Source organism: Roseibium sp. AWQ4_254 (assembly GCF_056161025.1).
On the sequence record NZ_JBSWYH010000001.1, the window covers coordinates 1 to 57,671 of the forward strand.

Below are 57,671 nucleotides of genomic sequence, written 5' to 3' on the forward strand. Positions count from 1 at the left end.
AGGAAGTGGAGTTCCGGGCTTTTCTGGAGACGCGTCCGGATTTGAGCGACGATGATGATGAATATTGGGACCTGAATCCGGTGGATGCTGTGGAGACCCGGGGCAAATTTATGAGATGGTATGCGTTTAAGTCAAATATTCCATTTGATTATATGGCGTTGTATTATGCTGAAGACCTAGCGTTTGCTTTTGTGTCCGGAGAATTGGAGTCTCTGGAATATGAAGCAGCGAAAAATTATGCGAAAGAAAATTTTAGGAAAGCCTTTATTTACAGTGAAGACGACGCATGACGAAGATTGTTCTTCTGGACGTTTCCAAGAGTGATGTCCTGGTCATTTAAATCGGCGGCGTCAGCGGGTTGGAACAATTCATGAACACCCTTTGCAGCAAATCGCGTTTATAGCGTGTCGCGATTAATCGGGTTTGCCTTTCGCTGCCTGAAATCAGAGATTTCAACGCAAAAGACAAAACGGGTTGAAACCATTTGAACGCGACACGCCCTAAACGGCTTCAGATTTCCCTGTCTCTCGGCTGCGCCTCGAACGTGAAATCTGAAACATTCTGACTTCAAGTAAACGCGGCGCGCTCGAAGAGAAATAGCAGGACAAACGACATGGCGGATTTTGAGAATATCACAGGCTGGCGGGACGAGCTGGAAGCGTTTGCGCAAAGCAAAGAAGGGCGCGCCTATTTTCGGGGTGAGACGGTGGGGAAGACCAAAAAGCTTACTTTCGATGCCGTTCTGGATCTGGCAAGACTTCTGCTGAAACATGACGAGCTGCGCGAGGCTGTCAGGCAGGAAGTGGAGTTCCGTGCTTTTCTGGAGACGCGTCCGGATTTGAGCAGTGAAGATGATGAATATTGGGACCTGAATCCGGTGCAAGCTGCGGAGACCCGGAACAAATTTAGGAGATGGTATGCGTTTAAGTCAAATATTACATATGACTATTTGAGGTTGAACTATGCTGAAGATTTAGCATTTGCTTTTACATCTGGAGAATTGGAGTCTCTGGAATATGAAGCAGCGAAAAATTATGCGAAAGAAAATTTTGGAATATCCTTTATTTATAGTGAAGACGGCGCATGAGGGAGATTTTTCTTCTGGACGTTTCCAGGGGGGATGTCCTGGTCATCTAAATCGTCGGCTTTAGCGGCGCGGAACAATTCATGAACCTCTTTTGCGGCAAATCGCGTTTATAGCGTGTCGCGATTAATCGGGTTTGCCTTTCGCTGCCTGAAATCAGAGATTTCAACGCAAAAGACAAAACGGGTTGAAACCATTTGAACGCGACACGCCCTAAACGGCTTCAGATTTCCCTGTCTCTCGACTGCGCCTCGAACGCGAAATCTGAAACAGTCTGCATCTAAGTAAACGCGGCGTGCGCTAAGAGAAACAACAGGACAAACGAGATGGCGGTTTTTGACGATCTCACCGGCTGGCGGGACGAGCTGGAAGCGTTTGCGCAAAGCAAAGAAGGGGACGCCTATTTTCAGGCTTTTCTGGAGACGCGTCCGGATTTGAGCTGCGACGATGATGAATATTGGGACCTGCAACCGGTGGATGCTGCGGAGACGCGAAAGACGTTCATCAGATGGCACGGGTTAAAGGCGGGGCTGCCATCTAGTTACAGCGCTTTAGCCTATGGAATACAACTCGCAATAGATCTGTTGGCTGGAGAGTTAACGTCACTCGATTACGCAGAGGCGAGTGCCTTTTCACGAAAACACTATGGCACGTCTTTCATCTACCGGGAGGAAGGCGCATGACAAAGAAAGTCATCCTTCTGGATGCGGCCAAGATTGATATCCTTGTTAATCAGACAGGGACGGCCGGTCTGGACGCCGTCCTTCGCCGCGGCGACCTGGTTATGTTTGGCCCGGACGCTATGGCAGAGCTGAAAAAAGGGTCTTGGTTTAAAAAGAAACAGAACAGGGTTCTTTTTAATGGCTGGCTTGACAAGCAGCGTCGTGCCGGGCGTCTTCTTGAGCCCGACCCTGTGACGAAAGACGAAAAGGCAAGATACGATCCAAACAACAAACGGTTGACGACAAAGGGGGGCGACGAACTTTGGGATATGAGCGCCCGTAAAGTCATGGCCGAACATCCGGACTATGAGTTCGAGGTGATCTCCAGCGATAAAGATATTTACGACAACAGGATTCGCGGCAGCGGCAAAAAAATTGTCGACACGCCTTTCACGTTTACCTCGATGAAAAAGCTGATGGGGGAGTTGGCGGTTGACCCCGATTTAAATTTGTCGAAAGAACAATTCGAGAACATAGCTGATTATTGGCGCGGCGATAAATATGGTGATGTGAAGGGTCTCAAACAGGGAACTTTGAGTTTTCCAAGAGATTACGACCATGCGCTTGAATTGAAGCATCAGAACAAAATTCGCAGGGAAACGGAAGCCCTTAAAAAAATAGGCCAAAACAAAAATCCTCTCTCGGAACAGGAACGACGTGCACGAATTGGGCGCAACTGGCGGGCGATCCTCCGGAGTGGAACGTCGACCACGATGCTTGGGTTGTTGGCCGTGCCTGTCGTGAGTACGACACAGGCAGTGGCGGCTGAAAAAGGTGTTTCCTTTGACGAGGCAGCCCAGGAGTTGGGGCTGGCCGGGTTCAGCGAGGACCAGTTGATTGCCCTTGCCGCCGCAGCCGGGGTTGACCTTGCCATTTCCTTCACACCGGTTGGCGTGTTGAAACGGGCCTGGGAAATTCTGGGCAATTTCGATGACCTTGTGACTGTGGCGAAAGTTTACGGTGATGCCTTTCCACATATTGAAGTCATCCAGCAGATGGCGGCGCTGGCGGATGAGGTGTCCAATTCGGCCGTTTTCAAAGCCTATGTGGATGGCCGGGACGCGCTGACCGGCGCGGTGAGCGATGCCATCAGATGGGTGCTTGGCAACAGCGGCAGTGATGAAGAGGCCGCTCAGGTGATTGGCCAGTTGCGCACCGCCCTTGACGAGACGGATGGCGACATGGAGGCAGCCCTGGCCCGGGGCGCCTCGCAGGCTGAACTTGAGGCACTGCTTTGGCAAAGGGCCGAGCTCAGCGCGCCGGCACCGCTGGTTGCCCCGGGCTTCGCGGCGCCGGATCTGGACGGCTCCCTGGCGCTGCCGGGGGATGTGCCCCTGTCTCAGAAAGAGGTGATGGCTGGGTCACAGGCCATTTTGCCGCCGGGCCTGAGCCAGGGGGAGAGGCTGGTGCCGGATGCCGCATCAGAGGCCGGTTCAGAGCCTGGCCAAAAGACGTGGGCAGATGGAAAGGGGGACCGGCTGGCCCGCCAGACCTCCTATGACCGGGTCCGCAAACTGGGGCGCACACCGGAGGAAAAGGCCGAGGCGCTGGACGAATATGAGGCACTTGTGGAGGAAAATTACCTTCTGACCGAAGATATCCGCATGGCCGAGGAAATCGCCTTTGAGGAACTGCAGCAAAGCTGGCAGCCCTCGGCCTTTGCGGCCGACGACGGCACGGTGATGAAAGGCCCGGTGGAGACCACATATCCGGACGCGGAAGAGGACGGCCATGGCTATGTGCGCAAGGCGGCGGAAGAGCTGCTGAAAGGCGAGGGCATCCGCGCGCGCAAGTGGTTTGTGGAACCCAATGGTCAGACCGCTGCCGACCGGGCCCAGGGGGTTATGGACGAGACGGGCTACGGCCCGCGCATGACGCTGCTCTATGAGGATGAGACCGGCCGCCGCCACAAGCTGACAGAGGCGTTTCAAGCGGATGTGGGCAGTGCGCGGCAGCGGCGGCACACGGCGCAAGAGCGTGAGGACCGCAAGCTGGCAAAAGCCTACGGCATTGCCTGGCCGGACACCAGCGGCATGACGCCTTTCGAGGCGGCCCGGGCCCGCCTGCAGCATGCAGCGGAATTGCCCGAGCTGCGTGAGCGGGCAAAACAGGCGGCTGATGACGCAAAAAAGACCAGACAGCCGGTGAGGGCAGCGTTGCCCAGACGCAAACCCGTGGCCGGGGCAGACAGGCAGGTGCAGGCCAAGGGCGCCCCTGTGCCGCCCCGGCGGCCTGAACCGGAGAGCGGGGCGGATCTGACAAGCGGCGGCTAGTACCAAGCACGTTTCAACGGATCTGTCTGCCGCAGCCTGATAGCAACCGCACCTCAGATGGGGTCCTGTTAAGTGCGGTTGGCAGGACCTCAGAGCTTTCAACGCAAAAGACAAAACGGTTTGAAAGGGTGGCCTCGCTCCGGAGTGCCGCCCTTTTTCGTCTCGAACAGGAAGGAATGTCACATGGATGAGATCATCATGCGCCGGCTCCGGCATCTCCAGCAGCTGGAAGACAGCCATGAAAAAGACTTTGAAGAGCGGTTCGGCACAGAACAGAGCCGGGATGCACAGCGGCGGGAGGCGGTGTCCAACGCTGTGTCGGCCAGCTGGAACCGCATCTGGCGGGCAACGGCGCGGGCCGCCCACCCCGGCCCGCTGCCCAAGGGCTGGCGCAAGGAGCACTGGAAGACCCTTCAGGCCATGGCGGCTGACTTTGCCGGGGTTGAGGCCCGCAACAAGAGCGAAGCGGTGACGGCGCTGGAAGCCTATGAGGCCGGGCTCTCCGAACCCGCCAGGGACGCGGCCGAAACCGGCCCTGTTTGATGTTTTGAAAAGGCCTGTTTCATGTCCGGAACCGTTCATGCCGCCGTGGAGGTGGCAAATCTTGCGCTGGCGCATCTGAAAGAAGCGCCGATCCGCACCTTTGACTATTCCTCGGTGGCCTCACGCTGGTTCAAGAACCACTATGCGGCGCACCGGGATGCCTATCTGGCCCAGCAGGACTGGGACTTCGCCACCAGCCTTGTGCAGCTGCCCGCAGAGACCGTGCAGCCGCCCTTCCGCTGGACCTACCAATACCGCAAGCCGAGCGACTGTCTGCGGGTTCCCCAGCAAACCGTGGACGGCAAGCCGGATGGGCAGCTCATCCGGCTTGAAGTGGTGGGGCAGAAGATCCTGACGGACCAGACCCCGCCCTTTCCCTTGCGCTATATCCGCCGGGTGACCCGGGAAAGCGAGTTTCCGCCGTTGTTCGTACACGGATTTGCGCTGTTTCTGGCCGCCGCTTGCGCCCATGTGATCACCGGCAAGAACAGCCGGGCCGAAGCTCTGCGCCAGGCGGCCCTGGACGCGCTTGAGAAGGCGGGCGGCTATGACGCTGCCCAGGGCACGGCCCTGCCGATGATTGACCTGGATATCATTACCCAAAGATGAGCTATAACCTGCAAGCGACTTTCAGCCGGGGGGAACTCGACCCGGAACTGATTTATCGCACCGATCTCGAGTTCTTCCGCTCTTCGCTTGCCGAGTGCCGGAACTTCATCACCCTGAAACGCGGCGGCCTCAGGCGCCGGGGGGGCACACGGTTTCTGGCCGAGGTCAAGGACAGTGCGGCCGGGGCGTGGCTGATCCCGTTCGAATTCGGCAACGGCCAAAATTACATGCTGGAATTCGGGGACTTCTATTTCCGGGTCTTCACCAGCGCGGGGCGGGTTGGCACCGTGGAGGTGGCAACACCCTATGCCCGGTCTGTTCTGCCCGATCTGAAATTCGTCCAGTCAACGGATACCCTGTTTATCGCAGGCGGTGGAGTTGCGCCGCAGGCGTTGACCCGCTCGGGGGAAACAAGCTGGTCAATTGCCCCCATGGCCTTTGAGGACGGCCCGTTTCTGGATGTCAATATCAGCCCATCCAGCCTGAAGCCCTCGGAAACCGGCAATCCGGTGCCGGACATGACATCAAACACGGCGCCAAGCGGCACAGTCAGCGCGTCAAATGGCAGTGGCTCGGCCTGGCAAGTCTTCAACCGCGCGCCGGGCAGGGTCGTGCTGTCGGGCGGGTCCGAAGGCTGGGTCCGCTACCAGTTCCCCGCCGCAGTGGTGATCGACGCCTATATGCTGCAGGCGCCGAATGACAACAGCCAGAATGATGACATGCCCTGGCAATGGAACATTGAAGGGTCCAACGACGGCACCACATGGACCATTTTGGACAGTCAGGACGGGCAGGACACCTGGGCCTCCAATGAGTGGCGGGAATATGCGTTTTTCAACGAAACGGCCTATGTCTACTACCGGCTGAAGTTTACGCAAGGCGGCGGTAAGCTGGGAGACAGTTCGGCAATCGGGCAGCTTGTCTTTCACCAGTCCGGCGCCAGCCAGACGCCTTTTGACCTGACTGCCTCTGTGGTGGACGGGATTAACGGCGGGACCGGGTTCCTTGCCTCTGATGCCGGGCGGCAGATCCGGTTCCGGGGGGGCGACGGGTTCTGGCGCTGGCTGAAGATCACCGAGGTGGTGTCCGCCACCGGGGTCAAGGTTCAGGTCTATGGCCAGACCCTGCCCAACACGGATGCCACGACGATCTGGCGTTTGGGGTCCTGGTCCAAGACAACCGGCTGGCCGCAGACCATTGGCTGGCACAAAAACCGGCTGGCCTTTGCCGGAACCGATACGGAGCCGCAAAAGGTCTGGGAGAGCCAGACAGAGGATTTCAACAATTTTGCTGTGTCCCATGTGCTGCAGGCCTCGGACGCGGTGACAGCGGGCATCTTGTCCGGCCAGGTGAACCGCATTCAGTGGCTGGTGGATGACAATGACCTGATCATTGGCACAACCCGCGCGGTGCGCTCGCTCGGCAAGGCAACGGCCCAGGACCCCTATGGCCCGGAAAATGTGAACCAGACCCCGGAAACCAATTTCGGAGCAAATGGCATTCCGCCGATCAAGGTGGGGTCGGTGCTGCTCTATTTCGGTCCCTATGGCACGGACATGCGGGAAATGGCCTATGATCTGAGTGCAGATGGCCGGATCTCCCAATCGGTGAGTGAAGTGCAGTCGCATCTTTTCCGCAACGGTATGTCGGGCGCCTGCTATCAGCAATATCCGGACAGTATCATCTGGGCCTGGGACACGACCGGGGCCGTGATCGGGTTTACCTATGAGCGCCAGCAGCAGGTCTACGGTATGCACCGCCATGATCTGGGCGGGGCCGTGGAATGTATGGCGGATCTCAGCGGCGGTTCGTCAGACACGGTCTGGATGATTGTCCGGCGGACCATCAACGGCGAGACCCGGCGCTATATCGAAGTCATGCAGAGCCCGTTTCTGAGCGGCCGGATCGAAGAGGCCTGGCATCTGGACAGCGCGGCGCTTTACAGCGGCCCGCCTGCCAACACCGTGTCCGGTCTCGCCCATCTGGAAGGGGAGGCTGTTGTTCTTTACGCCGACGGCACGGACTATCCGGCCGTGGTGTCCGGGGGCTCGGTGAGCCTGCCGAGCGGCCGGACGGCTGCCAGGATCCTGATCGGGCTGGATGCGGCGGCGCGGGCCAAGACCTTGCCCTATCCGGTCAATGCCCAGGACGGGTCCGCCATGGGCCGGAAAATGCGGATTGACGATTGCAAGGTGGCCGTCTTTGAAACCGGGTCTTTGCGGGTGGGGTCAGACGAAACTTATCTGGACGAGCTGATCTATTACGAGGCCGGGGACGCTTACGGCGAGCCTGCCCCGCTGCATAGTGGGGCGCTTGGTCAGCCGGTGGAAACCCGCTGGGAGGAAGGCGGCCAGCTTGTTCTGGAAGCCTCCGGCGGCAAGCCTTGCACGATCCTGTCGGTTAATTTTGGACGAGATGTGGAGCCATAAACATGTGTGAACCAGCAACTATCACGCTCATTGCGACCGGGCTTTCAGCGGCTTCCACGACGGTTGGCGGCTTGGTCCGGGCGCAAGGTATTCAGCAGGAGGCGGAAGCCCAGGCGAAGGCAGAGGAGCGGAAGGCGGAGCTCGCGGAAAGACAGAAGGCGGTCAACCAGACCCAAGGCTCGTTTGAGCGGAAACGGACGCTGGAACAATATCAGAAGATCATGGGGTTCAACCGGGCTGCGGGTGCTGAGCGCGGTCTGTCTGAAACCGGGTCGCTGAGCGATGTCGCCGATGACAATGCCTATGAAACCGCCCAGAATATTGAGGCCATCCGATACCGGGTGGAGGGGCAGCGGGACAATCTGACCTTTGAGGCCAATACGGCCCGGGAACGGGCCGCTTCCCAACGCAAGGCGGGGCGCATCGGCGCCTTTGGCGCCATTCTTGGCGGGGCAACCAGTTCTCTGACTACACTGGGCAATACGGCCTACCAGATGGCGGGATAGCACCGTTCGGGCAAGATGAAACCGTTTCAGGTTTCAAACTAGTTCTTCTATTTTTCAAACGGATCGAACATGACGCGATTGCTGAAATTCACTGGCACCTCCCAGCTGCCCGGCGTTGCAACACCGCAAGTCGTGGCAGATACGGCTGTGGGTGCTCAAATCAAAGACCTTGGCGATACCGTTGAGACATCTTTGCAAGACGTCTCCAAACTGGTGGAAACCGGCGCCGCAATTCTCAAGAAAAACAGGCAAGCCAAGGTCAAAGAAGAGAAAGCGGCGAACGCCAATAAACAGGCATCCTTGGCGGAGGATCGTGTCCAAAAACGCATAAAATTCGATGCGGCCCAAAAGGCCGGGCAAGTTGTGCAAGGGGTGCGCACCAGGGCCAGGGCGGCAAAAAATCAGTCGAGGGTTCCTGCTTCCGGTCTGAGCGAAGAGATGCTGCGCTTCATGGCGGACACCAGCCGCAAGATGTCGGCCGGCATGCCGGACGATCAAAAGGCGGTGTTCAACAAGGAACTGGACCGGCGGCAAGATGACCTGCTCTATGATGTCGCGGCGGTGGAGGAGGCTGCAGACCGGGACCATTTTCTGCAAGGGCTGGCCGCCTCCCGGGATCAGGCGGTGGAGGACGTAGAGGCCATTCCGCAGCGGATTGACCGGGCGTTTGCGCATTTTAAGGATCTTGTCGACCAGGTGCCTCTGCCAGGCCGGGTGCGTGATGAGGTGGAGCTTGAAGCCGCCCAGGCCCTGACGGAGACCTGGGTGGCGCGTCAGCCGCTGGAGGTCCAGATCGAGGGTCTTTCTGCGGAGCCTGGCGCAGCATCTGCCCATGGGGACAGTGCAGCGTCTGGCTCAAAGCAGGCTGTTGCCGGGGATGGGGGGCTTTCGGTCCGTGAGTTTGCGGCCCGTGCCGGTGTGCTGCCGCCCGAAAGCCGGAACCGTCTTCTGGAGCAGGCCTTGCAGAAAAAGGCCGCAGACAGCATCGCCGAGGCAGAGCGGATCGCTGCACGGATCGATGCAGCCGATGGCCAGTTCCGGTCGGCCGAAATCGATGAAAACCCGAAACTTGGACCAGAGGCAAAACTTCAGCTTTACGATCATTATCGCAGGGATTTGCGAACCCACGCGGACAATCTTGTGGCGGCCGGTTGGGCTGCGTCCAACGGCCGGGCGGATCCGCTCAAGCAGGAGGACCGGGACCGGGCCGATCTTGCCTTTGCCTATCTGGAAAAAACCGGTTCGGATCCGGCCGCTTTGGCACTCGGCATCGTCCAGCAGAAAGGGGTTCTGCCGGCCGCCTATGCCCGGCGGGTTGCGACGGCCCTGACCAGCCCCAGGGAGGCGGAGATCGCGCAGGCGCTCACCACCGTTTCCGCCCTGGCCCGGTCTGGCGGGCGTGCCATGCTTGGTCTGGAAGAGGAGCAGCCTTTGCGGTCGTTTCACACCAAACAGGAGGTTTTGAAACGCCGGTTCGGTTTGACACCGGACGAGATTGCCAAGCGGTTCGCGCAAGGCAATCAACCGAAACTGCGCAAGGAACGGCAGGTGGCTTTCCGCGACTTTCATGCTCAAAGAACGTCCGGGCGCTCTGCAGAACACAGGGTGATCGCGCGTTTTGGAACAAGGTCCGCGAGCCTGGACAATTCCTCAAAGGAGAAACCTGCTGGCCGCAAGAGCAAAACGGCCGCAGGGGCTTCTCAAGCGCCTTTTAAACTGTGACGCCCGGCTCGCCGCCTGACCGCAGATGCGGTTCTCAGCGCGGTGAGGGCGATGCAGATCTTCCTCAAACAGGCGCCTTGGCGCTGCAACTTCACAGGAGGGCTCGATGACAATCGCAGCCTTGACGGAAACCCGCTTCCAGATCTCCGGCGACGGGGTGACGGAAACGGTCGCGATCCCGTTTCAATTCATCGATCAGAACGACTTGAAGGTGATCCACACGGATGCGCTCGGGGCCGACACTGAATGGACCTATCAGCAATCGCCGGGAAGCTGGTCGTTTACTGGCGGCGACTATGGGACGGGAACTCTGCATTTCACTGCAGCCGATTGTGGCAGCGGCGAGCGCCTGACTGTTGTTCTGGTAAGTGCCTATGATCAGCCTCAAACGCTGGAAGGCGGGGAAATCGATCCCGATGTTTTGCAAAGGTCTATGGACCGGACGGCCTTGCAGGTGCAGGCGATTGCCGGAGAGGTTCAGCGGTCCCTGTCCGTTTCTCCCAGCCTTGCCGGAGCGCTGCCAAATCTTGAGGTCCCAGACCTGAAGGACGGCGAGGGCTTTATCCGGCAGGGCGACGGCCTCGTGCCTGCCCTGATCGACAGCGCGGCCATCTCCTCGGCCGTTACGGCTTCCGGGCAGGCCCAGGAGGCTGCTCAAACGGCCGCTGGAGTTGCGTCCGATGCGGCGGTCTCTGCGGGTCAAGCCCGCGACCAGGCGCAGACGGCCAGAACGGACGCGCAGACGGCGCGGCAGGGGGCTGAAGACGCAAGAGATGAAGCGGTCCAATACGTAGACGACGCACAGCAAGAGCTTGGGCTCGGCCGTATGCCCATCGGAACGGTTCTCTGGGTGGCAGGAACAACCGCCCCGGCAGGTACTCTTGCGTTGACCGGTCAGGCCATCACACGCGCTGCTTATCCGGATCTTTGGGCATGGGTTCAGGCCTCGGGGAATTTGGCTGCCACTGAAGCGGCTAAAGGGGTTGGACAATTTGGTCCGGGCGATGGATCAACCACGTTCACCCTGCCGGACCTGCGGGACCTGTTCATTCGGTCCTTCGGATCTGGACGTGATGTGGGTTCTTATCAGGATGACGCTTTTCAGGGCCACTGGCACCGGTACGAGGCAAATTACTCTTCGCAGTCCGGATCTACTACTCCGTGTGAGAATGCAAACGACACTCTTCCACACGACTACCAATTCACTACGAAGGTACAGGACGCCATCAGCGATGGTGTGAACGGAACGCCTCGAACGGCTGACGAAACCCGCCCCAAGAACGTTGCTTTCCTGCCGGTCATTGTCGCCTATCATCAAGTGATTGATGCGGCGCAGTTGCAGGCGGCTGAGGTTCTGAACGACATTTCGAGAAACACGACTGATGTTGCAGACCTGCGTATTCTTGCCGGTTCGTTGGCTATTCTTGAGTATCAGCAGCCAAGCGGAACAAATGGCGGCACCCCCACGGCGGCGGCTTGGACAACATACCCACTCAACACAGAGGTAGCCGATCCGCAGGGTATTGTCGCTTTAGCCTCAGACGAATTTACCCCTTCAGTCGCCTGTGACTGCTTCGCAGAAATCGGCATTCATAGAACCGCTGCTTGGGCTGTTCGTATTTACAACGTGACTGACGGGACTGTTCATGCTGCGGGTATGTCCGGCTACAACCGGGCGGCAGAAGGAAACTCGGAATGGGCGACCATCCGCACGTTGTTGACGACAGGGAAAACTTACCGGGCCGAATATTACGTTGAATCTGCCTACACTAACCTTGGTCTCGGGGCCGCAGCCTCACAAGGGACTGAAGTCTATGGCCGCGTAACTCTGAGGGCGATTTGATGACGAAATATGCTTTGATCCAAGCTGGTGTCGTGACCACAATCAGCTTTGAGGCGGATACGGGGTGGCCTGTTGTTTCTGACGATGTGTTCCCAGGAGACACGGATAACGGAGACGGTACGTTTTCACGGCCAGTTGTGCCGGAACTGACAGACGAGGAAAAACGAGCGGAGATGCTCCCTTTGACCGCCCGGCAATTCAAGCTCGGGCTGGTTCGGAATAGCATCTCCCTCGCCACGGTAGCGGCTCAGATCGCAGCCATCACCGATGATCTTGAACGACAAGAGGCCGAAATTGAGTGGGAAACGGCCGCTCAATTTGAGCGCCTTAACTCGCTGGTCGTTTCCATCGCCAGCGCCATCGGTCTGACAGACGAGCAGGTGGACACAATGTGGCTTGCGGCCTTGGGATACTAGCCAATCTGAAAACTTGAACTGTCGGTACCGCCCTTGAGGCGGTTTTTTTGTGCCTGAAAGGATGAAACATGGAAACGAGCAAGGGCGGGGTTGCCTTCGTTGAAGCCCATGAGGGCTTTGTATCGCGGGCCTATCTGGACCCGGTGGGGGTGCTGACCATCGGGACCGGCTTCACCAACAGCAGCGGCGTGTTCCGCTCTTTTTGGGGGCGCAAGCTGAAGCCTGGGGACACGATCACCCGGGCCCAGAACAAGAAGATTTTGAAGGCGGCCTTGAAGGAGGAATACGAACCGCCAGTGCGGGCCGGGATGCCGAAGGACGCCAAGCAGCACGAATTTGATGCAGCGGTTTCGGCAACCTTCAATCTCGGGGCGCGCTTCATGGGCTGGAAGGCGGCAAAGCTCTGGAGGGCTGGCAAGCGCCAGGAGGCGGCGGAGCATTGGGCGACCCACTACAACACGGCGGGCGGCCGCAAGTTGCCCGGCCTGGTCCGGCGCCGGAAGGAAGAGGCGCATCTTTTCCTGACCGGCGTCTATACGGGCGAGGGCGAGGGAAAGCAGCGCCATGAGGCGGCAAAGGCCCCCGTCCGGCCGGACCCGGTCGTGACAGAGGCGCAGGAAGCCTTGAAGCGGTTCGGCTTTGATCCGGGCGAAATTGACGGCTGGATGGGCAAGCAGACCAAGGCGGCGGTTCTGGCCTATCAGAAGCAGCACCCGCATCTGACCAATGACGGGATTATCGGGCCCGCCACCCTGGCGCAGCTTCGGCGCGATGGTAAAGCCGTCAAGGACACGTTGCAGAAGGGCGGCGGGCTCTCTGCGGTGTCTGGTGTCATCGCCTCCGTCTCCGGCCTTCCTTGGGGCGCCATTGCCGCGTCCGTGGCCGTTCTGGCTCTGGCTTTCTTCGCCTGGCGCTACCGGGATGTCATCCAGCGCCGCTGGAACGCGCTGACCGGCCGGGAGGTGGCCTGATGTTTGGCAAGATTGCCGCCCTGTTCCTGTCGGGTCCGTTCAACCGGATCTTTGACAGTGTGGACCATGCGGTCAGCAATGAGAGTAAACGGCAGGAAATCAGGGCGAACGCGGTCAACCGCTATGCGGAAGCAGCAGCGGAAGAAAGGGCCGACGCCCGGCGCTATCGGGCCTTTTGGTTCATCTGGTGTCTGTTTGCCGGCTCGGTCGGTTTCTGGTTCCTGGCGATCACGCTGGACACGGTTTTCAGTTTCTCGTGGTCGGTGGCCGATTACCCGCCATCGGTCAAATCTTATGTGGACACGATTGTTGCCTCGATCTTCGGGTCCGGTGGGCTGGTGGCAACAGCGCAGGCACTTTCGAGCGCGATCCGGGGGCGGCGGTGACGGAAGATGAAGCAATGGCCGCCCGTGAGGCGGGGCGGGAAGGGGCTAAAGAGGTCCTGAAAATGATCGGGTTTGATCCCGATAACCCGCGAGAAACGCAGGAAGACATGATTTTCTTGCGGGACTGGCGCAAGGGAACCTCCGCCATGAAGGGCCGTCTTTTTGGCGCGGTCTTCGCGGTAGCGATCCCCGCCGCTCTCCTGGCCGTATGGGTCGGGTTCAAGGAATTTCTGAAAGGGCAGTAACAATGCCTCCATTCACTTGGCCGCTCATTTGGGCGGCTATTTTTATGTCAGCTACCGAAGGGACAATAAAATGGCAGCACAGCTTGAAGTGACTTTCGCGCCGGTCGGCGGCCGAGCCGCGTTCGGCTCAGAGATGCCCGCGCCCGATGGCGCCGCATCTGCATCCGAAACGCTCGACACAGCCAGCACCGCCAGCACCATTTCGGCGGGAATTATGGATTTTGCGCGGGTCGTAAATTCAGGGGACGCGGATCTTTATGTGGCGTTTGGCGCTTCTCCAACCCCCTCCCAGGCGCCGCGCTGGTTCCTGGCGCAGGGGCAAGCACTCGATGTTGGTTTGCGCGAAGGCGACAAGGTCGCGTTTATCTCGAAATAAAGGGTCAAATCTATGCGGTGTAGCATTCAACTTGGGTTTTCAAACCGCGAGCCCGGAGGACCCTCAGCGCCCTCGAACGTTATATTCTCGGACTTTTTCACGGCGGACACGTCAGCCAACTACACCGGAACCAAGGGCGGTACTCTGACATATGACACCGTCAACACACAGTTGGACTATGTGTTTGCCGATGAGTATGACGGCGTGGCAACCGCCCTGTTTTCAGTGAGGCCGTCCTCGACCGTGACGGTGTCGGTCACGGCCAGCAACAATGATACGGGGGTTCAGATGGAATTTACCTGCGGAACATCTGTTGACACAGCTGCGGATATCTTTAGCACCTCCAGCCGTGTGGGTGCATCTGGAACCATGACTGGCTCTTTCGAAATTCCGGCTGACGTCACTGAGATGCTGGTTCGGCCTCGGGCACGCGGCGGGGATCCAGGGGATACGTTCTCGCTGGACGCGATTGAGGTGATCGTCTCCAGTTAACGGCGCCTGACTGCAAAAATAGCCGACCTTTCCCGCCAGCCAGCCGCGACCTAAGAGAGCTTAGCTCACCCAGCCGTACGTTGTCATGATAGCTTCTGTGTTGCCGTCATCTTCCCAATCTTCGAACGCGACACCTTGGGCGCAGAGCGTATCAAACTGTTCTTGAGTGACCCGTGCAACAAGCATCACGTCTTCCCCAGCTGGAATCGCTCTTAATTCAAGTTTACCTAGATCGTTTGCGTGCTCCCCTGAAAGTTCCGCGTTTTTAAGTTAACACATTACTCGTTACATGCTTGGGAATGATGTGATCGTTGCCAGGCCATAGCTTGATCCGGGTGACACCCGCTGTAGATACGCGAGCCCACATAGTCCGGTTTATGTATGTCCTGCGGTTCAGAAACGGAACAGCTGCCGAGGAGTGCCAAAAATTCGGTGCAAGGCACAAAGAAACAAATCTTCTTTTCAATCCTGGTCTTTTGGCGCTTGTTGGATCCGGAAGGCGTGTCTGTGCCAAAACGGTAAGGTTTCTGGAGCTTTTTGCCGCAATGCAGGGCCGGTTCAGGCCCCAATTTGACGCAGATACTTTATTCGAGACCTTCCGGAAAATGTTTCAGATTTCAAGCTTTTTTGGCGGAAACCGTGTTTGCCTCCGAGCTTTTTGGTTACGTGGCTTGGTGGACCAAAGGCATGTTTTGTTGGGCGTTTGCTGGTCTGGAATTTTCTCTTTTTCGTGTTTTGAACCGTTTAAAGGTCAACAGACTGTTCACCTATTCGGTGCTAGTTGGCCTTTTTGGCGATCACTATCTTTCAAATATGAACAAAGGCGGTGAATGACACCGCAAACTGGAGATGGTGATGACCAAAGCAGTGAAACACATTCTTCAAATTGACGCTTCTGCGCGAAAAACAGCCTCAGTGACGCGGGAATTGACGGAGACTTTGGTGACCAGGCTTGTGGCCCAGACACCGGATCTCACGGTGGTCAAGCGGGATGTCTCTGAGGGCCTCCCGTTTCTCGATGAGGCTTGGGTGGGGGCGAATGTCACAGACCCTGCCGACAGAAGCGAAGCTCAACGGTCCATACTTGCCCTGTCCGATACTCTGGTCAGTGAACTGAAGTCTGCCGATGTGATTGTGATTGGTACTCCGATCTACAATTTTTCAGTGCCCGCAGCTCTCAAAGCCTGGATCGATCAGATCGCCCGTGCACGTGAAACCTTCAAATATACGGAAACAGGGCCAGTCGGCTTGCTGGAAGGCAAAAAAGCCTATGTCTTTGTGGCTTCTGGAGGTACGAAAGTGGGCTCCGACGTTGACTTTGCCGCAACTTATCTGAAACACGTTCTTGGTTTCATAGGAATTGAGGATGTGACGATCGTCGCAGCTGATCAATTGATGCTTGATCCGTCCAGCAAAGAAGAGGCGATGGCGAAGGTTCTCTCTCTCGCCGCTTAACAGCCAGCTGCCGGGACATCGGCAATTTGAATTTGGTCCTAAGTATCTTGGTAAAACCAAGAGCCTAAATTGCAACTAAAAAGTGTGATTTTGGCTTCGGCATTTCAAGTTCTTTTGACGGCTTGGTAAGCCGTCAAAAGCTAACCTAAAGCTCAGCCAGATTGCTCTCATTCAAGCGCAGCTCAGTTTCTCTTTTGCGGCACCTTCTGGTGCAGAGGCTGTGATGTTTGGAACTGAATTTCTCTTTTTTCGTGGAGCAATTGAAAGCACTTTCTAGTGCTTTCAATTTACTCGCTTTTTTGTGACCTCAAATCAACCCGACCACAATTGCAGCCAAAAAAGCGAAAGCTGCAAAGAAGGCAATCCTGTTCAGGTTCCGCGCAAGGGTCATCTGTACACTCCCGAATTACCTTTGTTTAGACGCATGATCTTAGGCCAGAGAAGCCGTGATGCGAAGGAAAAAAGTTATTGCATTGCAGCGAAAGAGATGCATCTACGGGTTGAGCGGTTTTTAAGTCCCCGTTAAGGTCTTGATCATCAACATTAACTGTTGCATCTCTTCCGAGCGGAGTTTTTTTGCGCTGGTAAGCTGTTTTCTGCGGTTTCTGTCCTCTGGAGGGCCCTGAAATGGAGCTTCTGGAGCTGAAGTGCGGAGCTGGATTGCCAGCAAAAACGGCAAAAAGCTCCAGTAGCGTAAAATTAAGGAGCGCCCGCTAATATGAGGCCTGTCGCGGGGGCGCAGCGGAACGGCAATGATTAGTCTTATCAAACTGGCAGAACTGGCTCGGGATACCAGTGCAACTGGCCGGAGAAGCCTGGTCAACATGCTGACGGATCTTTTCGTCGGTGCCGGTGATGATCGCGACGAGCAAATCAGCCTGCTGTTTGGTGACATCGTTCTCAAGGTGCTTGGGCAGCTTGAGGAGGAAACGCGCATGATCCTGGCCAAACGGATGTCGGCCGAAGCGAGTGCGCCTCACGATCTGATGGTGCATCTGGCGCAGGACACATTTTCTGTAGCCGAGCCGGTTCTTGAGAACTCACCGGCGCTCAATTCGGATGATCTGGTTTCCATTGCTTCATCTGCGTCGATGGATCATCTCGGGGCGATCGCTGGCCGGGCAACCGTCGATCAATCGGTTACAACCGTTCTTGTCGACCGCGGTGACAGCAATGTTCTGACCAAGGTTGCCGGGAACGAAGGCGCAGAATTTGCAGATGCCTCCTTTTTGAAGCTGGTGGAGAAAGCACGTGCCAATGAAGCCATCCAGTCGGCGCTGGTCAACAGGACGGACCTACCGGAAGAAGCGGCACATGCCCTGTTGCCGTTTCTCACGGAGGCGTTGAAGGAGCGGATTTCCTCCTTGGGTGCGGACAACACGCTGGTGCAATTGCTTGCCGAACGTGCGGCAACAGAAGTTGCGGCGCGCACGCAAAAGCTTGACAAGGCGCGGGATGAGTCGAATGCCTTGATCAAAGATGTTGTGGCTAAAAAGACCACCATTGATGAGGCAATAAAGCAGTTTGCACGTGCCGACAGAACAGCGGAACTGGGCATGCTGCTGGCTAAGGTGAGCGATCTGCCGCCAGCTGCCGTTTCTCAGCTGCTTTTCAGCGCGAGCGACAAACCTCTGATCATTCTGTGCAAGGCCAACGGGGTAACCTCTGACGCCTACAAGGACATTTTGACCATGCGGGCGCGCCGGTTGCGTCTTGGTGGCAGCGGGTTGAACGCTGCTATTCAGCGGTATTCTGTCTTGAGTGAAGAGGGAGCCCGCAGGTCCTTGGACACTTTGAAAACATCAGGGGCCAGCTTCGGCCTGAAAACGGGGGAAGATCCCGTCTGTGAAGAGGCCGACTCAGCGCGCAAGGACATCCCTTTCGCTTCCAGCCGCTAGGGCGGAGCCCTAGCCAGAAGTTTTTTGCAAGGTGGCAGTCATGGCCGCTGCGGAAATCAGAAAGCCTCCCCCGGCCTTGTTGATCCAGCGGAGCAGAGAGGGGTTCGACAATTTTGTGCCAACTGCAGCTGCTGCCAGTGCGTAAAGGGTCGCATTGAAGACGGCGAGAAGCACAAAAGTGGCTCCCAGAAGCGTGAGCTGTGGCACGACTGCTGCCTTTTGGGCAATGAAGTGCGGCAGAAAAGCCATGAAAAAGATGATGCCTTTCGGGTTCAAGGACGTGACCATATAGGCACGCCAGAACATCTTGCCTGCGGAAACGGCTTTCATCTGCTGCCCCCCAAAAACGGCAGGCTGACTGCGCCACATTTTGATACCAAGCCAGACAAGATAGCCTGCCCCCACCCATTTCAGGATTGAAAAGGCAGTCGCAGAGGCCGCGAGGATTGCGCCAAGACCCAGAAGCGACGCCGTTGCCGCCGTCGCATCCCCCAGCCCCACTCCCAGAACCACAGGAAAGGCAGACCGGCTTCCTTGGGTCAAGGCGTAGCTCACCACCAGCATGATGGTTGGCCCGGGAATGGCCAGAACGACAAGGGTGGCGGCGATATAGGCTGAATAGAGATCAAGGGTCATAGAAGGCTCGACAAGGGATCTGACTTCAGGAATTGTGAGACCCAGTCAGGCACAATCCGGACCTGGCCGCAAGAGGGTGAATGATCATGCTGAGGATGTGCGTGACCGGGGGACTTCTCTGGTCTTGCGGTATGGCCTGTATGACCCTTGCCTTGGCTGCCGACGCGGTTCCGGCCCCGCGGCCGCTTTTGGCTCCAGGCAAGGCGCCCTTTCTGGAAGGTGTTGATGCGCCTCAGCCAAAGCCGTCCTGGTCTCCCCGTTCCCCTTCAGCGAAGCCCCGACCATCCGGTGTCCAGACAGAGGCCGTGGCGGCAAAGTCCTCGTCATGTGATTTATCCGGCGTTCTTTTTACCGCTGTTCCGGCTATTCACGGTGAGACATCTGGGGATTTGGGGTGTGGTATTGAGCAGCCAGTTGCCATTTCAGGCGTGCAACAGGGCACGTTGACCATTGCGTTTCCCCGTAAGGTGACGGTCTCCTGCAAGTTTGCCAAGGTTCTGACAGCCTGGCTGAAAGAGGAGGTGGCGCCAGTTGTGCGTGCTCGGCTTCAGCTGGACCTCAAAGGAATCCGCTCGGGACCTGGCTATCAGTGCCGCCGCCGCAACAACCGGCCGGAGGGCAAATTGTCCGAGCATGCGCTGGGCATGGCCGTTGATATTGGCGGTTTTGAGCTGAGCGACGGAACGTATATTTCCGTTGAAAAGGACTGGGGAACGAGCTCCGCAAAGGGACGGTTTCTGGATCATATCCGAAAAAGTGCCTGCAAGCGTTTCACGACTGTGCTCAGTCCGGAGGGCGATGCGTTTCACAAATCACATTTGCATCTGGATATTGGCTGTCACGGAAAAACTTGTACGTATCTGATCTGCCAGTGACGAAGATGGGGCGCAGGAAGTGCGAAAAACCGGCAACGGGCCGAAGCCAGTTGGGCTGGCAGGGGCCTGTTGCCGGAAGGTGCGGGGCGTCCTTGGATGGTTATTGGCAGAAACGTTGCACGCCCCGATACGTGGTGTAGGTACCGGTGGAGGGGTTGAAGGACCGGTATTTGGAGGTACAGTACTGATACCAGGCCGGGCTCCATGGCTGATAGCCAACCGGCCCTGCAACCGGCGCCGGGGCCGGCGGATAGTAGTTGGTGCGGGGCGGCGCGGTATAGGACGGCCTTTGGGTCGCCCCCAGAAGAATTGCCCCAGCTGCAAGTCCAATCACGCCAGCAGCAACGGCTGCACCGACATTGTCATTGTTTCTGTGACGCTTGTGCCGGTTATGATGATGGTGCTGGTGGTTATGATAGTGATTGTTATGACCACGCCAGCCATCTCTGGGACCAGCCTGGGCAGCGGAAAATGCCGGTACAACGAGCGCGCCGGAAAGGGCAATGGCAATAAGGCGTTTGCTCAAAAGGGTCATATCTGATGTCTCCAAATACCTGCGCCCTATTCGTCCGGCGCCGTGTCTGATGATGAGACATTGACATTTGTGCCCTGAACCGGTTCTGAGATTGCTGTTCATCTTGCGTTCAGATTCCGGCTGTGGTCAGTCTTCATTTGGGAGACCTTACCGGACGCAGGAAATTGGCAGGAGATGCGCGTGACACCGCCGGACACACCCTCAAATGAAACCGATCAAGAGCCAAGGCAAGTTCTCCGTCCCACGGATGACCAGGCGAGGCGCATGGCCAGAGGCCTGATCCGGACTGCCCGGTTCGGTGCTTTGGCAGCTCTGGAACCAGAAACCGGCCATCCGCTGGCGAGCCGGGTGGCGACGGCGACGGATCTTGATGGAACACCGGTCATCCTGACCAGCGCCTTGTCGGGGCACACGGCTGCCATCCGCCAGACACCATCCTGCTCGCTCCTGGTCGGGGAGCCGGGTAAGGGAGACCCTCTGGCGCATCCCAGAACCACGTTGTTTTGTCAGGCCCGGCCGGTCGACCGGAACAGTGAGGCGCATCAGCGCTTGCGGCAACGCTATTTGCTGCGCCACCCGAAAGCCGGCCTCTATGTGGACTTTGGCGATTTCTCGTTTTTCCGGCTTGACCTGGAACGGGCCAGCCTGAATGGCGGCTTTGGCAAGGCGTTCGAGCTGTCCCGGGAGGATCTTCTGAGCCCATTAAAGGATGCGGATGGCTGGCAGGCCATGGAAGGGGGCGCTGTGGCCCATATGAACGAGGGCCATAAGGATGCTGTCCAGCTCTATGCCGAGGTGTTGTGCAAGGCGGAGGCGGCGGATTGGACTCTTTCAGGTCTTGATCCGGAAGGGCTTGATCTGGTGGCCGGAGACCGGGTTGAACGCCTTTGGTTCGAGGCGCCGCTGGAAACGCCGCAGGATGTCAGGCCCCTTCTGGTAACCTTGGCCAAACAGGCCAGGCAGGCGAATGGCGCCTAGAGGAGGGCGTGCCGCGTTCCAATAGAGTCAAACGGGTTTGTCTTTGCGTTAAGATCTTTGATTTCAGGCAGTGACAGGCAAACCCGATGAAATACGGCTTGCTTAAGGTGCTTGTGAAAGCGCTTGTTTTCGGCTAAAAACCAGCTTCTTCTTCCATCAGGATGTTGTGTTTTGCCTACGCTTTAACCGGTCTTCGATCCCGCCCTGCATTTTCAAGAATGCGTGTTTGATGTGTTCGTCATTGGCGGATCGGGACCGGTTTGGCCGGCCCTTGCCATCTTTTTTCCAGAACCGATACGCCGGATCAGCCGCAGCCTGTTTGCGTGCAAGCTCCCTGTTGAAGCGTTACCGGCCGCCAGACCGCACACCACAGGCATAAGTTGCCTTGGCGTCCCGACCTTCCGTTGACGGACTTCTCCTTTCAGGAAGACCAACGGAATGTCGTCTTTATCTTGTATTGAATGGACCCTATCAGCTGCCAGCCTGCCTTTGCTCGAACGCCACTGCGCGCGCTGTGGCTGTCCGAAACCTTTTGAAACAAGCGGAAAGTTCCGCGTGAATGCAAATGGCAGCCGTCTAGATGCCTGGTTGATTTACAGATGCATCGAGTGCGGAGCCCGCTGGAACCGGCCGGTTCTTGAAAGGCGCTCTGTGCATTCTGTCCCTAGTTCCGTGCTGTTTGCCTTGCAGGCGAACGATCCGGTGATGGCCCGAACATGTGCCCTTGCAGCCAGCCCCCATGCAGATGTGTCCATAAGGCAGGCCGCTGCCGCATTCACGCTCACACGGCGAGCCGTCCCGGCCAAAGCTGGTGCGCCTGTGGGGTTGACGATCTGGAACCCGGATAAATGTCGGGTCCGCCTCGACAGGGTCCTGGCAGAGGGGCTGAATATGTCACGCGCTACGGTCCTGGCGCTTTTGGACAGCGGGTCTCTGCGGTTGACCGGGGAAGGGTGTAGGGCGTTCCGAAAAATTGTTCGGCATGGTGTGAGGTTTGAGATCAGCCCGGCTGCTCCGGTGTGGCAATCTGATCTTTATGCCCGTCTTCTGGGGGCGCCGTGAAACAAGGAGAGCCAAGATACGCCATTGCGCCCGATGCTTGAATTCTGCGCGCTATGCTGCGCGCAGATGGCCGAGAAAATCTGAGAGGCCGTTCTTGATAGAACTGATCTGGGTGGAGACGTCTTCAACCCGTCCAACCACGTCCTTGACCTTGTCTCCTGAGGCGTGGGCCGCCTGATTGACCCTGGTAATGTTGTGCGCAATTTCAGCGCTGCCTTGGGCAACGTCGCTGGCGTTTTTGGCAATCTCCGAGGTGACCGCATTTTGCTCTTCAATGGCCGAGGCAATGCCGGAGACCTGTTCGCGGATATCCTGCATGGACTTGACCACTTTGGAAATGGCATCGGAACAGGTCGAAGCACCTGACTGAACGCCGCTCAGCTGTGTGCCGATCTGATCCGTTGCCTTGCCCGTCTGATTGGCAAGAGCTTTCACTTCCGAGGCCACCACCGCAAAGCCCTTGCCGGCCTCGCCAGCACGAGCGGCTTCAATTGTTGCGTTGAGCGCCAGCAAATTGGTCTGGTCGGCAATATCGCTGATGAGTTTCAGGACATCCGTGATTTCTTCCGCCGCATCCGACAAGCTTCCGACTGTCACGCTTGAAGTTTCTGCCTGCTGACTGGTGTGAGTGGTTGAACCATTGGCCAGCGTGATCTGGCGGCTGATTTCCTGAATGGAGCTGGCCAATTCCTCCGAGGCGGAGGCGACAGATTGGACGGACGCGGTCGACTGTTCCGCCGCAGCGGCCACGGTGTTGGACCGCTCCAGTGTTTCGTTGCTGTTTTGCGCCAGAAGGTGAGCGCCGTTCGACAGGTCCTCAAGCGCTTCCACGACCATCTCGCAGCTGGCCATCAGCTTGCCTTCCAGCTCATCTGCCAGCCGCAGGCGGGCTTCGCGCTGGGCGGCTTCCGTCTGGAGTTCCTCTTCCCGGGCCTGTTCTTGAAGCCGCTGCATTTCAATCAGGTTCTCCCGGAATGTTTCAAAAGCACTTGCCACCTGACCGATTTCGTCGCTGGACCGGACCGTCACCTGAACGTTCGTGTTGCCTTTCGCCAGTTCAAGAAGCCCGCCGGAAACTTCATTCAAGGGTTTTGAAATGAGGTAGCGGGCAAACAGAACCGAGCCGAAACTGCACAGCACCAGAGTGCCGAGAGAAATCACGATGATCTGCTGTAAAGCCTGCTTCTCATGGGCCTCCGCAGCGCGTGCTGCAGCCAGTGTGAAGCTTTCGATTTCTCCCAGCAGGGCCACCAGTTCCTGATTAATACGCTGCTGTTCCTCTTCCAGAGTGCTGAGCAAGCCTACTGCTGTTTCTAGATCGTTGCGGGTGATCTGCAACATGATGTCGTCCAGGTGACCCTTGTAGACCTGATATTCCTGGTCGATCCGTTTCAGTTGGCTGAGGGCGGAGCTGAATTCCTTGCGCTCCGCCTCGGAGTTTGATTTCTTCAAGGCGTCGGCTGCCAGCGTTTCAGCTTTCAGGATTTCTTCCCGCACCTGTGTTTCAAGATTGCGCAACTGGTCCTGCAGGGCGGCAAGGTCTGCTTTTTCGTGTTCTGCACGCAGGCCCGCGACCCGCATCATGCGCTCCACCACTGCCGCCTGCTCCAGTTGATGGTTTGTCACGTGGCTGATGGCCTCGGTGAGCGGAATATCCTTTTTCGCAATATTCTCAAGCTCTTTTCCGATAAGGTTCATCTGTATTATTGCCACGCTGGCAACAATGACGAGGCCGATGCAGAGAAAAGAAACCAGAGACAGAATTTTCGCCGCTACTGATTTCGAGATTGGATTGGATCTTTGCCCCATAAGCGTGCTTGCCCCGTCCTGGGTTGAAAAAAAACGCTACGTAATTGAGTGCAAATTCTGTAACTGATGGTTGAAAAATCAGTTAACCTTCAATCCCGAATTTCTGTCTCGCTGCTTTTTCTTGTTCCGCACACAAAAACGGGCGTGGCCCAGGAGGAACCTCGCAACCTATATGCCTGCGAATGCTGCCCGAAGGGCTATGGATTGCAATAGGGAAGATATTTCCAAAGGCCAGCACAAACGACCTGCTGCGTGAATCTTTCTGGTTGTTCGGTCTCAGCATCACCGTTCAAAGCTTTGAGATAGTTGGAAAAGTCGTAGCTGACGTAGTTTTCCTGCCTAGCTTCCTTCGCTGTTCTCAAATAGGTTTTCACGAGATCTCTTGGAACGGAGCGCTGCTTGATATCGAGCCGCCATTTATATTCGATCGACCTATCGGTAACAGGTGAGGTGCGATGGTAGGAAAAGACTTCATTTTCAATAGCAATGTCTTCTTCAGACCGGAAGCCGAGCAAGGGCTCTGTGACCTTGATTGTATGTTCATAGGTTTTGGGCGATTCTAGCCTGATGGGGGATCTCCGGTCGAAACCGGATGGGGTCGGCAGGGAGTTATAGAGACTTGAGGCCCGCATTACGAAATCCTCTGCCGTTTCCGGTTGCGAGAAGTCTTCTATGCTCAGCCTGTAGTTTTCAAAGACCGTGAACTCGTTGGTTTCTTTGTTGTCGACGATTTTCAAGCGGTCGGCGCGTTCCAGGCCGGGGTAGCGCTTTTCGTAATAGGTTGCATATCTTCGGCTCATTTCCCGTTTGCCAACGCGGCTGAACTGGCGGCGCATATAATCGGCCTCACTGTCGCGAAAGATGGACGTGATTTGGAAGCGGACGGGATCTTCAGGCTTGTCCGGAAGCCAATAGCTCTCGGTAACGGTACTGGCGGTTCTTGTCGGTCTTTTGGGATCAATGGGTTGAAGGCCGTCCAGATCTTTGTCGAGCACCAGCGCATAGCCATAGTCCGGCTGAACAATGGAATTGCCCGAACCGCCACTTTGGGTCCAGGTAGGATCCAGCCAGAACACGTCCTTGCCGATTTCAGCACGCACGATTGCATGGTTGAAGCGGTAAGGCGAGGCCAGACGGTCTGGAAGACCATATCCAGTGCTTGTATGGGCGAGGGCAACGGCCGCCTTGATGCCCATCACCCGCAGGACGGCGGTCAACAGCAACGACTTGTCCTTGCAGTCGCCAAATCCGCGCTCAACCACGAGGCTTGGCTGACGCGGCACAAAGCCGCCATAGCCGACGGCATTGCTCATATATCTGATATCGTTTTGCACAAACTGAAGCGCCTTGCTCATGCGCTCAGCAGGAGAGGCGGCTGTTTTAAGGATGTTGGCGATTTCGCTTTGGTACCTGTCCGGTAGCCCCGCTTCTGGCTGGTAATAGCCGGCCACTTCGTCCCGAACGGCGTTCCAGTCCTCCCATCCCGAGACTTCCAGATAGCCCCAGAGCGGGAACTCGCGCGGGCGGTCGTCTTCCCCCGGAACCGCGTCTGACCGGTCCAGTTGCCAGACATAGTTGTCGGTGCCGTCCTTTGTTTCGACTTCGGGCGCAAGGTCGATGCCCTGCGTGGCCTGCTGAAAGTCCGTTCCCGCAGGAACGCGGAGCTTGATCCTTTTGAGCCCCACGGGAATGGAAAATTTCAGTCCGTTGGAGAAGCCGAGCGCTGTTTTGAACAGCGGACGGACCTCCGACAGGGTGTAGGCGATTTCGATACGGTCTCCGATCTGAACCCCTTCGATGTCGTCATGTGCGGTCAGCCAGCCATCTATGATTCCCTCTTCGAGATCTTCTTCCCGCCGAAGCACTTCCGGGGCCAGAGTGTCCAGGATATCAATCTCTGTTCCGTTGCGAAGGATCCGGGCGCGATGCAGGGCCAACTCGTCAACTTCCGGATTGAACTCAATGTCGAGTGTGGCCGCATATTCAAGGCCTTCCCGGTTGAGGACTTCAAGCACATAGCGGACATACATGGTTTGGATCTGTCCATCCCAGTTCCACTGGGTGTCATCCAGGATCCATGCGACACCATTTTGATGTTCGTCGCTGAAAGTTGCATCCAGTCCGCGAATGTCGGCGTCTTCGACCCAGGTTGGGGCCGCAGACTTCGTGACCTGGCTGGCTTTGGCGAGCGGATGAAAGAAAGCGCCCACGAGGATCGTGAGGCAGACGATGCCGAGACGTCTGGAAAAGTTTGCAGTCATATGTGTCTTAAAACCGGTTGCTGTAGGAGTGTCATAAGGAAAATTGCTGAGGAGCAGTTCACCCTCTTCTTCTCCGGTAATCAAGTTCGACCCCGGAATTTTTCCTGTCCCGGAAGACCATAAGGTCATTGGAAAAAAAAGCCGCGCAGAGCGCGGCTTTCTAAATTGTTTGCTGTTGAGAGGTTGCTGGCTGTCAGGGACGGCCCCAGCCACCGGCTGTCGGGGTGATGACCGTAACGGCTTCGCCCGGTTCCAGAACCGTTTGATCGCAGCCTTCCAGTGTCTCGCTTGTGCCGTTAAGGCGCCGGACTTCCGTCCGGCCAAGCTCGCCATCGCTGCCCCCGTCAAGACCTTTCGGGTGCAGGGTCCGGTGAGAGCCGAGAATGGCGCAGTCCATTTGTTCCAGAAAACGCAACGTTCGCTTTGTGCCGTCACCTGCAAACCATTTGCCCTTGCCGCCGGAGCCTTTGCGGATATGGAAATCCTCCAGCAGCACCGGGAAGCGGAATTCCAGAACTTCCGGATCTGTCAGGCGGGAATTGGTCATATGGGTGTGAACCCCATCCGTCCCGTTGAACCCCGGCCCGGCCGGGGAGCCGGAGCAGATGGTCTCGTAGTACTGGTAGGTATCGTTGCCGAAGGTCAGATTGTTCATCGTGCCCTGAGCGTTGGCCATGGCGCCCAGCGCCGCAAAAACCGCATTGGTGACATGCTGGGAGGTTTCCACATTGCCTGCGACCACGGCCGCCGGATAGGACGGGCGCAGCATGCAGTCATCCGGAATGAGGATCCGGATCGGCTTGAGACATCCCGCATTCATGGGGATATCGCCATCCACCATCACCCGGAAGCAGTAAAGGATGGCGGCGCGTGTGACCGGTTCGGGCGCATTGAAATTGTTGGGTTTCACGGGTGATGTGCCGGTGAAATCAACGGTTGCTTCCCGTTTGTCCCGGTCAACCGTGATCTTCACCTTGATCACGGAGCCCTGGTCGGTTGGATATTCGTAATCTGACTCCTTGAGCGCCTCGATCACGCGCCGGACGCTTTCTTCCGCATTGTCCTGAACGTGCCCCATATAGGCCTGCACCACATCCAGCCCGAAATGCGCCACCATCTTGCGCAGTTCCTGAATGCCCTTTTCATTGGCCGCGATCTGAGCGGACAGGTCCGCCACATTCTGATGGGGGTTTCGGGCCGGGTAAGGGTGATTGGTCAGGAGCTCAATCAGCTCCTGTTCGCAGAACCGGCCTTGATCAACAATCTTGAAATTGTCGAACAGAACCCCTTCCTCATCGACATTTGTCGCGCGCGGGGTCATGGAGCCCGGCGCGGAGCCGCCCACATCCGCATGGTGGCCGCGCGAGGCGGACCAGAACAGGATCTTATCGCCCGCATCGTCAAAGACGGGGGAGACGACAGTGATGTCCGGCAGATGGGTGCCGCCATTATAAGGGGCATTCAGGGCAAACACGTCGCCTGGCCTGATTTTGCCCTTGTTCAGCTTGATGACCGTTTCCACTGACCGGTCCATGGAGCCCAGATGCACCGGCATATGCGGCGCATTGGCGACCAGCGCCCCGTTCGCATCAAACACGGCGCAGGAGAAATCCAAGCGTTCCTTGATATTGACCGAATAGGCGGTGTTTTGCAGCGTCACGCCCATCTGTTCTGCAATCGACATGAAAAGATTGTTGAAGACTTCCAGCATGACCGGATCGGCGTGGGTGCCAACCGCTCCGGCATGTTTCAGCTCGACAATCCGGTTCAGGATGACGTGATCCTTGGTGTTGATCTCGGCCTGCCAGCCCTCTTCAACCGCAATGGTGGCATGGGTTTCAATGATGACTGCCGGGCCGGTGACCCGCATGCCGGGTTTCAGGGCATCGCGTTTGTAGATTTTCGCGTCATGCCAGATCCCTTCTGAATACATGCGCGTCAGCGTCTCAGCAGAGGCCGTGTCCTGGAACAGGGTCTGGTCAGGCTCCACCAGGCCGGCGCCACCGCCTGCTGTTTCCACCTCCAGAGCTTCCACAACAATCGGCTTGTTGTCATAGGCAAAGCCGAACTGTTTCTTATGGGCGTCCTCAAAGGCCGCGCGCATATCCTGAATGCCTGCAAGCGGCACGGGCAGGGGGGTGTCCGTTCCGTCGTAGCGCAGATGCGCCATTGCAACCGTGCGCCGGGCGCTTTCCGGAATTGCCTGCCGTTCAAGTTCCGCTTCGGTCTGGGACGCCAGCTGGTCCTTCAGGGCATGCAGGTCCGGCAAAAGGCCGTCAGTCAGCGTCTTGACCACGGCCTGCTGCCGTCCGGCCCGGATGTCGGCCAGTCCCATGCCATAGGCGGACAGGATGCCGGAGAACGGATGGAGGATGACGGTTTTCATGCCCAGGCTGTCCGCCACGCGGCAGCCGGTCTGGCCGCCTGCGCCGCCAAAGCAGGTCAGGGCATATTCGGTGACGTCATAGCCCCGCTGCACGGAGATCTTCTTGATGGCATTGGCCATGTTCTCCACGGCAATCTTCAAGAACCCGTCCGCAACCTCCTCCGGTGACCGGCCATCGCCGATCTCTGCGGCCAGATCGGCGAATTTGCGGCGGACCACGTCGCCATCCAGCGGCTGATCCTGATTGGGGCCGAAGATTTTCGGGAAGAATTCGGGCGCCAGCTTGCCCGTCATCAGGTTTGCGTCGGTGACGGTAAGGGGGCCGCCCCTGCGGTAGCAGGCTGGGCCCGGATTGGCGCCGGCGGAATCGGGACCAGCCTGGAAACGCCCGTCCTTATAGTGAAGAATCGAGCCCCCCCCTGCGGCAACCGTGTGGATCATCATCATGGGCGCGCGCATGCGCACCCCGGCGACCTCGGTTTCAAAGGCGCGTTCATAGTCGCCGTCAAAATGGCAGACATCGGTGGACGTGCCGCCCATGTCAAAGCCAATGATCTTGTCAAATCCGGCCATGCGCGAGGTTTCCACGGCACCGACCACGCCGCCGGCAGGGCCGGACAGGATGGCGTCCTTGCCCTGGAACAGATCCGCTGCGGTCAGCCCGCCCGAAGATTGCATGAACATCAGCCGCGGGCCGTCGCCCAGCTCTTCCTGCACCTGATCCACATAGCGTCGCAGGATCGGCGACAGATATGCATCCACGACCGTCGTGTCGCCCCGGCCGACCAATTTCATCAGGGGCGAGACCTCGTGGGAGACGGAGATCTGCGGGAAACCAATTTCCCCGGCAATCTGCTTTAACACCACTTCATGGGCCGGATATGCATAGGCATGCATTAAGACGATGGCGATGGAGCGGATGCCTGCGTCCCAGGCGGCCTGCATCATGGCGCGGGCGCTGTCTTTTTCGAGGCTCTGTTCGACCGTTCCATCTGCCCGGACCCGCTCGGCAATCTCATGGACGCTTTCGTAAAGCAGTTCCGGCTTGAGGATCTCCTTGGCAAAGATCTTCGGCCGGGCCTGATAGCCGATTTCCAGGGCGTCCCGGAACCCTTTCGTGATGAACAGGGCCGTGCGTTCCCCCTTGCGCTCCAATAGGGCGTTGGTGGCGACGGTCGTGCCCATTTTTACGGTCGCCACCTGATTTGAGGGAATCGGTTGGCCCTTGGCTACGCCCAGAAGGTCGCGAATACCCTGAATGGCAGCATCCCTGTAGGCTTCCGGGTTTTCTGACAGGACCTTGTGCGGATGCAGGGTTCCGTCCGGCGACCGGCCGACGATATCGGTAAAGGTGCCGCCGCGGTCGATCCAAAAATCCCATTTGCCCGTCATGTTTTCCCTCGGTTCTGTGCGGCCGCTTTTTCCGTTTCGGATCAGGGGCTGGCAGTCTTCCATATCTTTCTCAGATTATACGTTGACATTTTATAGATAAATTGTCGATGAAAATTTTAGCTGCCTGGTTCGTCCTGGCTGCCGGAGGCTTTCCGTGCCGGCTTGTCTGGCGGAGGCATCAGGGTGAGGCCGCTCGCGCCAAAGCCGAAAACTTTCAAGGCCGGATTCGTGCTGCTGATCTCAAAGATGCGCTCCGCAAACACAAGCTCCCTGTCGTCGCTATGAACTAGAAGCAGCCAGAACCGGTCGCCGTCCGGCCGCTCCTGAACCACCTTGATGTTGTCGAAATCGATGAGCGGTTCGAAGCTGGCTGTGTCCCGAAGGTAATAGGTCATGGCGGGTGCGGCGAAGCGCTTGTGAAGCAGCAAGCGATCGGCGGGGCTGCGGTTCTGAAGATAATAGGTAGCGATTTTACGCCATTCGGGCCGCAGCTTCTGGGTCACTGTGTAGGCAAGCTCGGGAAAACTGAGCCAAAGCGCGCCTGCAGCCACTGCAATCAGGGCCAGGTGGGGCAGGAACGAGACTGCGCCAGCCGCCGCCAGCAGCAAAAGCCCCGGCCAGGCACCGATTAGGTAGCGGTCAAACAGGATCGGCTGAACAGTGATCGAATAAAGATAGGCGAGCAGCGGAGGACCTACGGTAAAACCAAGACAGACAAGGCCTTTTTGCCATGTCCTTTGTGTCTCAACTTGGCCTGTCGTTGCTTTGGTGGGGCGGACACAAAGCGCTGCCACACCGGTAAGCGCCAGGGCGCACAGAACCCAGAAAAGCGCAAGCGAGCCCGTGATCGTAAAGACCATGGTTTCCAGGAAGGGCAGATCCGGATAGGCGATCCAGAAACCATTGTTGGCAACGCTGTGGGCACGGTCCGCCAGAATGGACAGCCAGGGCAGGAACAGCAGGGCGCTGATCCCCATGGCAAGACAGGCGGCAAGGGCATTTGACCGGCGCAGAGACTTTCCGGTCCAGATCTCAGAAAGCGCGATCAGGCCGCAGATGGCGCCGGTTCCGGCAAATCCCAGGAGCGCATAAGTGTGGCTGTAGAGAAAAAGCGTGCCGCCAATGGCAAGTCCGGCAAACCTGGTGTGGGTCGGGCGCTCCAGTACCTTGAAGAGAAACAGCAAAAACACGAGCCCGCAGGCGGCGAGGAGAGCATAATTGCGGGCCTCGGTGGAATACCAGATGTGAAAGGGCGACAGGGCCAGAAGCGTTGCGGCAAGCAGTCCGGCGTTCCGCCCTGCAAGCTCCTTTCCCGCCAGATAGATTAGCCAGACGGCGGTCAGTCCCAGAAGCGCGGACGGCAGCCGCAAGGCGGTTTCGCTGTCGCCGATCACGGGCATTGTCAGCCACAGGATCAGGTTGTGCAGCGGCGGATAGTTGTCCCCGGCAACGGCTGTCAGAAGATCCTGCAGACTGTGGCGGGACTGATTCCAGCTCACGGCCTCGTCATACCACAGGCTGGTCCGGTCCAGGTTGAACAGCCGCAAGCCGGCTGCAACGGCCAAAATAGCGCCAAGCAGCAGGCCGCCCACCTTACCGGATCTGTCTTGATGTTCTGCCGTTTCCATGGGCTCCCCCGTACTGGCCTACTGGATGGTGTTTGGCCCGGCCCCTTTGAAGAATATCTTTGTGCGGGGATTTTGGCGCCAGAAAAGAGGCGCTAAACTGTCACAGGTTTTTTCAAGATCAAAGCCAGAGGGTTACCGCTTGAACGATACGTCCCGCTCCTCCGCATCCGGCGGATCTGATGCAGATCCGTCCCCCGGAATTGGCCCTGTTGTCTCGGCCGCGCACCTTGCATCCGGGGCAATGCCCGCGCTGTCGGAGGTCGAATTTGCGGTCACCATGATGGTCAATGCCTATCACCGCTGGATGGTACGCTGTATGGCGGCGGGTGGAACAGAAGGGCTTGCACCGCTGGACGTGCTGATTCTGCACTCGGTCAATCACCGGGACCGAAAGAAAACCTTGTCCGATATTTGCCTCGTCTTGAATATCGAAGACACCCACACAGTGACCTACGCGCTGAAGAAGCTGGAAAAGGCCGGTTTGGTCGTCTCCGGGCGGCGCGGCAAGGAGAAAACGGCTGAAATCACACCGGCCGGTGAAAAGGCCTGTGAGGAATACAAGCGCCTGCGGGAAGCGCTTCTCGTCGAGCCGATGAAGGCGCTCGGCCTGGACGAGCAGGAATTGTCCCGCCTTGCGGCCACCTTGCGTCTTGTGTCCGGAAATTACGATCAGGCAGCCCGGGCCGCTGCCGCTATGTAGCGTGAGCGGGCCAGGTTGCAACGAATCTTTAAAAGCAGCTCTCCGGCGCAAAAGGTGCTGCAGTGTTTTTTTGTTGAAAGCTACAAGATTTCTTGTAGGGTCGAAATATGAAACAAGAGAGAGCCATTGCCGCCTTGTCCGCCCTTGCGCAGGAAGACCGACTTGCAGCGTTCCGGCTGCTGATCAGCCAGGGCTCGCAAGGACTGCCCTCCGGAAGCGTTGCGGAAAAACTGGATGTTCAGCCGACCCGCATGTCGTTTCATTTGACCACTCTGGAGCGGGCCGGGCTTTTGACGGCACACCGGGAAGGTCGGCAAGTGCGCTATGCGGTCGAATATGGGCAAATGAAGGATCTCTTGTCATTTCTGATGGAGGATTGCTGCGGCAGCAATCCGGCGATTTGCTGTTTTGACACGCCGTCAGGGGCTCTCGGCACGGCTGTGGCGGACCGGCAAAGGCCCTGAAGCTCTCTTCTTCTTGAGCAGTCTCCCCCCGGATTTCTGAAACTTGACAGGACATGTCCCATGACCATGACGATTTATCACAACCCAAATTGCGGCACGTCCCGCAACACGCTGGCCATGATCCGGAAAGCCGGTGTCGAACCGGTCGTGATCGAATATCTCAAGACCCCGCCCAGCCGGGACGAGTTGGTGGATCTGATCGGCCGGATGGGTATTTCGGTCAGAGACCTGCTGCGCCAGAAGGGGACGCCCTATGACGAGCTGGGTCTCGGGGAGGACAAATGGTCTGACGACGACCTGATCGATTTCATGATGGCGCATCCGATCCTGATCAACCGGCCAATCGTTGTCAGCAGCAAGGGCGTGCGCCTGTGCCGCCCCTCGGAACAGGTCCTGGATCTGTTGACCGTTGATATCGGCTCCTTCACCAAGGAAGACGGTCAGGTGGTCGGCTCCGGGACGGCTCATGACTGACAGAGGCAACATGCTCAAAGATCTGACCAATGTGGCCCTGGACGACTTTCAGCCTGTGGACCGGGACCGCCTGTTTGCGCCGGACCCGGAAGACCGCGCCCCGCGGATACTCTTGCTCTACGGGTCCTTGCGCGCGCGTTCTTACAGCCGCTTCCTGACCCTGGAAGCACAAAGGCTGCTGGAAGCGTATGGTGCGGAAACGAGGATTTTCGACCCCTCGGGCCTGCCACTGCCGGACGATGCTGACGCCGATCATCCGAAGGTTGCCGAATTGCGCGCCCTCAGCATCTGGTCCGAAGCCCAGGTCTGGTGTTCTCCGGAACGCCATGGCGCGATGACCGGTGTTATGAAATCGCAGATCGACTGGATTCCCTTGAGCACAGGGGCGGTCCGTCCGACCCAGGGCAAGGCTCTGGCCCTGATGCAGGTCTCTGGCGGCTCGCAATCCTTCAATGCGCTCAACCAGATGCGGGTTCTGGGGCGCTGGATGCGCATGGTCACGATCCCCAACCAGTCCTCCGTGCCCAAGGCCTATCAGGAATTCGACGAGGCCGGCCGCATGAACCCGTCCCCGCTCTACGACCGGGTGGTGGATGTCATGGAAGAACTGATGAAGTTCACGTTGCTGGTGCGGGGCCGCTCTGAGTATCTTGTCGACCGGTATTCGGAGCGCAAGGCTGTTTCGGAGAAAAACAAGGAAGTGGACACCGCCGCGCTGGGCGCGGTCCGCTGACATGGCCTGCGGCGCAACGCCGGGGCCTCTCATGTGAGCGTGGCATGACGCTTGGAAGCGGCCTGTTTCCTCTGCTTTCAGGCTGGGGGCACCAAAGGCCCTTGTTCTGCCGCGGGTTTTGCCGTCCGGGACTGGAGATAGGCAATCAGCATGGTGGAAAGTTCCTCGGACACAGTGTCCACCGTGCTGCTGCCATGCTGCAAGGCGCTGTGAATACCGGCGTCGACGGTCTCGCGGATCACGAGCGCCGTCGCGTCAAAGTCGGTGAAGCTCAAACTATCCTTGTGGGTCAGGAGCCAGTTTTTGTGTGCTGCGTCGATTGTTTTGAGCAACGCGCTGCGGCTTTCTGCATTGACAGACAGAGGAACGGTATCTCGCAGGACTTTGTGCAGCTCCGGAGCGTCCAGGTGGAGCCTGGCTGTGGTCTTGACCAGGGACCTCACGGCTGCTTCAAGCGGTAAGCCCCGGGCGTCAGAAAAGGCAGCTTTCAGTACCTTTGCGGCATTCAGGTGATGCCGGCGCTGCAGTTCCGCGAAAATGGCGTCCCGGTTTGAAAAATACTGGTACAGCGAGCCGATGCTTATTCCGGCCCGTTCAGCAATGCGTGTCGTGGTGGCACTTTCATATCCCGTTTCCACCAGAAGAAGTTCGGTGGCTTCAAGGGCGGCGTCCACCACTGCCCGCGCTCTTGCCTGCCGGGGCGGACGCCGGAGGCCAGCCTTTGTTCGTTCTGTTTTGCTTGTCATCGCTGTCTTGCCATGCCCTCCAAATATGAAGGCCCGAGGGTTAGTTCCAATGGCCATTCTGAAAAAGATATTTTTTTCAGATGATTATCTTCTCTTTCTGGTGCCGGGAAACGCGAATTCAAGATCTGGTCTTGTGATCCTATCTATTTTTGCAGGTTGGGGGCACACCGTCTCCGGCAGCAGATATTCCCAAGGATGCCATGCTTCGATTTGCCATGTCTTTTGCCGCCTTGATCATTTTCAGCTATGCAGCGTTGTGGGTGGCTCTTCAGCGGCCGCTCGTTTTCCGCACGAAGCCGATAAATGCCCCTCAACCCGTGTCACAGCTGGCGCCGCGCCAGGACGCCTTGACCTTTGCCCGAACCCTCATATCCGGTGCCCGGCATCTGTTGCTGGTCACAGAGCACGCCGCAAACGGCATCAAGGCGATTGATTTGACGGATCTGGCGGGCCGTCCGCTGGAGGAGCCTTTTGAAGCGCTGGATGTTTTTGGAGCCCAGACGCTGACCAAGCTGGCGCGCGAGCAAGGCGGCCGTGCCTCTTCCTTTGCCCAATCCGCTCTCTTGCCGGCAGCAGCGGGTGCACACCACATTTCCTTTGGAACAAATTTCCGTGATCACGGGGAAGAGGTGGATAATGTCACCCCCTTCCGGTTTCCCCGGCTGAGCGAGCCGACGGCGTCCCGCTCGGCGCTCTTGATTGATCCAGAGACTGAGATGATCGATTATGAAGTCGAGATCTGTATGCGTTTTGACAGGGCCATTGCGACGCTGGACGATTTTGACCGTGCGCGCAAGGTGCTGTTTTTGTGCGGTGACTTCACCGACCGGAAGCGCATGCTGGAAGGCATGCCCGGAAACGAGGACACGTTGAGCGGCATTGGCTTTACCGACGCAAAGAGCCTTCCGGGCTTCTTTCCCACCGGTCCGTACATGGTGGTTCCGAAGGATTGGAAAGTGTTCGTCTCAAATCAAGCAATTGGCACCAGTCTGAATGGGGCGTCCATGCAATATACGACCGGTGACAAGATGATTGAGGATTTCCGTTCCATGGCCGGGATTGCGCTTCAAGATGGTGACAAGACAAAATGGTCTTACCAGGGAAAACCTGTCAGTCTTTTGCCGAGCGGGCGGATCGAGCCGGGGCAAGTGCTCTTGTCAGGTACGGCCGGGGGGGTGCTGTTTCGGCCCCCGAGCCTTGGCAGCCGCATCATCCTCGGCGCAAAATATGTCATGACCGGGCGCTTTTTGTCAGGAATGTCCGGCTTCCGTTCGGTTGTGAAGGATATTGCCGAGGCAACGCTTCAGGAGAAGATCATGCTGATGCCGGGCGATGAGGTGATACATCACTCATCCTCTCTTGGTACGATCGTCACCAGGATAGAAGCCCGCTGAATGTTGGCCTGACAGGCCTGTCGTTTAGCGTGTGCCACGTTCATCCGGTTTCAGACTGATTTGTCTTTTGCGTTGAACCCTCTGACGAAAGGCAGCGAAAGACAACTCCATCCGAGGCTCGACATTTAGCCGCCGCTGCCGCTGGCCTTGTCTGTTTGCGGGGCGCTTTCTGCAAGTGTTGCAAACTGGGCCAGTTCCGGAGACAGGGAGATCTTCGGCTGCGGGGCTGAGGGCACGCGCAGGTTGGGAAGCCAGAGGCCGCCGGTCTCGTTCAAGGCAAAGACCGGGTAATTGGCTTCATGGTGTTCGACTGTGTTCGGCTTGCCGAACATGTAGCCCTGGACCTGATCGCATCCAGCTGCACTCAAGAGCACGGCCTGCTCTTCGGTTTCGACACCTTCGGCAATGATGGTCACATCCAGGGACCGGCCCAGGCCCACAATCGATGTGACGATGGCATCCGTGCTTTCATCCTTACCCAGATTGTGTACGAACGCCTGGTCGATCTTGATCTTGTCAAAGGGGAACCGGCTCAGATAGCTCAGCGAGGAATAGCCGGTGCCGAAGTCATCCATAACAATGGACACGCCCATATTGTGGATCTGGCGCAAGGTGGCGATCACCGCTTCCGTGTTGGAGATCAGCAGGCTTTCGGTGACTTCAATTTCGAGCCTGCGGGGATCGAGGCCGGAATTGTTCAGGGCCTGGGCCACTTTCTTCTGGGTTTCTCCCGGCACGAATTGGGCCGTTGAGACATTGACCGAGATCCGCCGGGTTTGGTCGGTCCACAGCATGGCCTCCCGGCAGGCGTGGTTGAGCACCCAAGTGCCGATCTCGTCGATCAGACCGCAATCCTCGGCAACCGGCAGGAACAGGTCTGGCCGGATTTCCCCCTTGCTCGGATGCTCCCAGCGCACAAAGGCCTCATAGCCATGCAGAACTCCGTCCCGCAGGCCGTATTGGGGCTGATAGACAAGCTTGAACTGGTCGAGTTTGAGGGCCTTGACCAGTCCGTTTTCCACTTCCTTGCGCTTTTGGGCTTCCGCGTCCAGGACCGGTGTGTACCAGGCAAAGGTCGAACGGCCGCTGTGTTTGGCCTTGTAGAGGGCAAGGTCGGCGCAATGCATTAGCCGCGACAGGCGCCAGGACCCGTCGGTCGCCCGTGCGATGCCGATGGACAGGGACAGTTTGATCTCCTTGCCGTCAATCACACAGGGGGCGGACGTCGCCGAGATCATGTCGGCAGCCAGGCGGGTCATGCGGGCGGGATCGGAGATCGAGGTCAACAGAACCGCAAACTCATCCCCGGACAGCCGGGCAACCATGTGTTTGTGAAACACCGTGTCCAGGCGCTCGGCAACGATCTGCAGGAAAACGTCACCCACGCCATGCCCATGGGTGTCGTTGATATCCTTGAATTGATCGACGTCAATCAGCATGACGCCGATGTTGGAGGCCTTGGCTTGGGCGGTGCGCAGGGCCTCTGCCAGTTTGGCGTTGAAGACCGCCCGGTTGGGCAGGCCTGTCAGCGTATCATGGTGGGCCAGATATTGAATGCTGCTGTTGGCCCGCAACTGGTCCGAATAGCGCTGCCACCACAAGAGGCCGGCGCCCAGGAAGGACAGGGCACATAGGGCGGCTGCGACCGCATTGCACCACCACAAAAGCCCTGCAAGAGAGTTCAGGAGGTCCGCCTGGCTGATCAGGAGCACCAGGCTGGGCACACCTGGCCCGGCGGCTTTCGGATTGAACACGACAAGCGCATTGGCACCGAATGTCCCGAACCAGGTCATGTCGGGAATGGCGGTGGCTGCGTCGCCGGATTTATAGGCGGACCAGGCAAGGTTCACCGGGCGGAGCGATTTGAGATCCTGGTTCTTTGCCCAGGGGATTTGCGAGAAGCCGGGCAGGCCCGGTCTTGTGGCTACGGTCTCGGCCGGATAGACAAGCGCGGCATCGAGGACCTGAGCGGGCGCGCGCTGCTGGTCAAGTGCGGTCTGGATCTGAGCCACTTTGGCCTGCAGGAGAGCATTGTCATCCGTGCGGGCATCCGTCCGGGTCAGCCGCAGGCCTTCCGGCTGGTCCTCCGGGCGGGGCGCAGCCCCGGCCGTGAAGGTGTTCAAGATCCTGGCGACGCTGCTTTCCTGCGGCAGGAATGTCTGTTCAAGACCGCGGACCAGCATCCAATGGGTCAGCATCCGGTTGCCGACATAAACCCCGCATGTCAGTGCGGCGAGCAGCGACAGGGACATGAAAAGAGTAACAATGTTATTTTTAGCAGGAGGGAATGCCATCCGGCCCGGTTCCATTGTTCGAACAAATACGGGATAATCCTAGGATGAAAGTCTTTAGCCATCATGAATCCCATTGCAGGAAAATGGATTTTTGACGTTACGTTAGAATTTTAGAGAAATTGGATGAATTTTGGGAGCCGAGGCGGTCCCGGTCCCGGTCCGGGGTCGGGGACTGCTTGAACGTGTTTGGGGCCCTGGGACCACACCCGGCGGGCAATCGCTGGAGCGCCCTAGTCAAATCCTGTTCCTGCCGATAAGAGTGGTTTCAAAGTGTGATTCATCTCACGGCGCAACGCCGGTTTCCGGGGGCAAGGGGAGCTTCTTTTTGAGCGTCTGGAGCAGCATCGGCAGCATTGTTAGCGCCATTGGCACCGGTGGTGCCCAGATAGTCGACCGGCTTGTTCAGCTTGTTCTGGCGCGTCCTGAGGGCACCAGCACGGTTGGTTTTACCGTCGCGATGATTGCTCTGTCGGCCAAAATGGCCAAGGCCGATGGCGTGGTCACAACCGATGAGGTTCTGGCGTTCCGCGATCTGTTTGAAGTTCCTCCGAAGGAAGAGCGTAATGTCTTCCGGCTGTTCAGCCTGGCCCAGGAAGATGTGGCCGGTTTTGAAGTCTATGCCAAAAAGCTGGCAGATCTGTTTCCCTATGACCGCAAGACACTTCTCGATATTCTAGACGGTCTGTTTCACATCGCCAAGGCAGATGGTATCGTCCATGACAGCGAAATCGTTTACCTTGCCAAGGTCGCTGAAGTCTTTGGTCTGGATGAGCGCGAATTTGCGAAGGTTCTTGCCCGCCATGTGCGCAAGGATGGCAACCCGTATGAGGTTCTTGGGCTGGGGCCGGAAGCCAGTGACGCAGAACTCAAAAGCCAGTACCGGCGGGAAGTTCAGGAAACCCATCCAGACCGGCTGATTGCCCGGGGCGTTCCGGAAGAATTCGTCCGCATCGCAAATGACCGGCTGGCAGCCTTGAATGAGGCCTGGGCCCAGATCTGCGCGGAAAGAGGCATATGAGCGTTGAAACCGATACCGGCGTGGCGGCCAGAGTGCATCCGTCCCCCAACCACGGGCCCCGGCAAAAGGATGCGCCGATTGACATGCTCATTCTGCACTACACGGGCATGCGGACCGGCGGGGAAGCGCTCTCCAGGCTCTGTGATCCCAGGGCAGAAGTCTCCGCCCATTATCTGGTTCATGAAGATGGCAGTATCCTGCAATGTGTACCGGAAGCCCGCCGGGCCTGGCATGCCGGGCGCAGTTTCTGGAAAGGGGAGACGGACGTCAATTCCCGGTCCATTGGCGTGGAGGTCGTCAATCCGGGGCATGAGTTCGGCTACCGGCCTTTTCCCGAGGCTCAGGTTGAGGCGCTGACCGGCCTGCTGCAGGATATTTGCGCGCGCCACAGCATCCAGCCCTGGATGGTGCTTGCCCATTCCGATATCGCGCCGGACCGCAAGGAAGATCCGGGAGAATTGTTTCCCTGGGAGCGGCTGGCGGCTGCCGGTGTTGGCCTTTATGTCGAACCGCATCCGATTGTCGCAGGTCTTTTGATGCAGGAAGGGGATCAGGGGCAACCGGTGGAGGCCCTGCAATCCATGCTGGGGCTTTATGGTTACGGACTGGAGATCAGTGGCCACTTTGACACGCAAACACGGCATGTGGTGACGGCGTTTCAGCGTCATTTCCGGCCGGAAAAGGTGGATGGGGTTGCCGATCACTCGACAATCGAAACGCTTCACCTTCTGCTGCGCCGGTTGCCGTCCTTTTCCGCGTAGAACCAGGCGGACTGTCTTGCTTTCCAGATGGGCCGCTGGATGGGCTGTTGCCACATGTCCGGGCGCTGGCCGGGTGGGCTGACGTCCCGCAGTGCAGCATGTCTTGTTTGCCGTCTTAGACAGTCTTGCCACAAGTCTTCTTCAGTTTGCCGGTAATTGGCCGGACTTTCGTCTTAGTTTCACCGCAAATCCGTATAATTGACAATTTGAAAGCAAGGTTTGTGATAAATTTCTGAAATAAAATGTAATAATTCGTTATTTGATTGCGCGCATTTCTGTCTCAAGCGTCCGGCATTTCTCCGCTCCGATTTCAACACCCACAAAAATCAAAAGGGCTGGACAATGTTACGGTCATTCAAAAAACTCACTGGGGCGCTGTGCCTTTTCGCCTTTGCAACATCTGCTTTCTCGCCACTGGCGCTGGCAAGCGGATCAGGTTCCGAACCAGTTTTGCACATCATCGATCCGGACAAAGCGAAAAAGGACGCTGCAGAGCTGGCCACACACGAGCATGTTGGCTCCGGGGCCGAGCCGGTTCTCTATGTGATCGGATCCGGCGGCGGAGAGGCGAAGAAAAAAAACAAGTCAGCTGCGAACGGCAAAGCAAAGAAAAGGGTTACCAAGGCCCGGGCTGGGAAAGGGGTGCCGAAGCGGGAGCATTATGCACGGCTGATCCGCAAGGCCGCGGCCAAACACGGTGTTCCGGTGAAGATCGCAAAAGCCGTTGTTGAGGTGGAAAGCAACTTCAACCCGCGGGCCCGGGGCAGTGCTGGAGAAGTCGGGCTGATGCAGATCAAACCGGCCACAGCGCGGGGCATCGGTTACCGGGGCTCGACCAAAGGCCTCTATGATCCGGAAACCAATCTGGAATGGGGCATGAAATACCTGGCCGAGGCCCACCACAGGGCCAATGGCGACCTTTGCGGCACGATCCTGCGTTACAACGCCGGCCATTATGCCAAGCGCATGAACCCGGTCAGCCGCCGCTATTGCAGGAAGGTCAAGAGCATTCTTGCCGATAGCTGAACAGGACTGCAGGTCTCTGGAAGGCATCTGACCTTTGACCGTCTGCCGGTCAATTGGCTCCCCCCGCTCAAAATCTGGCCGGGGGGGCGTTTCCAGGGATCAGGAGAATTTGCGCCTTGCGGCGGGAACGGACGCCGGGACCGGCGTTCCCTCGGGCACATCATAGGCGGTGAAGGGTTGGCCGAGGGCGGTTGTCACCGGCACGACACCAGCCCAGATGTCGCTTCCAAGGTCAATCTTGTCATCAACCGGGCCGCCGGTCCGCACTTTGGTGCTCAGGTGCTCGATTTCCAGCTCCAGAACACCGGTTGCCTTGTGCTCTTTTGCCATCATATCCCGGCATTCGTCCCACCGGCCCGGCAGCAGATGGTCGGTAATGGCCGTTAGCGCCGCGATCTGTTCGTCATGATCTTCCACAAGCCGGGCCGTGCCGTGCACAATGGCACAGCGGTAGTTCATGGAAAGGTGCATGGCGGAGCGGGCGACCACAAGCCCGTCAACCAGCGTGACACAAAGGCTGGCCGGAACGCCTGTCCCGTTGCTCTTGATGATCCGGGTTGTGCTGGCCCCATGAATATAGAGTTTGTCTCCGATCCGGGCATAAGCCATCGGGATCACCATTGGCCTGTTCTCATCAACAAAGCTGCAATGGGCGATTAGGCCCCCATCCAGAATCTCGTAGGCAAGATCCCGGTCATAGCTGCCCCTGTTCATCTGGCGGATCTTGGCGTAGCCCGGCAGGTTTGCCGTGGTGCGGTTTTGCGGTTTTGACATGGGTGGCTCCTGATGCTGTCCGTGTCTTCGGGGAGGTTTGTCTTGATTGGATGTCTTTCTTCGATAAACTGGTCTTGTTAAAGGTCCGGTTTTGAGAAAATGAAAGAACCAGTTTTTCCCGAAGGCATCTTGTCCCTTGACCGGTTCTCGGGGGTTCCCCTGGCCGAGCAGATCTATCGCGGGGTTCGTGAAGCTGTGCGCAGCGGGCTTCTGGTTTCCGGCGCCAGGCTGCCTTCCACACGGCGTCTGGCCGCATCGCTCAAAGTGGCCCGAAACACGGTGAATGGCGCCTATGAGCTGCTGCAGGCGGAAGGCATCGTCCATGTCCGGGCGGGCGCATGCCCCAAGATCTGCGAGGGGCTGCGTCTGGAAGGCAGGACGGTGCCGGGTCCGCCTGCTGCCGCTGTACGGGCCTTGTCCGCGCGCGGCGAGGCCATGTCGGCCAATTGCCGGGGCGACGGCTGGGCGCAGCGGCAAGGGGCGCTTCAACCCGGTGCCCCGGCGCTGGATCTCTTTCCTTATGAGGAGTGGGCGCGCTGTTTGCGCCGCGCAGCCCGGATGGAGCGCAGTGCGGATCTGCAATACCGAAATTACTGCGGACTGCCTGCGCTGAAGGAGCAGCTGGTCCGGCATCTGGCGGCCGAACGCGGTGTGCGCGCGCATCCTGATCAGATCCTGGTGACGAGTTCAATGCAGGCCAGCCTGTCGCTGCTGTCTTTGGCCCTGTCCGACCCGGGGGACGAGGCGTGGCTGGAAGAGCCAGGCTATCTCGGTGCCCGCACAGCCTTTCAAATGGCAGGCCTGACCATCCGGGCTCTGCCGGTTGACGGGCAGGGGGCGGATGTGTCGCGCCTGCCCGGTGGTGGCACGCCGCCGAAGCTGATCTATGTGACCCCCTCCCATCACTATCCGCTTGGCGCCCGCATGCCTCTGGCCCGGCGCCTTGCCCTTCTGGACGCCGGGCAGAGCGCAGGCGCAATCATCTTGGAAGATGACTATGACAGCGAGTTCCTGTTTTCCGGCCGTCCAGTGGCTGCGCTTTACGGTCTGGGAGGAGACGGGCAGGTGATCTATCTGGGCACCTTCTCAAAAAGCCTGATGCCGGGGCTCCGGATAGCGTATTGCGTTGTCCCATCCTGTCTGGCAGACCCCTTGAAACAGTTCATGCGCAATATGGGCTGTGCTGCGAGTGTTCAGGTCCAGGCGGCTCTGGCGCATTTCATGGACAGCGGAGCCTATCAGAAACATCTGAAAACCATCCGGCAGGTCTATGAAGATCGGGGGCTCTACCTGGTGCGCTCGCTTGCGGAGCGCCTCGGCAACCGGGTCAGCGTGGCGCCGCCAAGCGGCAATGTACAGATCGCTGTCCAGTTACGGGACATCATCGATGACAAGGCATTGGCGATGGCCATGCAGAGCCGTGGTTTCGCCGTTTCACCGCTCAGCAATTGTTATCTGGGCCCAGGGACAAGGCCAGGGCTGATCATGGGTTTTGCCGATGCCGCGCCAAGCCAGATCAGGCAAGGGATTGATGTTCTGAGTGATCTGCTGGATCAGCAGACAGCGCAAGCTGAGTGTCAACGGGCTTGAAGGGACATGACAGCGGCCGAAGAGGCAGTGCGCGCCTCCGGCCGCGTGGGGGTCAGAGCGCCGGGATGCGCAGAACCTGGCCTGGATAGATCTTGTCCGGATCGGACAGCATCGGCTTGTTCGCCTCGAAGATCTGCGGATATTTGGATCCGTCGCCATAGGCTTTTTCAGCCACCTTCCAGAGCGTGTCGCCTTTTTCGACCGTGTGGAATGAGGCTTCCGGGGATTCGGTAGCTACGGAAATCTCTTCCTCCACCCGGGATACACCGAGCACGTTTCCGGCAGCCAAAATGAGCTTTTCGCGGTCTTCCTGCGTCGGCGCCGCGCCGGCAATCTTCACCGTGTCGCCCTCGACCTGAACGGAGACATCTCCGTCAAGCCCCAGATCGGCCACTTCCTTCCGAATGGCCTCTGCGCTGGCATCTGCTGCGTCATCGCTTCCAAACAGGCTTTTCCCGGCGTCTTTTACGAAATCAAAAAATCCCATGGTGGTCCTCCTTGAACTGAAATCGGGTCGTAACCCTGGTGCTGGGCGCACCCGCACGGCACGTGAGAGCACAGCCCAGTTTCCTTAGAGGGAGTTGACGCGCGCAATGCAAGCAAAAACGGCTGAGGGGCAGTCGCCGCTGGATCATCCGCGTTTGGCGCTGATCTGATATCAACCTCAACCATGAAGACCCTATTCGACCGTGAGATGGGAGCGTTCAGCAAGGAGCGTGTCACAGGGCCATGTGGGGCATCGTCCAGAGCGCGCGACACGGCGGAATGCGCTCATGCCGCAGCCTCCGGTGGCTCTTTCAGGCCCGCCGGGCTGAGTCTCGCCGCATGCCCGAGCAACCGGCCGATCTGCGTGCCTTTCCTTGCCAGAGAACCTGAAGACCATCCAATAGGGCCTTATTTCTTGAGCTGCTATGACAGGGCACGCTTGGAACCTGTCTGATGGACCGTTGTTTAAAGCCGCATGGATGGAACGTCGCCTTGAACGATCAGGTTGGCATCGGTTGCCGAGATCACGTCGTCAACACTGGTTCCAGGGCCGGTTTCCTTCAGCACCAGCCCCTCCCGGGTCGGTTCGATCACGGCCATCTCGGTGACGATCAGGCTCACCTGGCGCTGGGCGGTCAGGGGCAGGGTGCATTCGCGCAGGATCTTCGGTTTGCCGCGGGCTGTGTGGACCATCGAGACGATCACCCGTTTTGCTCCGGCCACCAGGTCCATCGCCCCGCCCATGCCCGGAACCATTTTGCCCGGGATCATCCAGTTGGCCAGGAAGCCGCGTTCGTCCACCTGCAGGCCGCCGAGAACGGTCATGTCCAGATGACCGCCGCGAATGAGGCCGAAGCTCATGGCGCTGTCTATGGAGGCGGCGCCCGGAACGGCGGTCACGAACCCGCCGCCCGCATCGGTCAGGTCCGGGTCTTCCATGCCTTCAGGAGGGCGGGCGCCCAAGCCGATTACGCCGTTTTCGGCCTGAAAGAACACATGCACACCCTTGGGCAGGTAGTTGGCCACCATGGATGGCAGGCCGATGCCCAGATTGACGAGCGTGTCCGGGGCGATTTCCTGTGCCACGCGCCGGGCGATGATTTCCTTAGCTTCCATCGGGCTGTCTCTCCAGAAGATGATCCACCAGGATACCGGGTGTCTTTACGCTGTCCGGGGAGATGACCCCAACCGGAACAATGGTCTGCGGTTCGGCAATGACCGTCCCGCCCGCAAGGGCCATGACCGGATTGAAATTGTGAGCGGTGAGCGAATATTCCAGATTGCCCACATAATCGGCCTGATGGGCGGCGATGAGGGCGAAATCTCCGGGGAGCGGCTCTTCCAGCAGGAAGTCCTTGCCCTGGACGGTGACTGTCTGTTTGCCCTCTTCCACAAGCGTGCCGATGCCGGTCGGTGTCAGGATGCCGCCGAGGCCGACACCGGCCGCGCGGATCCGCTCCACTAGGGTTCCCTGGGGTACCAGTTCGACTGCGATCTCTCCTGCGATCATCTTTTGCTGGGTCTCGGGGTTGAGCCCGATATGGGAGACAATGGCCCTGGACAGGCAGCCCGCACTCACCAGCTTGCCGATGCCCCGTCCGGGCATGGCCGTGTCATTGGCTACAACGGTGAGGTCCTTTGTGCCGCGCGCGACAATGGCGTCAATCAGCCTGTGGGGCGAACCCACCCCCATGAAGCCGCCGATCAGCAAAGTGGCTCCATCCGGAATGAGCCCGGCTGCTTCGGCTGCCTTGATTGCACGTTTCATCACAGGTCCCCGCCAATCGATCCTTTCCGGCAACGTTAGCGGCTGAACCGTCCCAGGAAAAATGAAGATTGTGCGACGCAGTAGTCTTACGGATGTGGAACTGGGGGGAATTTCGCGGGGAGACAAAAAACGCCGGAAAGCTGCATAGACGCTTTCCGGCGGTTCAAGGGAGCCCCGGTTTTCTGAAAGACCGGGGCATCAAGGCATGTGTTACGCTGCGCGGACCTTTGCCAGAAAGTCCTGCATAGACCTGCGCAGGGTGTTGGACTGCTCGTGCAGCTGGCCGATGGCGTCGTTCATGTTGGAGCTGAGCTGAGCGGTTTCACCTGCAGCGCTGCTGACCTCTGAAATCGACTGGGACACACCTTCCGTGCCTTGCGCTGCTTCTGCAACGCTGCCTGCGATCTCGGTCGTTGCCTGGTTCTGCTCTTCAGCGGCCCCTGCCATGGCGGAGGTGTTTTCGGCAATGCGCTGGACCATCTCCGCAACGGAGGCGGTTGCGTCGGTCGATGCGTCGGCCGCCTGGCGCATCTCGCTGATCTGGCGGTCGATTTCTTCGGTGGCCTTGGAGGTCTGTTCGGCCAGGGCCTTGACCTCGGAGGCAACAACCGCAAAGCCCTTGCCGGCTTCACCGGCCCGGGCTGCCTCAATCGTCGCGTTCAACGCCAGAAGGTTGGTTTGTTCGGCAATGTCGGTGATCAGCTTGGTGACATCCCCGATCCGCGCCACCACCTGCTGCACGGTGGCAACAGCTTCGTTGGAGCGGTTGACGCCCTGTTCGGCCGAATGGGCGATTTCGGAAGAGGACCGAACCTGATCCGTGATGGCCCGGATCGACGCGGACAGTTCTTCCGTCGCACTGGCCACCGTATTGACATTGGTGGTTGCCTGTTCTGCGGCGGCAGACACAGACAAGGCCTGGTCCGTGGTCAGGTTGGCAATGTTGGACAGGGACCCGGCATTGCCGTTGAGTTCGTCCAGGCGGCCGATCATGTTGGTGCAGATGTCGAGAACGGTGGATTCGAACTCGCTGGCGACCTTTTCCATTTCCTCGCGTTTCACCCGCTCGGCATTTTCCTTTTCGGCTGCGGCGGCTTCTTCCAGCTCCCGGGTGCGGATCAGGTTGTCGCGGAAAACGCTCAAGGACCGGCCCAGCAGGCCGATTTCATCCCGGCGGTCGCCGGTCTCAACCGCCTGGGAGGTATCGCCTGTTGCCAGTTTTTCAGTGATCTTCGTGAGGGCCGTCAGCGGGCTGGACACAAGAACATGGCTTACGAACCCCAGGACCATGGCCAGGATCGTGATCACAATCGCGCTTGCAACTGCAACGGTGACGACTGTGCTCATGGCCGCGTTCTGGGCCGCTGCTGACTTCTGGCGTTCAGCAGCCACAGCATCGGCAAATACTTTGCTCTGTTCCTGAACAGCCGCTAGCAGCTGAGTGCTTTCCGGGGTCACTTCAATCGCGCGGGCCATGTCCACGGTGTCCGGGGAGCGCATCAGGTCGATCTGGCGGGCGGCAATTTTGCTGTACCAGGTTTTCCAGCTTGTCTCGAGTGCATCAATGCGGGGCAGAAATTCCGGAGCGGGGCCGCTGATAGCGTCCCGCAGCGTGGAGAGTTGCCCCGAAATGTCGTTGTTCAGCTGGTTCGATTTGGCCAGCCAGTCTCGGTTGCCAGTCAGCAGGAAGGATTTGACCGCCTGGGATTGCGCCACGATTTCCTGATTGAGGTTGGCGGTTTCGGAATTGAGATCGGCCAGATGGTTGGCTGTTGTGACCTCATGAAGAGCCGACACCGCCTTGAAGGCACTGGTGCCACCGGCAACAGCGCCGATCAGGGCCAGGGTCAGGAAGCCTGCAGCAATTTTCTTGCTGACGGAAAGATTTTTCAGCATCTTGGAGATCCGCTTACGAGTTCGGGGCCAGGCGGCGTTGAAGTTCTGTCAGGTTGAATTCCACCGTCGCAGCGCCGATGGCTTTGCCGGTCTCCGGGTCTTTGACGGACAGATTGAGCTGCGCGCGCCAAATTTTCCGGTCTTCGTCCCATTCGGCTTCGTCGATGAACACCGCATCGGGACCGTTGGGAAAGGTCTTTTGGAACTTGGCTTCATCGCCCTGCCAGTAGTCGCCGGTGATCGCGCTTTGGCCGACATTCAGGCCGTTGGCGTCCATCACGAAGATTTCCGGATAAAGACCAAGGGAGGAAGCCTGCACCCGCAGCAGGTAGATGGACAGAGGGGCTGACAGGGTGGCGGAAATCAGAGGCTTGTCGCTTGCTTCCCGCTCCTTGCGCCATTGCTGGTCAAGAGCGTCAATCTCGCTGCTGGACAGGGTGCCGCGCAGGTCGTTCTGTGCATGGATCGACAGGGCGACAATCGGGTTGGACAGCCATTCGCTGACGCTTTCGATAACCGGTTCCGTGATCAGTTTCTTGGGGTCTGGTGCTGTTTCTGCGCACGCCTGAGAGGCAATGAGGGCCGCAGATAAAGAGATTAGCCATCTATGCATGACGTTGCTCCACTAGAGGAATTACTTGTAGAAGCTCGCCTTGTTTCCTTAACATGAAATAAAAAACGCGTATCTAAGGCTGAAAATTGTCAAACTATCGTCTAATTCCGCAGTGTAAGTAGTTCGCACCCTATCGTAAAAGTAGAGTATATAAACCTATAATTACTAAGATTTTGAGCGCACTTTATTGATGTGTTATTTATGGTTGTAAAAATTAAAAATAAAACCAGATTTGGCGAATTTTAAGAGATCTCAATCGGGTGGCAGGCCCGATTCGGTCTGCGGCGGAGGCTGATCTCTCTTTGGACTTGTGGTGACTGTGGGACCAGAAGGCTTTGCGGCGTTGCTTGACCTTCTGGGCAAAGCCACTTAAGTCCGCAAGCGCCAGTCGGCCGGACAGCCGCTGCCGCAAGCGCCGAAAGGCCGCGGGGGAGGAAAGTCCGGGCTCCAGGGAAACACGGTGCCGGGTAACACCCGGCGAGGGCGACCTTAGGGACAGTGCCACAGAAAGCAAACCGCTCCGGCGTGCCGGAGTAAGGGTGAAAGGGTGGGGTAAGAGCCCACCGCGCCGCTGGCAACAGGGGCGGCATGGTAAACCCCACCGGGAGCAAAACCGAATAGGGGCAGCGCGGTCCGGGGTCCGGACCAGGTCCGTTTCCAGGCCAGTTGCCCGGGTTGGTTGCGAGAGGTGTCTGGCAACAGGCATCCCAGATGAATGGCTGTCACGCCTGTGCCGGGCTCCGGTCCGCGCAGGCCATACAGAACCCGGCTTACAGGCCGGCTGGCTTCAAATCTTCCGGCATGCTTCAGCCGGCCATATAGGCTGGCGTGCTGGCCAGAAAGCGCCCATAGGCCTCCGCATCCGGATAGGAAAACTGTTCGGCAATCGGATTGGCCCGCTTGGTCCGGGCCGCCCCCATATCTGACAGCAATTCATCAAAATGGCGGAAGTGGAAGGGCGCTGAGCAAAGGCCCCCATAGACCTTTGCGGCAGGACGTTCCTGGCGGCGCCAGGCCAGCATCTCCTCAATGTTCCGGATCATGCCCTCTGTGCTTGGCTGGTTCGCCAATTTGCCATCCGCGTAGCGCACGAGCCAGTTGGCAATCATCTCGGCAGACAAGACCGTGCAAAAGCTGGAATTGAATCCGACAAAGCCCATCTCGGGCAGGTCCGGATTCACCGAGAGCCGGTAGACACGGTATTGCCCGTCAGGCTCGATCAGCTTGTCCAGATACGCCTTGGCCAGATAGGGAATGCCGAGCTTCCAGCCAACGGCCAGGATCGACAGGTCGCAGGGCACCGTCTCGCCGCTGGTCAGAACGATCTTGCCGTCTTCATAGCGTTCATACGTGCCTTTCACCGGGCGGATCGAACCGTTTTCAAAGCCTTCGAACAGGCCCGGTGTAACAATCGGAAGCGAGCAGGAGGCGTCTTTTTCAATGGGTATGTCAGGCACCATGTTCCATTTCTTCAAGTTGAGCTGGAACTTCAAAAGGGTTTCAAGGCCCCGGAAATTTGCCCAGATAAGGGGTTTGAACAGGGTAAAAAGGGTCTTGGCAAAGGGCGAGCGCCCCCAGCTATTGAACTGCTGTTCCTGGGCGCGCATGTAGAGCAGCCGCTTGAAATTGATGCCGCCGATAAAATACGGCACACGCCAGACCGCCTCCCGGTAGACCAGCGTGACGGATTTCGCGCCGTTGCGGGCGGCGTTGACGACAATATCCGTCGCCGATTTGGAGCCGCCGAGGACGACCACATCTTTGCCCCGCACAAGCGAAGGGTCGGTATATTCCGAACTGTGCATCACCTGGCCGCCCGCCGCTTCAAAGGCCTCCTGTCCTGGATGGGTGAGGACGTTCTTGTCGGAAAACTGGCCGGTGCAGACGGCGACGAAGTCGAAATCCCGGGTCCAGGTTTTTCCCGCCGTTTTCAGCGTCAGGGTCCAGCCCGGCTGACCGTCGGACCGCCGGTCCATGGACAGAACATTTGTGTTGAGCTGAAACAGCCGCTCCAGCTTGTGTTTTCTGGCATAGGCATGCAGATAGGCGTGAACCTGCGGCCCCTTGGGTCATTCCGGATAGTCCTGCGGCATGGCAAGATCCGTAAAGCGGTAGAGGTCCTTCGGCGACTGGGTCTGGACATCCGGGTAGGAGCGGGAGGGTTCCCAAACCCCGCCGAAATCATGGCTGCGTTCAAAGCCGAAGACCCGGTGCCCGCGTTCGTCAAAGGCCTTCGCAGCGGCAAGACCGCTCACGCCGCCGCCGATGACGGCGACGTTCTTAACATGTGTCATGGTCAATATCCTTCCTTTGAGAGCGTCAGTCCGGTCAGGCATTCTGACCGGGCGGCGGCAGGAAATCGACTTCATGAAGGGCCGACAGGCGGACCAGCTCCTGCGGATCGGTCACGCCGTCAAGCGCACCGAAGAGGTCAAAAAGCTTGCGCGAGGGGGCCACGCCAAACACACATGTGGCGTCTTTGCCCGAGCGGTTGAAGATACCGTGGGCGATGCCCATCGGCATTCTGGCCGTGTCGCCTGAGCGTGCGGTATGGGTTGTGCCCTCGATCTCCACCTCAAGCTCGCCCTCCAGCATGACGATCCATTCATCCTGGGTTGGATGAATATGCGGTGGCACGAACGTGCCTTTCGGGATGAAGGCATGCCAGATCAGGGCATTCGTGCTGTGCACCTTCGGTGTGTAGGTATGTCCGACCACGTTCCAGCTGATCCCGTCCAGACCCGTGTCCGCAGATGTTATACCAGCTCCATTTTTCATTTGGTTCCCCTCAGTGTTGGATTGATGGCAAGAAAAGCTAAGCTTGGAAGGGCGGATCGTTTTATCCAGATTGCGAAAAAAGATGCGGGAGGACAGTAAAGATGCGTATGGAAAGCGACAGCTTGCTTGATTGAGGCCGCGTGCGGCGGCATGATTCCATATGGCCCAGGCAGAGCGAAGATCTCCGCTACATGATTACCAGTGCTTCGAAACACGGGATGTGGATGAAGCACGGGCCATTGTGGCACGCCACTTTTGCAGCCACCGTCTGGAGCGTCTGTCGGTCAGGGACCGGTTTGATGCCCGCCAGAACCGGGCGCCGGGACGGTGCCTGTCACTCAATTACATCCGCTACGGGGCGGACGTGGCCATCGACCCGGGCGAACTCAGTGATTTCTATCTGCTCCAGATCCCGGTCAACGGTACAGCCCAGATCGATCATGGAACCTGCACCATTCACTCCTGTCCGCGCGTTGGAACGGTTTTGAACCCTGACCGGGACACCCGCATGCGCTGGCGGGAAGGCTGCGAGCAGATCCTGCTTCAGATCGACAAGACCTACCTTCACGCCATTGCAACGCAGATGACGGGGGTCGAGATCGGACAGGTGCATTTTACGGCAGCGCTTGACATGGCGCGGCCCGGCGTTTCTGCATGGGCCTGCACCCTGCGCGGCCTCTTCGGAGCGGCCGAACACAGGCAGGCCTTTTGTGGCCCGGGCGATATCCGGCAACGGCAGCTGGAGGAGGGGCTGGTCATGTCCCTGCTCGAAGCGCAGCCCAACACGGTCTCGGCCCTGTTGCGCGAGCGCCGGTCCGCAGCAGCACCTGGTCTTGTGCGGCGCGCGCTCCAGCTAATCCACGAGCGTTTCGAGGAAGATCTCAGCCTCCTCGACATCAGCGCCTATGCGGGCACCACGCCGCGCAACCTGCAGATCCTGTTCAAAAGAGAACTGGGGTGCAGTCCGATGGAAAAACTGCAGTCGCTCCGCCTGAATTATGCCCACTATCTGCTCTTGTCGGCTGGGGCCCACCGGTTTATTGCTGAGGTGGCTGAAAGATCGGGCCACAGGCATGCGGGACGTTTTTCCGTTGCCTACAAGGCCCGGTTCGGCGAGGCTCCGAGGGAAACCCGCAACCGGGTTCCCTTCGGCTAGCCTGTCAAAATTCGGGCAATTTTTAGATGTCTTAGAATTTTTAGCGATATTTTGGAAGATTTAGCAGGGCAGTGTGTTGTGAGTATTCCCTATAAAATTTGCGCAAGATTTGTGTATAATATTGCTAATTTTGCCACTATTTTGCCTAAAATAATTAATGTTCCGTCCACTTTTTCGACCTTGTTCATTCCTAGGGTTTCTCCAGAACGGGGAAATAGGGCAGGTTGAATATGACGGGGACTTTCGAAGACTTTCTGGCGGCGCTACTGGCCTTCACATCCGGGTGGGACAGGGAGCGGTACAACGCAGGAGGTCTTGAGGACCGTCAGTTGGATCAATCGGCCGGCGGCTCTGTCTCCAGTTTCTTCCCGTCCTATTCCAGCTGGTCTGAGCTGTCGCCTGCCGAGTGGAAGGCCATGGCGTGCCGGTCTGTGAATTCTCTCGGCTTTGTCGGCTTCCGCTTCGGTGAAGCCCTTATGATTGACCTCGGATATTACGACTCCGAAGTCTATTATGGTCACGGCTCGGCCATAAACCGTTGGGACGGGACCTGGACCGGCAAAAACGGCATTCATTCGTTAAAGGGTTTCATGTCTGCGACCGCCCAGCGGCGTGCCATTTGTGAGGCCTTTGGCCACTATTTGCGGATCATGCAGTCGCAGCTTGCCGCAAGTGGGTCTTCCCTGGAGGCGGTGCTTGGCCGCACCGTAAGGTATACCCGTGGTGAAGAGGTGGTTCAGGTTGAGCTGACCTTGAGCGGTATCCTTGCGGCGGCCCATTTGCGCGGCGCCTGGGGGACGGCCTCGCTGCTTCTGGGCGGTGCGGCCAGCATGGATCAATATGGGGCCTCGATTCTGCAGAGCCTGGACCAGTTCGGGGGCTATGACAGCCCTTCGATCACACAACTGACGACCCTGTTTGAAGACCGTTCCGCCGCAGCGGCGGTGCCTGCTGTGCCGGAAACAGCCTCCCGAAAAACTCCCGATCCGCAAGTGTCGCCCGAAGATATGGCCTCTGACGAGACGGCCTCTGCAGAGATGGCCGTGGCTCGCGCCGTCAGCGAGGTGGCGCTGGAGGCCCTGCGCGAGGTCCTGCCCGGTTACGGTGCCGCCGGGGTTTCGGCGGAGACCGCGACTGTGGTCATTTCCTGGGCGTGGCGTCAGTCGGATAGGGTGACCGGTTTCAATCCGGCAACAGACACGATTTTCATCGACAAGGTTGGCGCGCTGGATCTGGACGTGGCGGAGACGACGGATGGCGTGGTTTTTTCCATTCCCTCCAATGCCCAGTCGACGACCCTTGCCGGTGTCCGCCTGAACGAGCTGAGCGGTGCCAATTTCACGATCCTGGATGCCTCCGCCGCTGAGGGAATCCTGGCTCTTGTCGGGGGCAACGCCCGTGCACCGCTGACGGCAACGCAGGTGTCCAGACCGCGCACACCGCTTGATCCTGTGGCCGCTGAGCCATTGCCGGCCGACCCTCTGCCTGCTGTTCCCGGGCAAGCCGCGGCGCCGAAATCTGGAGCGTTGGCTGCCGCTGCACCCGTGCCTGATGAGGTTGCAAACCGGTCGGGAGAAGCTGCGCCAGTTCTTGTCCCGTCTGCAGAGGTGCCGCAGGACGACGTTCTGGAAACTGTGTTGGACGCATCGGCCGCTGGTCCGGATGAAACCGGCACGGGGCATGGAACCGCCGGTGTGACAGCTGCATCGGCAACGGTCGTGATTACGCGGGCTCGGGGGGATAAGCGGGCGGTTTCCGGTTTCAATCCGCAGGCCCATTCGATTTTCATCGATTCCTTCGAGCCGGAGGCCATTGAGGTGTTTGAAGAGGCGGGCCATGTTGTGTTCGCCATGCCCTCCAACAACCAGGCGCTCGCCCTGGAAGGCGTGTTCCTGAGGGATCTTTCGCCTGCCAACTTCACTATTTTGAACGCGGATACAGGCCGAAAGCTTCTGTCCAAGATCGAGGCAGCCCCCCGGGAACGCGCAGTTGGCCGCGTGTCTGAGGACAATGGCGCTATGGAGCCTGGGTCCCCGGTCGCTGCAGAGCCAGCCCCGCTGGGGGCGGCGGCGCCCGTCGAAGCTGGAGCAGCCGCTCCAGTGCCACCTGCTGTGCGTCCGGCCTTTGCCGTCTTTGAACCAATTTCCGGCAAAGTGCGGCAGTCCGCTTCCAGCGTGCCCACTGTCGAGGTCGATGATATTTTCGAGCCGGATATGCCGGGCGCGCCGCGTTCAGCGCAGCCTTTGCCGAAGAGCCCGGTGCCGGAGGTGACTTTGCCGGACATGTCCCTGCCAAACGTGCCTTTGCCCCTTGGGGGGAGCGCCCGGGGCGGGGTCAAATGGGGTGCGGATTTCCGCGCAGAGAATATTATCGGCTTTGATCCTGGTGCTGACGAAATTGATTTCAGCATGGCGACGGCCGAAGGGTTTGTGCTGACGATGTCTCCGGCGGGCGAACCGGTGATCAACAATCCGACGGGCCCGGAGCATCAGATCGTGCAGGACATAAGGCTGTCGGATCTGTCACTGGATGCCTTTGTCGGTGTTGGCAGCAAGCTCCTGAGGCAGGATCTTGGCGCCATTTTGTGCTGGGAAAAGGGTATCGGCCCGCGTTCCGCTGGAACGGTTTATATCCGCTCCCACGAATGCGGCGTGTCGGACGTTGTGGCAGGCTTTGATCCGGCCACTTGGAAGATCAGCTTCCTGTATTTCGGCGCCCGGGATCACTTGAGCGTGGAAGACACGGCGGATGGGTTGGTGATCGCGTGTGGCCTGAGCGGTCAGAAAGTCATCTTTCCCGGCGTTCTCAAGGCAGCGCTCCGGCGAAACGCTCTTGAGTTCAGACATGACCAGTTGCTGGAAGACACGCTGGTGTCGGCTTTTGGCGCAACCCGTGAAGAGGTGGCCCTTGTGACCCGTAGCAGTTCTACGGCCCGCAGCGGTCCCGTGGCCGCCAGCGAAACGGACGGAGTGTCCAGTGCACCTCTGCCGCCCGTTGCGGGCAGAGAGGCGATTGAGGTGCCTGTTCTCAACACGAGTCCGGCGGACAGGCCAAATCCTGGCGCGGCACCGCATGACAGGTCCATGGAAACGCTCCTTTCTGAAGGGGATGCAGAGGACAGCGGCATTGTCTTGACGCGGGACAAAGACGAGGCGTTCGAAGACCGGCATTGGGGCTGGATGTTTGACGCCCGTTCCTTCAATCCGGAGGACGACATCCTGAACTTCCGGGGGAGCGAGGATGCTGGGCCGAAAGAGCGGAAGCGGGACGATGATCTGAAGATCACGGTCAACAACCAGGCTGCGCGTCTCTATCGCCGTAAGCCGCGCAAGACGGACAGTTTGCCGAGCGACAAACTCAAGGCAGCCAACTGGAAACCGGTTGTGATTGAAAACAATGGGGCTCCGGAGCGGCCGGTCCTCTAGGCCGGGGCTCCGAGGTGATCTTCCAGCCTGTTCGCAAGCGGATTTAAGATCTGCGGCTGCACGCCGCAGAACAGTTCGGCGAATCTTGTATTCTCTCGGCGTTCAAGTTTCGAGCGAACTTTAGGCATTTTTACCAATCCCCTTGAAAGCTCTGGAAAATAGTTTGGAATGTTTTCCGAAGTGAGGGGTTCTGCAAGATGCGCTGCCGTCAATTCGGCTGCTTGAACTTAACCCAACGTTAGAAATCACTGTTCTGCCATAATTTTTTAACTTTGCGTCCATGTTTCGGGCCTTGTTCGCTTCCACCCTTTTCTCACGACAAGAAAAAAGGCATGACCGAACATGAGCGGGACCTTCGACGACTTTCTGGAAGCCCTATTGGCCTTCGAATCCGGTTGGGACAGGGCGCGGTATGACGCGGGTGTGGTCCAGGACTGGCAGCTTGACCAATGGGCTGGCGGGCCGGTTGGCAGCCACTATCCGGACTATTCCAGCTGGGCGCAGTTGAGCGATGCCGAATGGAAGGTGATGGCCTACCGTTCCATGAACTCGCTCGGCTTTGTGGGCTTTCAGTTCGGCGAAGCCCTGCTGATCGATCTCGGCTACTATGATGACGATGTCTTTTACGGCAGCGGTGCGGCCACCAACACCTGGGATGGCACCTGGACCGGAAAGAACGGGGTCACGTCTCTGGAGCACTTCATGACGGGCGTGGCGCAAGACGTCGCGATCCGGGAGGCCTTTGGCTACAACCTTCAGATTTTGGAACGTCAGCTTGCCGCAGGAGGCACGTCTCTGGACGCCTTCATCGGCCAGACGGCCAGTTATGTTCAAGATGGCGAGACTGTCAGTGTGGAGCTAACGCTGACCGGAATTCTGGCAGCCGCGCATTTGCGGGGCGCCTGGGGTACGGCCACCTTGCTGCTCTCCGGCTCGGTCAGCGAAGATGAATACGGCACCTCGATTCTGCAATATATTGATCAGTTCGGTGGCTATGAGGCACCATCTGTCCCGGACATGATCGCCTATTATGAGGACCGGCAGACCGGGGACGAGGGGCTCGGCACCCCGGGAGAGAGCCTTGGTGATGGCGGACCCAATGGCGATACAGGCAGCGAGACAGGCGGCGGTGCTGGCGGAGATCCGGTCGCGGAAAGCGGCGCGGGGTTTGGAGGGGCAGGCGTCACGGCGGCCGATGCGGATGTCGTGCTTACCTGGGCCTGGGGCGCACAGGAAAGCGTCAAAGGGTTCAATCCGGCAACGGGCACGATCTTCATTGACTGGATCGGTGCGTCCGATCTTGAGGTGAGCGAGACCCTGGATGGGGTTGTATTCACGGTTCCCTCCAACGTTCAGACGGTCACGCTTGCCGGTGTCCGGCTGGCAGACTTGAGTGCGGATAATTTCACCATTTTGGACGCCACAGCGGCTGAGGAAGTTCTCGCTCTGGTCGGGCCGGGCAGCGGCGCGCCCCAGACACCTGACGAGCCGGAAAACCCGCAGACTCCGGATGCGCCCAAGGAACCGGACGGGCCCGACACTCCCGGCACATCGGCGCCACCTGCCGATCCTGGCCTTTCGGGAGAAACTGTGTGGACGGGCACGGCCGGGATCACGGCGGCGACCGCGTCGGTTGTCATCACCTGGGCGTGGGGGGAGAACCGGACGGTGTCCGGGTTTGATCCGCAAACGGACACGATCTTTGTCGACTGGTTTGGACCGGATGCCATCAATGTGGCGGAACACAATGGCAATATCGTCTTTACAATGGCGGCCAACAACCAGACGCTGACACTGAAAGGTCTTTCCTTGAAGGATCTGTCCCCGGCGACTTTCACCATTATGAATGAGGCGGCCGGGCGGCAGCTTCTGGCCGGGGTCAATCTGGCCGGGGTCAATCTGGACGGGGGCGGGCCGGGGCCGGCGGATCCTGAAGGTCCGCCTGCTCCGGAAGGGCCGGACGATCCCGGTATGCCAGCCGGATCGCAGATGATCATGATCACCCCGGACAGCCCATCACGGGTGGTGACGGATTTTGATCCG

The 57,671-nt window shown here is 58.4% G+C and carries 49 protein-coding genes, 1 other RNA gene and 1 pseudogene (1 of these 51 running past the window's edge); 35 read left to right on the forward strand and 16 right to left on the reverse strand.

What is annotated here, in order from left to right; translation table 11 throughout:
- From ACXAIC_RS00005 to ACXAIC_RS00095, 19 genes are all read left to right on the forward strand, one after another.
- The coding region (locus tag ACXAIC_RS00005) for a hypothetical protein (protein WP_475172238.1) at positions 1-290 on the forward strand (290 nt) is incomplete at its 5' end.
- A gap of 323 nt (positions 291-613) precedes the next feature.
- The gene (locus tag ACXAIC_RS00010; protein ID WP_475172239.1) at positions 614-1,087 is read left to right on the forward strand and encodes a hypothetical protein; all 474 of its coding nucleotides are present in this window, start codon (positions 614-616) and stop codon (positions 1,085-1,087) included.
- 323 nt (positions 1,088-1,410) lie between these two features.
- A complete protein-coding gene (locus ACXAIC_RS00015) occupies positions 1,411-1,767 on the forward strand; it encodes a hypothetical protein (protein ID WP_475172242.1) in 357 nt (118 codons plus the stop codon).
- Between the two features lie 779 nt (positions 1,768-2,546).
- Positions 2,547-4,079 carry a hypothetical protein gene (locus ACXAIC_RS00020; protein WP_475172243.1) on the forward strand — a complete coding sequence of 511 codons (1,533 nt, stop codon included), beginning with the start codon at positions 2,547-2,549 and terminating at the stop codon, positions 4,077-4,079.
- Between the two features lie 183 nt (positions 4,080-4,262).
- Positions 4,263-4,622, forward strand: a complete 360-nt coding sequence (locus tag ACXAIC_RS00025) for a hypothetical protein (RefSeq protein ID WP_475172245.1) — start codon at positions 4,263-4,265, stop codon at positions 4,620-4,622.
- Positions 4,623-4,643: 21 nt separating this feature from the next.
- Positions 4,644-5,231 (forward strand): phage connector family protein, encoded by a 588-nt coding sequence (locus ACXAIC_RS00030; RefSeq protein ID WP_475172248.1) that lies wholly within the window; start codon positions 4,644-4,646, stop codon positions 5,229-5,231.
- Positions 5,228-7,660: a phage tail protein gene (locus ACXAIC_RS00035; protein ID WP_475172251.1), complete on the forward strand. Its 2,433-nt coding sequence runs from the start codon at positions 5,228-5,230 to the stop codon at positions 7,658-7,660. Before ACXAIC_RS00030 ends, ACXAIC_RS00035 begins: the two co-directional genes overlap by 4 nt.
- 2 nt (positions 7,661-7,662) lie before the next feature.
- Complete coding sequence (locus ACXAIC_RS00040) at positions 7,663-8,166, forward strand: virion core protein, T7 gp14 family (protein ID WP_475172254.1); 504 nt, start codon at positions 7,663-7,665, stop codon at positions 8,164-8,166.
- 69 nt (positions 8,167-8,235) lie between these two features.
- The gene (locus ACXAIC_RS00045) at positions 8,236-9,888 is read left to right on the forward strand and encodes a hypothetical protein (protein ID WP_475172257.1); all 1,653 of its coding nucleotides are present in this window, start codon (positions 8,236-8,238) and stop codon (positions 9,886-9,888) included.
- A gap of 106 nt (positions 9,889-9,994) precedes the next feature.
- On the forward strand, positions 9,995-11,731 hold the full coding sequence (locus ACXAIC_RS00050) for a phage tail protein (protein WP_475172260.1): 1,737 nt from the start codon (positions 9,995-9,997) through the stop codon (positions 11,729-11,731).
- Positions 11,731-12,147 (forward strand): hypothetical protein, encoded by a 417-nt coding sequence (locus tag ACXAIC_RS00055; protein ID WP_475172261.1) that lies wholly within the window; start codon positions 11,731-11,733, stop codon positions 12,145-12,147. Before ACXAIC_RS00050 ends, ACXAIC_RS00055 begins: the two co-directional genes overlap by 1 nt.
- Before the next feature lie 68 nt (positions 12,148-12,215).
- Complete coding sequence (locus ACXAIC_RS00060; RefSeq protein ID WP_475172264.1) at positions 12,216-13,118, forward strand: glycoside hydrolase family protein; 903 nt, start codon at positions 12,216-12,218, stop codon at positions 13,116-13,118.
- Complete coding sequence (locus tag ACXAIC_RS00065) at positions 13,118-13,504, forward strand: hypothetical protein (RefSeq protein WP_475172266.1); 387 nt, start codon at positions 13,118-13,120, stop codon at positions 13,502-13,504. Before ACXAIC_RS00060 ends, ACXAIC_RS00065 begins: the two co-directional genes overlap by 1 nt.
- Positions 13,501-13,749, forward strand: a complete 249-nt coding sequence (locus tag ACXAIC_RS00070; protein WP_475172268.1) for a hypothetical protein — start codon at positions 13,501-13,503, stop codon at positions 13,747-13,749. Before ACXAIC_RS00065 ends, ACXAIC_RS00070 begins: the two co-directional genes overlap by 4 nt.
- A 70-nt stretch (positions 13,750-13,819) precedes the next feature.
- Positions 13,820-14,125, forward strand: coding sequence for a hypothetical protein (locus ACXAIC_RS00075; protein WP_475172270.1), 306 nt, complete (start codon positions 13,820-13,822; stop codon positions 14,123-14,125).
- Positions 14,126-14,137: 12 nt separating this feature from the next.
- Positions 14,138-14,617 carry a hypothetical protein gene (locus tag ACXAIC_RS00080; RefSeq protein WP_475172272.1) on the forward strand — a complete coding sequence of 160 codons (480 nt, stop codon included), beginning with the start codon at positions 14,138-14,140 and terminating at the stop codon, positions 14,615-14,617.
- A 639-nt stretch (positions 14,618-15,256) separates the two neighbouring features.
- Positions 15,257-15,451, forward strand: coding sequence for a hypothetical protein (locus tag ACXAIC_RS00085; RefSeq protein ID WP_475172275.1), 195 nt, complete (start codon positions 15,257-15,259; stop codon positions 15,449-15,451).
- Positions 15,452-15,466: 15 nt separating this feature from the next.
- Positions 15,467-16,072 (forward strand): FMN-dependent NADH-azoreductase, encoded by a 606-nt coding sequence (locus ACXAIC_RS00090; RefSeq protein ID WP_475172276.1) that lies wholly within the window; start codon positions 15,467-15,469, stop codon positions 16,070-16,072.
- Between the two features lie 752 nt (positions 16,073-16,824).
- Entirely contained in the window at positions 16,825-17,970 is a 1,146-nt protein-coding gene (locus ACXAIC_RS00095) for a DUF2336 domain-containing protein (RefSeq protein ID WP_475172279.1), read from the forward strand.
- 9 nt (positions 17,971-17,979) lie between these two features.
- On the opposite strand, the gene ACXAIC_RS00100 is transcribed toward ACXAIC_RS00095, so the two are convergent.
- A complete protein-coding gene (locus tag ACXAIC_RS00100) occupies positions 17,980-18,606 on the reverse strand; it encodes a LysE family translocator (RefSeq protein ID WP_475172280.1) in 627 nt (208 codons plus the stop codon).
- Between the two features lie 140 nt (positions 18,607-18,746).
- On the opposite strand from ACXAIC_RS00100, the gene ACXAIC_RS00105 reads away from it, so the two are divergent.
- Entirely contained in the window at positions 18,747-19,481 is a 735-nt protein-coding gene (locus ACXAIC_RS00105; RefSeq protein ID WP_475172983.1) for an extensin-like domain-containing protein, read from the forward strand.
- 100 nt (positions 19,482-19,581) lie between these two features.
- Here the strand turns inward: ACXAIC_RS00105 and ACXAIC_RS00110 are convergent, their stop codons facing one another.
- Positions 19,582-20,016 carry a BA14K family protein gene (locus ACXAIC_RS00110; protein WP_475172282.1) on the reverse strand — a complete coding sequence of 145 codons (435 nt, stop codon included), beginning with the start codon at positions 20,014-20,016 and terminating at the stop codon, positions 19,582-19,584.
- 174 nt (positions 20,017-20,190) lie between these two features.
- Here ACXAIC_RS00110 and ACXAIC_RS00115 point away from each other — a divergent pair, with 174 nt between their 5' ends.
- Positions 20,191-20,994 carry a HugZ family pyridoxamine 5'-phosphate oxidase gene (locus ACXAIC_RS00115; RefSeq protein ID WP_475172283.1) on the forward strand — a complete coding sequence of 268 codons (804 nt, stop codon included), beginning with the start codon at positions 20,191-20,193 and terminating at the stop codon, positions 20,992-20,994.
- A gap of 438 nt (positions 20,995-21,432) precedes the next feature.
- Entirely contained in the window at positions 21,433-22,056 is a 624-nt protein-coding gene (locus ACXAIC_RS00120) for a DUF1062 domain-containing protein (protein ID WP_475172286.1), read from the forward strand.
- Between the two features lie 51 nt (positions 22,057-22,107).
- Here the strand turns inward: ACXAIC_RS00120 and ACXAIC_RS00125 are convergent, their stop codons facing one another.
- From ACXAIC_RS00125 to ACXAIC_RS00140, 4 genes are all read right to left on the reverse strand, one after another.
- A complete protein-coding gene (locus tag ACXAIC_RS00125; RefSeq protein WP_475172289.1) occupies positions 22,108-23,754 on the reverse strand; it encodes a methyl-accepting chemotaxis protein in 1,647 nt (548 codons plus the stop codon).
- A 308-nt stretch (positions 23,755-24,062) separates the two neighbouring features.
- Positions 24,063-26,255, reverse strand: coding sequence for a DUF3857 domain-containing transglutaminase family protein (locus ACXAIC_RS00130; protein ID WP_475172986.1), 2,193 nt, complete (start codon positions 26,253-26,255; stop codon positions 24,063-24,065).
- A gap of 64 nt (positions 26,256-26,319) precedes the next feature.
- Positions 26,320-29,904: a hydantoinase B/oxoprolinase family protein gene (locus ACXAIC_RS00135; protein ID WP_475172291.1), complete on the reverse strand. Its 3,585-nt coding sequence runs from the start codon at positions 29,902-29,904 to the stop codon at positions 26,320-26,322.
- A 116-nt stretch (positions 29,905-30,020) separates the two neighbouring features.
- On the reverse strand, positions 30,021-31,532 hold the full coding sequence (locus ACXAIC_RS00140) for a glycosyltransferase family 39 protein (RefSeq protein WP_475172293.1): 1,512 nt from the start codon (positions 31,530-31,532) through the stop codon (positions 30,021-30,023).
- Positions 31,533-31,773: 241 nt separating this feature from the next.
- On the opposite strand from ACXAIC_RS00140, the gene ACXAIC_RS00145 reads away from it, so the two are divergent.
- The 4 genes from ACXAIC_RS00145 (at position 31,774) to arsH (ending at position 33,903) form a co-directional block, all read left to right on the forward strand.
- Entirely contained in the window at positions 31,774-32,232 is a 459-nt protein-coding gene (locus ACXAIC_RS00145) for a winged helix DNA-binding protein (protein ID WP_475172989.1), read from the forward strand.
- 107 nt (positions 32,233-32,339) lie between these two features.
- Positions 32,340-32,696: an ArsR/SmtB family transcription factor gene (locus ACXAIC_RS00150; RefSeq protein ID WP_475172294.1), complete on the forward strand. Its 357-nt coding sequence runs from the start codon at positions 32,340-32,342 to the stop codon at positions 32,694-32,696.
- A gap of 60 nt (positions 32,697-32,756) precedes the next feature.
- Positions 32,757-33,170, forward strand: coding sequence for an arsenate reductase (glutaredoxin) (arsC, locus tag ACXAIC_RS00155; protein ID WP_475172295.1), 414 nt, complete (start codon positions 32,757-32,759; stop codon positions 33,168-33,170).
- 10 nt (positions 33,171-33,180) lie between these two features.
- Positions 33,181-33,903: an arsenical resistance protein ArsH gene (gene arsH, locus ACXAIC_RS00160; protein WP_475172991.1), complete on the forward strand. Its 723-nt coding sequence runs from the start codon at positions 33,181-33,183 to the stop codon at positions 33,901-33,903.
- Positions 33,904-33,980: 77 nt separating this feature from the next.
- Here the strand turns inward: arsH and ACXAIC_RS00165 are convergent, their stop codons facing one another.
- Entirely contained in the window at positions 33,981-34,580 is a 600-nt protein-coding gene (locus ACXAIC_RS00165; RefSeq protein ID WP_475172297.1) for a TetR/AcrR family transcriptional regulator, read from the reverse strand.
- Between the two features lie 269 nt (positions 34,581-34,849).
- Between ACXAIC_RS00165 and ACXAIC_RS00170 the strand changes: the two genes are divergently transcribed.
- A complete protein-coding gene (locus ACXAIC_RS00170; protein WP_475172299.1) occupies positions 34,850-36,043 on the forward strand; it encodes a fumarylacetoacetate hydrolase family protein in 1,194 nt (397 codons plus the stop codon).
- 125 nt (positions 36,044-36,168) lie between these two features.
- Here ACXAIC_RS00170 and ACXAIC_RS00175 read toward each other — a convergent pair whose 3' ends face one another.
- Positions 36,169-38,295 (reverse strand): putative bifunctional diguanylate cyclase/phosphodiesterase, encoded by a 2,127-nt coding sequence (locus ACXAIC_RS00175; RefSeq protein ID WP_475172301.1) that lies wholly within the window; start codon positions 38,293-38,295, stop codon positions 36,169-36,171.
- A gap of 367 nt (positions 38,296-38,662) precedes the next feature.
- On the opposite strand from ACXAIC_RS00175, the gene ACXAIC_RS00180 reads away from it, so the two are divergent.
- From ACXAIC_RS00180 to ACXAIC_RS00190, 3 genes are all read left to right on the forward strand, one after another.
- Positions 38,663-39,355, forward strand: coding sequence for a TerB family tellurite resistance protein (locus ACXAIC_RS00180; RefSeq protein ID WP_475172303.1), 693 nt, complete (start codon positions 38,663-38,665; stop codon positions 39,353-39,355).
- Positions 39,352-40,116, forward strand: a complete 765-nt coding sequence (locus tag ACXAIC_RS00185; protein ID WP_475172306.1) for an N-acetylmuramoyl-L-alanine amidase — start codon at positions 39,352-39,354, stop codon at positions 40,114-40,116. The genes ACXAIC_RS00180 and ACXAIC_RS00185 overlap by 4 nt, the downstream gene beginning before the upstream one ends.
- 414 nt (positions 40,117-40,530) lie before the next feature.
- A complete protein-coding gene (locus ACXAIC_RS00190; RefSeq protein ID WP_475172993.1) occupies positions 40,531-41,142 on the forward strand; it encodes a lytic transglycosylase domain-containing protein in 612 nt (203 codons plus the stop codon).
- Positions 41,143-41,241: 99 nt separating this feature from the next.
- On the opposite strand, the gene ACXAIC_RS00195 is transcribed toward ACXAIC_RS00190, so the two are convergent.
- Positions 41,242-41,916, reverse strand: a complete 675-nt coding sequence (locus ACXAIC_RS00195) for a pyridoxamine 5'-phosphate oxidase family protein (RefSeq protein ID WP_475172308.1) — start codon at positions 41,914-41,916, stop codon at positions 41,242-41,244.
- A 99-nt stretch (positions 41,917-42,015) separates the two neighbouring features.
- Here ACXAIC_RS00195 and pdxR point away from each other — a divergent pair, with 99 nt between their 5' ends.
- Positions 42,016-43,506, forward strand: coding sequence for a MocR-like pyridoxine biosynthesis transcription factor PdxR (gene pdxR, locus ACXAIC_RS00200; RefSeq protein WP_475172310.1), 1,491 nt, complete (start codon positions 42,016-42,018; stop codon positions 43,504-43,506).
- Between the two features lie 52 nt (positions 43,507-43,558).
- Here pdxR and lysM read toward each other — a convergent pair whose 3' ends face one another.
- The 5 genes from lysM to ACXAIC_RS00225 all read right to left on the reverse strand — a co-directional run bounded on the left by lysM (position 43,559) and on the right by ACXAIC_RS00225 (position 48,269).
- On the reverse strand, positions 43,559-43,993 hold the full coding sequence (gene lysM / locus ACXAIC_RS00205; RefSeq protein ID WP_475172312.1) for a peptidoglycan-binding protein LysM: 435 nt from the start codon (positions 43,991-43,993) through the stop codon (positions 43,559-43,561).
- Positions 43,994-44,457: 464 nt separating this feature from the next.
- Positions 44,458-45,108 (reverse strand): 3-oxoacid CoA-transferase subunit B, encoded by a 651-nt coding sequence (locus ACXAIC_RS00210; RefSeq protein WP_475172313.1) that lies wholly within the window; start codon positions 45,106-45,108, stop codon positions 44,458-44,460.
- On the reverse strand, positions 45,098-45,760 hold the full coding sequence (locus ACXAIC_RS00215; RefSeq protein WP_475172315.1) for a CoA transferase subunit A: 663 nt from the start codon (positions 45,758-45,760) through the stop codon (positions 45,098-45,100). Before ACXAIC_RS00215 ends, ACXAIC_RS00210 begins: the two co-directional genes overlap by 11 nt.
- A 210-nt stretch (positions 45,761-45,970) precedes the next feature.
- Complete coding sequence (locus ACXAIC_RS00220; protein WP_475172316.1) at positions 45,971-47,656, reverse strand: methyl-accepting chemotaxis protein; 1,686 nt, start codon at positions 47,654-47,656, stop codon at positions 45,971-45,973.
- 13 nt (positions 47,657-47,669) lie between these two features.
- A complete protein-coding gene (locus ACXAIC_RS00225) occupies positions 47,670-48,269 on the reverse strand; it encodes a hypothetical protein (protein ID WP_475172317.1) in 600 nt (199 codons plus the stop codon).
- Between the two features lie 384 nt (positions 48,270-48,653).
- Here ACXAIC_RS00225 and rnpB point away from each other — a divergent pair.
- Positions 48,654-49,058: RNase P RNA component class A (rnpB, locus tag ACXAIC_RS00230), an RNA gene on the forward strand.
- Between the two features lie 17 nt (positions 49,059-49,075).
- On the opposite strand, the pseudogene ACXAIC_RS00235 reads toward rnpB, so the two are convergent.
- Positions 49,076-50,563, reverse strand: a pseudogene (locus tag ACXAIC_RS00235) (flavin-containing monooxygenase).
- Between the two features lie 34 nt (positions 50,564-50,597).
- Positions 50,598-51,047, reverse strand: a complete 450-nt coding sequence (locus ACXAIC_RS00240; RefSeq protein ID WP_475172319.1) for a cupin domain-containing protein — start codon at positions 51,045-51,047, stop codon at positions 50,598-50,600.
- 220 nt (positions 51,048-51,267) lie between these two features.
- Here ACXAIC_RS00240 and ACXAIC_RS00245 point away from each other — a divergent pair, with 220 nt between their 5' ends.
- The 3 genes from ACXAIC_RS00245 to ACXAIC_RS00255 all read left to right on the forward strand — a co-directional run.
- Entirely contained in the window at positions 51,268-52,203 is a 936-nt protein-coding gene (locus ACXAIC_RS00245; RefSeq protein WP_475172321.1) for a cupin domain-containing protein, read from the forward strand.
- Between the two features lie 230 nt (positions 52,204-52,433).
- Positions 52,434-55,628 (forward strand): DUF5585 domain-containing protein, encoded by a 3,195-nt coding sequence (locus ACXAIC_RS00250; protein WP_475172322.1) that lies wholly within the window; start codon positions 52,434-52,436, stop codon positions 55,626-55,628.
- A 342-nt stretch (positions 55,629-55,970) separates the two neighbouring features.
- Positions 55,971-57,671 carry the 5' portion of a hypothetical protein gene (locus ACXAIC_RS00255; RefSeq protein ID WP_475172324.1) on the forward strand. It continues 1,395 nt past the right edge of the window, so 1,701 of the gene's 3,096 nt are visible here — the first part of the coding sequence; its start codon is at positions 55,971-55,973; the stop codon falls past the right edge of the window.

Excerpts from the sequence above, each read along its gene's own strand:
- arsH (WP_475172991.1), top strand. The coding sequence starts at position 33,181 with ATGCTCAAAGATCTGACCAATGTGGCCCTGGACGACTTTCAGCCTGTG.
- ACXAIC_RS00090 (WP_475172276.1), top strand. The coding sequence starts at position 15,467 with ATGGTGATGACCAAAGCAGTGAAACACATTCTTCAAATTGACGCTTCT.
- ACXAIC_RS00150 (WP_475172294.1), top strand. The coding sequence starts at position 32,340 with ATGAAACAAGAGAGAGCCATTGCCGCCTTGTCCGCCCTTGCGCAGGAA.
- ACXAIC_RS00050 (WP_475172260.1), top strand. The coding sequence starts at position 9,995 with ATGACAATCGCAGCCTTGACGGAAACCCGCTTCCAGATCTCCGGCGAC.
- ACXAIC_RS00220 (WP_475172316.1), bottom strand. The coding sequence starts at position 47,656 with ATGCTGAAAAATCTTTCCGTCAGCAAGAAAATTGCTGCAGGCTTCCTG.
- ACXAIC_RS00035 (WP_475172251.1), top strand. The coding sequence starts at position 5,228 with ATGAGCTATAACCTGCAAGCGACTTTCAGCCGGGGGGAACTCGACCCG.
- ACXAIC_RS00145 (WP_475172989.1), top strand. The coding sequence starts at position 31,774 with ATGCCCGCGCTGTCGGAGGTCGAATTTGCGGTCACCATGATGGTCAAT.
- ACXAIC_RS00115 (WP_475172283.1), top strand. The coding sequence starts at position 20,191 with ATGCGCGTGACACCGCCGGACACACCCTCAAATGAAACCGATCAAGAG.
- pdxR (WP_475172310.1), top strand. The coding sequence starts at position 42,016 with ATGAAAGAACCAGTTTTTCCCGAAGGCATCTTGTCCCTTGACCGGTTC.
- lysM (WP_475172312.1), bottom strand. The coding sequence starts at position 43,993 with ATGGGATTTTTTGATTTCGTAAAAGACGCCGGGAAAAGCCTGTTTGGA.
- arsC (WP_475172295.1), top strand. The coding sequence starts at position 32,757 with ATGACCATGACGATTTATCACAACCCAAATTGCGGCACGTCCCGCAAC.
- ACXAIC_RS00010 (WP_475172239.1), top strand. The coding sequence starts at position 614 with ATGGCGGATTTTGAGAATATCACAGGCTGGCGGGACGAGCTGGAAGCG.
- ACXAIC_RS00135 (WP_475172291.1), bottom strand. The coding sequence starts at position 29,904 with ATGACGGGCAAATGGGATTTTTGGATCGACCGCGGCGGCACCTTTACC.
- ACXAIC_RS00040 (WP_475172254.1), top strand. The coding sequence starts at position 7,663 with ATGTGTGAACCAGCAACTATCACGCTCATTGCGACCGGGCTTTCAGCG.
- ACXAIC_RS00170 (WP_475172299.1), top strand. The coding sequence starts at position 34,850 with ATGCTTCGATTTGCCATGTCTTTTGCCGCCTTGATCATTTTCAGCTAT.
- ACXAIC_RS00125 (WP_475172289.1), bottom strand. The coding sequence starts at position 23,754 with ATGAACCTTATCGGAAAAGAGCTTGAGAATATTGCGAAAAAGGATATT.
- ACXAIC_RS00215 (WP_475172315.1), bottom strand. The coding sequence starts at position 45,760 with ATGAAACGTGCAATCAAGGCAGCCGAAGCAGCCGGGCTCATTCCGGAT.
- ACXAIC_RS00210 (WP_475172313.1), bottom strand. The coding sequence starts at position 45,108 with ATGGAAGCTAAGGAAATCATCGCCCGGCGCGTGGCACAGGAAATCGCC.
- ACXAIC_RS00250 (WP_475172322.1), top strand. The coding sequence starts at position 52,434 with ATGACGGGGACTTTCGAAGACTTTCTGGCGGCGCTACTGGCCTTCACA.
- ACXAIC_RS00065 (WP_475172266.1), top strand. The coding sequence starts at position 13,118 with ATGTTTGGCAAGATTGCCGCCCTGTTCCTGTCGGGTCCGTTCAACCGG.
- ACXAIC_RS00055 (WP_475172261.1), top strand. The coding sequence starts at position 11,731 with ATGACGAAATATGCTTTGATCCAAGCTGGTGTCGTGACCACAATCAGC.
- ACXAIC_RS00080 (WP_475172272.1), top strand. The coding sequence starts at position 14,138 with ATGCGGTGTAGCATTCAACTTGGGTTTTCAAACCGCGAGCCCGGAGGA.
- ACXAIC_RS00075 (WP_475172270.1), top strand. The coding sequence starts at position 13,820 with ATGGCAGCACAGCTTGAAGTGACTTTCGCGCCGGTCGGCGGCCGAGCC.
- ACXAIC_RS00030 (WP_475172248.1), top strand. The coding sequence starts at position 4,644 with ATGTCCGGAACCGTTCATGCCGCCGTGGAGGTGGCAAATCTTGCGCTG.
- ACXAIC_RS00100 (WP_475172280.1), bottom strand. The coding sequence starts at position 18,606 with ATGACCCTTGATCTCTATTCAGCCTATATCGCCGCCACCCTTGTCGTT.
- ACXAIC_RS00095 (WP_475172279.1), top strand. The coding sequence starts at position 16,825 with ATGATTAGTCTTATCAAACTGGCAGAACTGGCTCGGGATACCAGTGCA.
- ACXAIC_RS00225 (WP_475172317.1), bottom strand. The coding sequence starts at position 48,269 with ATGCATAGATGGCTAATCTCTTTATCTGCGGCCCTCATTGCCTCTCAG.
- ACXAIC_RS00240 (WP_475172319.1), bottom strand. The coding sequence starts at position 51,047 with ATGAAAAATGGAGCTGGTATAACATCTGCGGACACGGGTCTGGACGGG.
- ACXAIC_RS00140 (WP_475172293.1), bottom strand. The coding sequence starts at position 31,532 with ATGGAAACGGCAGAACATCAAGACAGATCCGGTAAGGTGGGCGGCCTG.
- ACXAIC_RS00130 (WP_475172986.1), bottom strand. The coding sequence starts at position 26,255 with ATGACCTTATGGTCTTCCGGGACAGGAAAAATTCCGGGGTCGAACTTG.
- ACXAIC_RS00025 (WP_475172245.1), top strand. The coding sequence starts at position 4,263 with ATGGATGAGATCATCATGCGCCGGCTCCGGCATCTCCAGCAGCTGGAA.
- ACXAIC_RS00060 (WP_475172264.1), top strand. The coding sequence starts at position 12,216 with ATGGAAACGAGCAAGGGCGGGGTTGCCTTCGTTGAAGCCCATGAGGGC.
- ACXAIC_RS00195 (WP_475172308.1), bottom strand. The coding sequence starts at position 41,916 with ATGTCAAAACCGCAAAACCGCACCACGGCAAACCTGCCGGGCTACGCC.
- ACXAIC_RS00175 (WP_475172301.1), bottom strand. The coding sequence starts at position 38,295 with ATGTCCCTGTCGCTGCTCGCCGCACTGACATGCGGGGTTTATGTCGGC.
- ACXAIC_RS00120 (WP_475172286.1), top strand. The coding sequence starts at position 21,433 with ATGTCGTCTTTATCTTGTATTGAATGGACCCTATCAGCTGCCAGCCTG.
- ACXAIC_RS00015 (WP_475172242.1), top strand. The coding sequence starts at position 1,411 with ATGGCGGTTTTTGACGATCTCACCGGCTGGCGGGACGAGCTGGAAGCG.
- ACXAIC_RS00045 (WP_475172257.1), top strand. The coding sequence starts at position 8,236 with ATGACGCGATTGCTGAAATTCACTGGCACCTCCCAGCTGCCCGGCGTT.
- ACXAIC_RS00105 (WP_475172983.1), top strand. The coding sequence starts at position 18,747 with ATGACCCTTGCCTTGGCTGCCGACGCGGTTCCGGCCCCGCGGCCGCTT.
- ACXAIC_RS00110 (WP_475172282.1), bottom strand. The coding sequence starts at position 20,016 with ATGACCCTTTTGAGCAAACGCCTTATTGCCATTGCCCTTTCCGGCGCG.
- ACXAIC_RS00185 (WP_475172306.1), top strand. The coding sequence starts at position 39,352 with ATGAGCGTTGAAACCGATACCGGCGTGGCGGCCAGAGTGCATCCGTCC.